Source organism: Limnothrix sp. PR1529, from assembly GCF_002742025.1.
Lineage (GTDB): Bacteria > Cyanobacteriota > Cyanobacteriia > CACIAM-69d > CACIAM-69d > CACIAM-69d.
The window spans coordinates 1-45,361 of record NZ_LIRO01000068.1 but is presented as its reverse complement, the minus strand read 5'-3'; the positions used below and the strand labels follow the sequence as shown (position 1 = coordinate 45,361).

General features: G+C 55.1%; 39 protein-coding genes. 15 read left to right on the top strand and 24 right to left on the bottom strand.

From position 1 onward, the window contains the following. Nucleotides 1-1,381, top strand: a 1,381-nt coding sequence (locus AMR42_RS11115) for a ComEC/Rec2 family competence protein (RefSeq protein ID WP_199858154.1), incomplete at its 5' end; no start/stop codon positions are given. A 54-nt stretch (nucleotides 1,382-1,435) separates the two neighbouring features. Here AMR42_RS11115 and AMR42_RS11110 read toward each other — a convergent pair. From AMR42_RS11110 to hemB, 9 genes are all read right to left on the bottom strand, one after another. Then, nucleotides 1,436-2,122 (bottom strand): lecithin retinol acyltransferase family protein, encoded by a 687-nt coding sequence (locus tag AMR42_RS11110; protein ID WP_099533524.1) that lies wholly within the window; start codon nucleotides 2,120-2,122, stop codon nucleotides 1,436-1,438. Nucleotides 2,123-2,637: 515 nt separating this feature from the next. Beyond that, entirely contained in the window at nucleotides 2,638-2,835 is a 198-nt protein-coding gene (locus AMR42_RS11105) for an NblA/ycf18 family protein (RefSeq protein ID WP_099533531.1), read from the bottom strand. A gap of 363 nt (nucleotides 2,836-3,198) precedes the next feature. Continuing rightward, nucleotides 3,199-3,459, bottom strand: a complete 261-nt coding sequence (locus AMR42_RS11100) for a hypothetical protein (RefSeq protein ID WP_143473031.1) — start codon at nucleotides 3,457-3,459, stop codon at nucleotides 3,199-3,201. A gap of 266 nt (nucleotides 3,460-3,725) precedes the next feature. Beyond that, nucleotides 3,726-4,628: a beta-carotene hydroxylase gene (crtR, locus tag AMR42_RS11095; protein WP_099533522.1), complete on the bottom strand. Its 903-nt coding sequence runs from the start codon at nucleotides 4,626-4,628 to the stop codon at nucleotides 3,726-3,728. 308 nt (nucleotides 4,629-4,936) lie between these two features. Next, complete coding sequence (locus tag AMR42_RS11090; protein WP_099533521.1) at nucleotides 4,937-5,944, bottom strand: 2-hydroxyacid dehydrogenase; 1,008 nt, start codon at nucleotides 5,942-5,944, stop codon at nucleotides 4,937-4,939. Between the two features lie 181 nt (nucleotides 5,945-6,125). Further along, nucleotides 6,126-7,361, bottom strand: coding sequence for a lipopolysaccharide assembly protein LapB (locus AMR42_RS11085; RefSeq protein ID WP_099533520.1), 1,236 nt, complete (start codon nucleotides 7,359-7,361; stop codon nucleotides 6,126-6,128). Nucleotides 7,362-7,386: 25 nt separating this feature from the next. Then, entirely contained in the window at nucleotides 7,387-8,145 is a 759-nt protein-coding gene (locus AMR42_RS11080; protein ID WP_099533519.1) for a Uma2 family endonuclease, read from the bottom strand. Nucleotides 8,146-8,231: 86 nt separating this feature from the next. After that, a complete protein-coding gene (locus AMR42_RS11075) occupies nucleotides 8,232-10,475 on the bottom strand; it encodes a choice-of-anchor Q domain-containing protein (protein ID WP_099533518.1) in 2,244 nt (747 codons plus the stop codon). A 276-nt stretch (nucleotides 10,476-10,751) separates the two neighbouring features. Next, nucleotides 10,752-11,735, bottom strand: a complete 984-nt coding sequence (gene hemB, locus AMR42_RS11070) for a porphobilinogen synthase (RefSeq protein ID WP_099533517.1) — start codon at nucleotides 11,733-11,735, stop codon at nucleotides 10,752-10,754. A 515-nt stretch (nucleotides 11,736-12,250) separates the two neighbouring features. Between hemB and AMR42_RS11065 the strand changes: the two genes are divergently transcribed. The 7 genes from AMR42_RS11065 (at nucleotide 12,251) to lpxB (ending at nucleotide 19,964) form a co-directional block, all read left to right on the top strand. Next, complete coding sequence (locus tag AMR42_RS11065) at nucleotides 12,251-12,703, top strand: DUF4870 domain-containing protein (RefSeq protein WP_099533516.1); 453 nt, start codon at nucleotides 12,251-12,253, stop codon at nucleotides 12,701-12,703. A gap of 181 nt (nucleotides 12,704-12,884) precedes the next feature. Continuing rightward, a complete protein-coding gene (purC, locus tag AMR42_RS11060) occupies nucleotides 12,885-13,607 on the top strand; it encodes a phosphoribosylaminoimidazolesuccinocarboxamide synthase (RefSeq protein WP_099533515.1) in 723 nt (240 codons plus the stop codon). Nucleotides 13,608-13,884: 277 nt separating this feature from the next. Next, entirely contained in the window at nucleotides 13,885-16,101 is a 2,217-nt protein-coding gene (locus AMR42_RS11055; RefSeq protein ID WP_199858153.1) for a BamA/TamA family outer membrane protein, read from the top strand. Nucleotides 16,102-16,196: 95 nt separating this feature from the next. Next, nucleotides 16,197-17,144, top strand: a complete 948-nt coding sequence (gene lpxC, locus AMR42_RS11050) for a UDP-3-O-acyl-N-acetylglucosamine deacetylase (protein ID WP_099533529.1) — start codon at nucleotides 16,197-16,199, stop codon at nucleotides 17,142-17,144. A 220-nt stretch (nucleotides 17,145-17,364) separates the two neighbouring features. Continuing rightward, nucleotides 17,365-17,889: a 3-hydroxyacyl-ACP dehydratase FabZ gene (gene fabZ / locus AMR42_RS11045; RefSeq protein ID WP_099533514.1), complete on the top strand. Its 525-nt coding sequence runs from the start codon at nucleotides 17,365-17,367 to the stop codon at nucleotides 17,887-17,889. A gap of 79 nt (nucleotides 17,890-17,968) precedes the next feature. Continuing rightward, nucleotides 17,969-18,793: an acyl-ACP--UDP-N-acetylglucosamine O-acyltransferase gene (gene lpxA / locus AMR42_RS11040; RefSeq protein WP_099533513.1), complete on the top strand. Its 825-nt coding sequence runs from the start codon at nucleotides 17,969-17,971 to the stop codon at nucleotides 18,791-18,793. Next, the gene (gene lpxB / locus AMR42_RS11035) at nucleotides 18,786-19,964 is read left to right on the top strand and encodes a lipid-A-disaccharide synthase (protein WP_199858152.1); all 1,179 of its coding nucleotides are present in this window, start codon (nucleotides 18,786-18,788) and stop codon (nucleotides 19,962-19,964) included. Before lpxA ends, lpxB begins: the two co-directional genes overlap by 8 nt. A 42-nt stretch (nucleotides 19,965-20,006) precedes the next feature. Here lpxB and AMR42_RS11030 read toward each other — a convergent pair whose 3' ends face one another. After that, a complete protein-coding gene (locus tag AMR42_RS11030; protein WP_099533512.1) occupies nucleotides 20,007-20,633 on the bottom strand; it encodes a ribonuclease H-like domain-containing protein in 627 nt (208 codons plus the stop codon). A 579-nt stretch (nucleotides 20,634-21,212) separates the two neighbouring features. Between AMR42_RS11030 and AMR42_RS11025 the strand changes: the two genes are divergently transcribed. Next, entirely contained in the window at nucleotides 21,213-22,337 is a 1,125-nt protein-coding gene (locus AMR42_RS11025) for a D-alanyl-D-alanine carboxypeptidase family protein (protein ID WP_099533511.1), read from the top strand. A gap of 24 nt (nucleotides 22,338-22,361) precedes the next feature. On the opposite strand, the gene hpsE is transcribed toward AMR42_RS11025, so the two are convergent. The 4 genes from hpsE to AMR42_RS11005 form a co-directional block, all read right to left on the bottom strand. After that, a complete protein-coding gene (gene hpsE, locus AMR42_RS11020) occupies nucleotides 22,362-24,344 on the bottom strand; it encodes a hormogonium polysaccharide biosynthesis glycosyltransferase HpsE (protein WP_099533510.1) in 1,983 nt (660 codons plus the stop codon). 129 nt (nucleotides 24,345-24,473) lie between these two features. Continuing rightward, complete coding sequence (locus tag AMR42_RS19870; protein ID WP_143473030.1) at nucleotides 24,474-25,163, bottom strand: hypothetical protein; 690 nt, start codon at nucleotides 25,161-25,163, stop codon at nucleotides 24,474-24,476. A 93-nt stretch (nucleotides 25,164-25,256) separates the two neighbouring features. Then, the gene (locus tag AMR42_RS11010) at nucleotides 25,257-26,156 is read right to left on the bottom strand and encodes a phytanoyl-CoA dioxygenase family protein (protein ID WP_099533508.1); all 900 of its coding nucleotides are present in this window, start codon (nucleotides 26,154-26,156) and stop codon (nucleotides 25,257-25,259) included. Nucleotides 26,157-26,338: 182 nt separating this feature from the next. Then, nucleotides 26,339-27,376 carry a methyltransferase domain-containing protein gene (locus AMR42_RS11005; protein ID WP_099533507.1) on the bottom strand — a complete coding sequence of 346 codons (1,038 nt, stop codon included), beginning with the start codon at nucleotides 27,374-27,376 and terminating at the stop codon, nucleotides 26,339-26,341. Between the two features lie 263 nt (nucleotides 27,377-27,639). Here AMR42_RS11005 and AMR42_RS11000 point away from each other — a divergent pair, with 263 nt between their 5' ends. Both AMR42_RS11000 and AMR42_RS10995 read left to right on the top strand, forming a co-directional pair. Next, a complete protein-coding gene (locus tag AMR42_RS11000; RefSeq protein ID WP_099533506.1) occupies nucleotides 27,640-29,628 on the top strand; it encodes a long-chain fatty acid--CoA ligase in 1,989 nt (662 codons plus the stop codon). A gap of 100 nt (nucleotides 29,629-29,728) precedes the next feature. Beyond that, nucleotides 29,729-30,355, top strand: a complete 627-nt coding sequence (locus tag AMR42_RS10995) for a hypothetical protein (protein WP_099533505.1) — start codon at nucleotides 29,729-29,731, stop codon at nucleotides 30,353-30,355. An 88-nt stretch (nucleotides 30,356-30,443) separates the two neighbouring features. Here the strand turns inward: AMR42_RS10995 and AMR42_RS10990 are convergent, their stop codons facing one another. Continuing rightward, nucleotides 30,444-31,628: an NAD(P)H-quinone oxidoreductase subunit H gene (locus AMR42_RS10990; RefSeq protein WP_099533504.1), complete on the bottom strand. Its 1,185-nt coding sequence runs from the start codon at nucleotides 31,626-31,628 to the stop codon at nucleotides 30,444-30,446. A gap of 149 nt (nucleotides 31,629-31,777) precedes the next feature. Further along, nucleotides 31,778-31,927, bottom strand: coding sequence for a hypothetical protein (locus AMR42_RS20455; protein WP_158234451.1), 150 nt, complete (start codon nucleotides 31,925-31,927; stop codon nucleotides 31,778-31,780). Between the two features lie 182 nt (nucleotides 31,928-32,109). Between AMR42_RS20455 and prmA the strand changes: the two genes are divergently transcribed. Next, nucleotides 32,110-33,003: a 50S ribosomal protein L11 methyltransferase gene (gene prmA / locus AMR42_RS10985; RefSeq protein ID WP_099533503.1), complete on the top strand. Its 894-nt coding sequence runs from the start codon at nucleotides 32,110-32,112 to the stop codon at nucleotides 33,001-33,003. Nucleotides 33,004-33,055: 52 nt separating this feature from the next. Here prmA and AMR42_RS10980 read toward each other — a convergent pair whose 3' ends face one another. The 4 genes from AMR42_RS10980 to AMR42_RS21165 all read right to left on the bottom strand — a co-directional run bounded on the left by AMR42_RS10980 (nucleotide 33,056) and on the right by AMR42_RS21165 (nucleotide 35,892). Further along, nucleotides 33,056-33,307, bottom strand: coding sequence for a hypothetical protein (locus AMR42_RS10980; protein ID WP_099533502.1), 252 nt, complete (start codon nucleotides 33,305-33,307; stop codon nucleotides 33,056-33,058). A gap of 331 nt (nucleotides 33,308-33,638) precedes the next feature. Further along, complete coding sequence (locus AMR42_RS10975; protein ID WP_099533501.1) at nucleotides 33,639-34,841, bottom strand: GNAT family N-acetyltransferase; 1,203 nt, start codon at nucleotides 34,839-34,841, stop codon at nucleotides 33,639-33,641. Nucleotides 34,842-35,093: 252 nt separating this feature from the next. Beyond that, the gene (locus AMR42_RS10970) at nucleotides 35,094-35,696 is read right to left on the bottom strand and encodes a cytochrome b (RefSeq protein WP_099533500.1); all 603 of its coding nucleotides are present in this window, start codon (nucleotides 35,694-35,696) and stop codon (nucleotides 35,094-35,096) included. A 52-nt stretch (nucleotides 35,697-35,748) separates the two neighbouring features. After that, nucleotides 35,749-35,892: a hypothetical protein gene (locus AMR42_RS21165; protein ID WP_190529200.1), complete on the bottom strand. Its 144-nt coding sequence runs from the start codon at nucleotides 35,890-35,892 to the stop codon at nucleotides 35,749-35,751. A gap of 41 nt (nucleotides 35,893-35,933) precedes the next feature. Here AMR42_RS21165 and AMR42_RS10965 point away from each other — a divergent pair, with 41 nt between their 5' ends. Continuing rightward, a complete protein-coding gene (locus tag AMR42_RS10965) occupies nucleotides 35,934-36,533 on the top strand; it encodes a DUF3177 family protein (RefSeq protein WP_099533499.1) in 600 nt (199 codons plus the stop codon). A 150-nt stretch (nucleotides 36,534-36,683) separates the two neighbouring features. Here the strand turns inward: AMR42_RS10965 and AMR42_RS10960 are convergent, their stop codons facing one another. The 3 genes from AMR42_RS10960 to AMR42_RS10950 form a co-directional block, all read right to left on the bottom strand. Continuing rightward, entirely contained in the window at nucleotides 36,684-39,608 is a 2,925-nt protein-coding gene (locus tag AMR42_RS10960; protein WP_234406951.1) for an ATP-binding protein, read from the bottom strand. Nucleotides 39,609-40,215: 607 nt separating this feature from the next. Then, a complete protein-coding gene (locus AMR42_RS10955; RefSeq protein ID WP_099533497.1) occupies nucleotides 40,216-41,631 on the bottom strand; it encodes a cell wall metabolism sensor histidine kinase WalK in 1,416 nt (471 codons plus the stop codon). A gap of 451 nt (nucleotides 41,632-42,082) precedes the next feature. After that, entirely contained in the window at nucleotides 42,083-42,532 is a 450-nt protein-coding gene (locus AMR42_RS10950; RefSeq protein ID WP_099533527.1) for a YlqD family protein, read from the bottom strand. A gap of 371 nt (nucleotides 42,533-42,903) precedes the next feature. Between AMR42_RS10950 and AMR42_RS10945 the strand changes: the two genes are divergently transcribed. After that, on the top strand, nucleotides 42,904-43,773 hold the full coding sequence (locus AMR42_RS10945) for a DUF4114 domain-containing protein (RefSeq protein ID WP_099533496.1): 870 nt from the start codon (nucleotides 42,904-42,906) through the stop codon (nucleotides 43,771-43,773). Between the two features lie 257 nt (nucleotides 43,774-44,030). Here the strand turns inward: AMR42_RS10945 and AMR42_RS10940 are convergent, their stop codons facing one another. Then, complete coding sequence (locus AMR42_RS10940) at nucleotides 44,031-44,315, bottom strand: cupin domain-containing protein (protein WP_099533495.1); 285 nt, start codon at nucleotides 44,313-44,315, stop codon at nucleotides 44,031-44,033. 154 nt (nucleotides 44,316-44,469) lie between these two features. On the opposite strand from AMR42_RS10940, the gene AMR42_RS10935 reads away from it, so the two are divergent. After that, a partial coding sequence (locus AMR42_RS10935) for a DMT family transporter (protein ID WP_234406950.1) occupies nucleotides 44,470-45,361 on the top strand: 892 nt, incomplete at its 3' end.

The window sequence follows — 45,361 nt, the reverse complement described above, 5'->3', positions numbered from 1 at the left end:
CAGTCCCTCCGTGCTGCGGGCGGGGTTGATGGGGGCAGCGGTTCTATGGGGGATGGCTCAACAGCGCCAAGTGAATTCCTTAGGCGCGTTGCTGGCGGTGGTGGTGGTGATGTTGTGCTGGAACCCGCTCTGGATTTGGGACTTGGGATTTCAGTTTAGTGTGCTGGCCACTTTGGGGCTGGTGGTGTCGGCGACGGCGATCGCCCAGCGGTTGAGCTGGCTGCCGGAGTTTACGTCGGAACCGATCGCCTCAGCCCTGGCGGCGACAATCTGGACGATTCCAGTGCAGCTATGGGCTTTTTATCAGATTTCTGTCTATGGGCCGATCGCCTCAGCCTTGACCAGTCTTTGGGTATCAGTGCTAACGGTGGCGGGGTTGATTGCAGCAGTGGCAATTGGCCTGTTGCCCCCCTTGGGAAACTGGTTGGCCAGCGGCTTGGTTTATCCCGTGCGGGGATTGTTGACCTTTGGAGAATGGATCGCCAGTTGGCCAGGCAGCGCGATCGCCGTGGGAGCAATCTCGATCGGGCAGTTGTTGGTTTTATATCTCCTGCTGGTGGCCGTTTGGCAGTTGCCCTGGTTTCAGCGGGCCAATCGTTGGGGCCTAGTGGCGATCGGGGCTTTAGTGGTGGCGATCGGGCCCGGTTGGTTGGCTCGCAGCGGGGAACTCACGGCCACCGTCCTGGATGCGGGCAGCCAACCAATGTTAGCTGTGCGGGATGGAGGGCGCTTGTTGCTGGCGGGAGCCGGAGACTTACCCGTAGCTCAGTTCACGGTGTTGCCCTTCTTGCGCCAACAGGGCATTAACCGCATTGAAGTTGGGGTGGTGATGAGCGATCGCCCCGATCGACGGCGAGGGTGGCTGCGAATTTTGGAGCAACAACCGATCGTCAACCTATACGATCAACCGTTGCAAACGGCCGCTTCTAATGTCGATCGAGCCATGGTCAGTGCTGCTCGGGTTCGCAACGGTCGCTACAGCAACCTGACAGCCGGTCAAACCTTGCGCATGGGCCGCGCCAACCTCACGGTCATTGACCCGATCGCCCCCGCCCTAACCTTGGAATTGGGGAAAGAGCGCTGGTTTCTCTTGGGCAATTGTTCCGTCGCTCAACAAAAATTGCTCGCCCAAACGGGACAGGTGCGATCGGTCACTGGTCTTTGGTGGCCAGGTCAAGACCTCGCCCCGGAACTGGTAGCCGCTTTGCAACCCCGCTGGGCGATCGCCTCCACCCGTGAACTAGCACCCACCGTTACCCCCCTCTTGCGATCGCAGCGGGCGCAACTTTACCAAACCGGCGAAGACGGAGCCATCACCTGGACTGCCAATCAAGGTTGGCGGGCTGCCCTAGACAGCATCCCCAGCGACCAACCGCTTTAGGCTTCAGCGATCGAGGCTTCAACGCTCCAGAATTTAACGGAGTCGCGCAGTGGATTATGAGATTTTTTTAGCGTTCCGCAGCAATGTTTCAGTCATCTCCGCCAACCGATCGAGATCTGTCTTGAGGGTTTGGGCCCGCTCTTTGGCTGCCAACTTCCGGGCGATCGCCCGCCGCGCCACCGGCTCCCTCCCTTGCTGCATGGCCAACAACGCCACCTCATGCCAATCCCGCAGCTCATCCACAGCCCGGTTGTATTGCGGTTGCAAATTATTCCAAACCGGTTTGATATCCGCCAAGGCGCGATCAAGAATAGCCTGCACCTGAGCCTGCTCATCCCCCGACTCCGTAGGCTGATGCAGCACCTGATCAACCCAATCGGGATCCGCTTTTTCCAGAAAAGGCAAAAAGTCTTGTATTTGATGACTCACCGCCCGGCCCGTTTTGCACCAGGTGGCAAAATGCTCGCAATTATTCAGCAGCAGGCTATATTTTGTTTCCCCTAACCGACTGGCCGCGCGCTGGATCGTCGCATCGGGCAAATAGCAAGTGGCATAGCGCTTCACGGTGACCGGTTGCGTGCTGGCAAATTCCAGCAAGGATGTGCGCGTCACCTTGGGCACTTCACCGCGCTTGGAGTAATGGATCACGGTTCCATCACCACAATCAATCCCGTGATGCTCATAGGCACTTTGCAACCCGGCCAGAGATCGCATCACGTAAATTTGGTCGCCCCACGCCATGGGTCAAAATCCTCGTACCAAACCTTAAAGCCAACCAACTACGAGTTAAGCGGATCACCACCGCTACAGCGATCGGGAGTGATCACCAACAGTGGCCAACGTAGCGATGATCAACGTAGCGATCGAGAACAGTTACCACCGCCCCTTAGCCCCTGAAGCCAAGAGGGGATCCGATCGAAATCGTATCCCCTCCAAGCTAGCGTTCTTTATGGACTTTCGGAATAACTTTCGGGTGCCGGGCCCGGTGTTCTTAGGAGGCAAACCATTCAACATGACATTGTGGGGTGGTGTTCGGAAGCGTTTGAACCAGAGGGCTGTGGGCAGGTCGGCGCACAGAGTCAGCAGCCAAGCTCAGCAATTCGATTCTCGGAACGGGGAGAACCCTTTGGCCTTGGGTGGGAGAGCGTTACCCCAACACCCCCAGTTCGGTTCACAGCGGGAACAGAGCAGGAGACGGAGGCAGCTCGCACCGAGTCGATCGGGTTGCAGCGGATGGGAACCGCTAGGGCGCTGGCCTAGGGCGCTTGAAAACGCTCGCCGAGACCCCACTCATGCTTCAGAAACTCCTTGTACATGGTTTCTTTGACGATCATTTGGCGATACAGCTCAACCAAGAATTGCTGGGCCTGCTCAAGGCTCATGTGGGCTACCTGACTTTCGAAGGAGCGGATGTTGAACTGCTGTTCGAGGCTCAATTCAAATGAATGATCCATGGTAGTCACCTCACTGGGTGTAGCGGTTGCGAAGTCCCGCGCGATCGCCGAGTTGTTGTGTCGTCGTAGGGATTCGGCTCGATCGCACCGCAGATGGTCGTTGGTTTCAGCCTTGATCCCCATGGGTGGGGCAACGTCAAGGTTGAATGACCTATCTGCCCTTTAGATTATGACATCTTGTAACGAGTGTTTGACAAAATGCATACAGTTTCATCCAAAGACCGATTGCATTTCCTCATGGTTCCCATCACAGCGAGCGGCCATCCGGATGGCTGGGCACATTGTCCCGATCGCCCTAGCAGGGAGCCAAAACCTGTGACCGCGTAATGTTGGAGCGATTGGTTCCATTTTTCCCGGTTGCAATCATCGATCGCGCAGGTCTGAAAATGGCTTCGGGAGAAGAGGGCAAGGCAGCAGGGTGCTGCATCCGCAACCCAAGGCCACAACCCGATCACAGGGGACGATCGGGGAAGTGCTAATGGTGTAGCGAATTTTTCCGAGGCAAAATGCTTGTGGCCAACAAAGAGCACAGAGCCAGCAACCAATCAGCAACCAATGGGTTGAACCAACCCATCCACCCAACAGCTCGGCCCCCAAGCCGGATCCCGGGAGCGATCGGGTCAAAAAGCAACCCCTGCCTGGCATTGACGATCGCCAGACAGGGGATTGATACGGAACTGAGATTGAGCAATCGATCGGGAAGTCGTCAGGAATTAATCAGAAATTTATCGGGATCAAATCAGCAAATTAGTCATCAATCAGCGATGAATACCCGGGTTTCCTGACAAATCATGCTGATCTGAGCCTGGCTCTTGTTTCCCGATCGCTCAATACCGCCCGATGTTGCTCAATACCGCCCGATGTTGCTCATCAACATGGCTCAACCTGGCTCAGTGGCGATGGAAACGAATGCCCAAGAACACGTCATACATGAAATTCCAGAAATTTTTTTGGTCTCCCAGAATGCCCAGCGTCTGCGGCGATCCTTTCTGATCCAACAACGGCTTCACCCGTTCATAAACCGTTTTGTAGTGATACCAGGGGATTGAGGGCCAAAGGTGGTGAATCAGGTGATAGTTTTGCCCCAAAATCAACCAATTTAGCAGAGCACTCGGATAGACCCGTGCATTCTTCCAGCGATTGCGCTCCTCAAACGGCCGATGGGGTAGATAGTCAAAAAACAATCCCAGGGCCAAACCCACCACCAACGCGGGCGAGAACCAGAAATTCATCACGTAGCCAATGAAGTCCCAATGGATGCCGGCCCACACAATGCCCACCAGCACCATCCGACTCAGAAACCATTCCAGCAACTCATACTTGCGCCAGAGCTTGCGTTGGAAGAAGAAAATTTCGTGATAGAAAAACCGGGGTGCAATTAACCACAGGGGCCCGCAGGTGGAAACAAAGTGATCGGGGTCGTTTTTGGGGTCGTTGACGTTGGCGTGATGTTGCAGGTGAACCCGCGTGAACACAGGAAACGCAAACCCCAACATCAGGGCGCTGCTGTGGCCCAGGATGGCATTGACGATCGGGTATTTGTGGGCGGCGTTGTGGGATGCGTCGTGAATGACGGTTCCCGACAGGTGCATCGCCAGCACATTGGCACAAAAACAAATCCAGTCCGGCCAGTGCCATAGCCAATAGCCACAGACGGAGAGCACCACAATTGCGGTGGCGGCCACCATCATTAGCAGCGTGGGGTTAAACAGTTCCTGGGGTGGGTCGAGATATTCTCGCGGAACGTGCTGCACTGCGGTCGTGGGCTGCTCGGGGGCCACCGCGATCGTCATGGTCGCTCCTTGGCTGAGAAACGTTATGGTTTGTTAAAAATACTTCTAAGAATGATACGGCAACAACCCGCAATCCTTTTTAACCAATTGTTGTATTTCTCTAAAGGCTGGTCTTTCAAACCTGCAAAGTCCGGCAAGTTCCGGCCAACCGGTGCAGGGCAATGCTGATGGATCCGATTGCTCACCATGGGCCAAATCCATGAGGGCGCAGAGGGCGCACAACTGCACGCCCCTGATCAATTAACACTGAAGGCAATGACTAAGAAGGGCAGAAAAGAACCCGAGTCGTGATCGATCAGCCGTGATCCCTAATCAGGAAGGCGCACCTCATTGGCGATCGGTTGGTGTTGCTCGAAGGCGGTGAGGTTTTCAATGGTGGTGCGAGCAATGTCCCCCAAGGCTTCGCGGGTAAAGAAGGCTTGGTGAGCGGTGATGATCACGTTCGGGAACGATTGCAGCAACTGGAAGGTATCGTCCTGAATCACGGTGTCGGACAGGTCACGGAAAAAGAGTTCGGCCTCTTGTTCATAGACATCGATGCCCAAATAGCCAATTTGACCCGATTTGATGCCCTCGATCGCGGCTTTGGTGTCCACCAATTGGCCGCGGCTGGTGTTGATTAGCATTACGCCGGGCTTCATCTGATTGATCGCCTGTTTGCTGATCAGATGGTGCGTGTCGTGGGTCAGAGGGCAATGGAGGGAGATGATGTCTGACTGGGCAAACAGCTCCGGCAAGGAGACATAGCGGGCCGTCCCGATCGCTGCAAATTGGGCGTTGGGATAGACATCATAGCCCAGCACTTTGCAGCCAAAGCCGGTCATGATTTGAGCCAAAATCAAGCCGATTTTCCCCGTTCCCACAATCCCGATCGTCCGGCCGTGAAGATCAAAGCCCAACAGGCCATTGAGGGAAAAATTATCGTCCCGCACGCGGTTATAGGCTCGGTGCAGCTTGCGGTTGAGCGCTTGGATCAAACCCACCACATGCTCGGCCACGGAGTAGGGAGAATAGACCGCGACGCGAGCAATGGTGAGGCCACAGTCTTGGGCGGCACGCAGATCAACGTTGTTGTAGCCCGTGCAGCGAAGGGTGATCAGTTTTGTGCCGTTGTCGGCCAGAAGTTTGAGGGTTTCGGGCCCTCCGTCATCGTTCACGAAAATGCAAGCGGCGGGAAATCCAGCGGCAAGGGCGGCGGTGTGGGCTTCGAGGCGAGTATCAAAGTAAACCAGTTCGTGGGGATGACCGGCGTTGGCGTTGGCGGCATCCAAAAATTGGCGATCGTAGGGTTCCGTGCTGAAAACGGCAACTTTCATAGGTTTCCCCAAACTCTAAACGTCCCAGAACCCTTGAATCGGGCCTGTGGGCATGATGCCACGGGAATTTTGGGGATGGGGCGATCGCGTCAATGGCCTGCGATCGGCCTTGGTCAACTCCAGCCCCAGCCAGCCACCGAGTAGGAAATGATTTTTGAACCATGGGATAGGATAACCGACGCTAGCGGGGCCGACTGTTGACATACTCCCTTAATTTCTGGGCATCAGCAGAGTTGGGCCAACGCTGAAGAACGCTGTCTAGCTGGGCCCTGGCCTCGGCCCAACGATCTGACCAAACCAGGGCTTCGGCAATGCCCACTTCAGCCAGTTCCCAATCGGGATGGTCGGGCGGCAGTTGGGCCAGGGCAGCACGAAAGGAGTTGATCGCCCGTTGATGTTGGCCCCAAATCAGGCAGTTTTTCCCCAGCTTCAGGTAAAAACCCGGCCCCTGGGGAGCGAGGGCCAGGGCCCGTTGATAGGCGCGATCAGCCTCGGCCGAGTCTCCTCGGGATTGGTAGAAATCCCCCATTAGGTCTTCGACGATTGCCGCTTTAACCGCTTCTCCCAAGGAATCGAGCCCCGTGTGGGCATCCACCACCCGCCGCAGGGCGGCCCGGGCCGCCGTTGGTTGATAGCGAATAGTGAGCAACGCGCCTAGGCGGTAATGTCCCCAAACCAAGTCTGGCTCCAGTTTGATTGCAGTTTGATAGGCTCGGATTGCGCCTTCGTAGTCCATTTGTCGCTCCAGAACCATGCCTAGCCCTAAGTGGGCCTGGGCAAAGTTGGGCCGCAGTTGCAAGGCGGTGCGATAGGCCTGAAGGGCGGCGGTGATTTGCCCAAGGCGATAGGAGTCGTAGGCCAGCTCAAACTGGGCGCTGGCAGCGATCGAGGGTTCCGCTCGGGTGGGGCCGCTGTAGCCATTGCCCCGCAATCCAGAGTCCGTGACCGGTTCTCCTAGGGGCGAAACCTGCCGTTCCAGGAATAAATCCAAGAAGCCATAGATCGGATCTCGCTCGATCGCTTGGTGGTAGTAATCCAGAGCAGCGGTGGGCTGTTCAGCCATCAGGTGGGCCCGGGCCAGCTTGAACAGGGCGATCGTTACGGATGCCTCGGCACTTTCTCCCAAGGCACGGTAACCGGCCAGGGCCGTTTGATACCACTCGATCGCGGTTTCAGGATGCTGGGTGCAAAGCTGCCAATCACCCAGGTTTTCCGCTGCGTCCGGGGGAAGGGTTTTGCTGCGATCGGGAGCCGGTTGCAAGTTTTGGCAATCAATCAAAACCGGCAAAACCGGTGGTTCGGACATTGGCGAAGGCATGGCCCAGGCGATCGACTGGCCAGGGGCGATCGTCCCTAGCCAAAGTCCCCATCCCACCAAGCCGATTTTGACCCGGCCAATTTTGAGCGATCGCAACATCGATGCTTACTCCCTTTCCTGTGCTTTAGGGGTCGATCGTTTCGGGATCCAGCCCCAATTCTCGCAGTCGAGCCGCGAGGCGATCGGCACGCTGCTGGGCCTGTTCAGCCCGTTGGCGCTCTTCTGCCGCCTGTTGTTGGGCCTGTTCAGCTTGCTCCCGTGCTTGTGCGGCTTGCTGCTCCGCTTGTTCAGCCCGTTGGCGCTCCTCAATCAGGGTGGAAAAAGGCTGGCCGTCTGGCCGCAGGAGCGTGAGGGTTTCTTCGCCCAGTTGGAACCGAATGCCCAACCGAGGACTGACCCAACTATCCGGTTCATCCACCGGTTCCAGCGCCTCACCTGCCCCCCGAATCAAGATGCTCAGGTCGTTGCGATCGGGGTCATAGATGTAATATTCCTCCACGCCGTGGCGGTGATAGAACATCTGCTTTTTCATCATTTCGGTTAGGCGATTCCCCGGCGACAAAATTTCAAACACCACCTGCGGGGCGATGTTGTTTTCGCGCCATTGCATATAGGAACCCCGATCGCCCTTGGGTGCGCCAAACACCACCATCACATCGGGCGCTTGACGGGTTTTGTTGTCGCCTTCGACGGGATACCAAAGTAAGTCGCCCGCCACAAAGACTTGGGGATCGTTGGCAAAGAGAGCGGCGAGGTTGCTATGGATGGTTTGAATCCATTGGAATTGTTTGGTGTTGTCTGCCATCGGCTGGCCGTCGCTGTCGGGATACTCGATCGGTTTCGGTTGGATTATTCCCGGTGCGCTGGGGGTTTGGGCAATCATTGGCGGATCCTCACGATCGCAATTGGTCTCATTATGACAAGGGGCGATCGGCCAGGTCGGATTGGGCGATCGCCCCTTAAATAGTGCTAGATGGTTCCGAAGTCTGCCGGGTCAAACACCGCCGGACTCACCCCCTGCACAAAGGCCAACACCTCACTGCCAAAGCGAATTTCCGCCCCACCGCTGACTGTGGCAAAACTGAGGCCACCAAAGGCCAACGGAGCCGCCAGCAAAATCCTGTCCGTCCCGTCTTGGTAATCAGTAATCGTTTCCGTGCCCTTGCCGGAACCGATGATGAACCGATCGGCCCCTGCGCCCCCCGTGAGGAGATCGTTGCCCAAATCGCCCGAGAGCAAATCAGCCCCGTCACCACCCACCAGGGTGTCATTGTCTTGCCCCCCAAAGAGGGAATCATCACCCAAATCACCCGAGAGCAAGTCTGCACCGATGTTGCCAAACAGGCTGTCGTTGTTTTGGCCGCCAAACAGGCTATCCGCATCACGACCGCCATAAAGCTCATCGTCACCGATGTTGCCAAAGATCTGGTCATTGCCTAGGTTGCCGAAGAGTCGATCGCGATCGCGCCCGCCAAACAGGAAATCCGCACCATCGCCGCCCAACAGGGTGTCATCACCCGCATTCCCAAAGAGGCTGTCATCGCCCGCATTGCCGAAAACATTGTCACTCCCGCTGAGGGCCACCACCCGATCGTTCCCGGCCAGGGCATCGGCCGAATCGGCGTTATCGGTCAAGTTCAGGTCATCATTACCGGAAGTGAACTGACCCGCTGGGGGCGGAGTTGTGCCACCGCCACCCACACCAAATTCCGTGGAGCCAATGTCGATCGCCCCATCACGCGGCAAACTGCGCTGATCTGTCGTCACACCGGCCACGGCTTTTCCGGCGTTAATGGCCGGGCTGCCCGCTTGCAACAAATAGCCCAATTGGCCGCCGCCAATGTCTTGCAGGGGCCCCAGCTTTGGATCGGCCACGATCGCGCTGCCGGTAATTTGCGGATCTTTGCCCCCGGGCAACGAGGCGGGAAATTGCAGGTTATTGCCCCCATCGGTCAGGGTGCGGTTGGTTTGGAATGATTCGCTAAAGCTGTTGCCGGCCCGATTGTTTACGAACAAACTGTTCGTGACTTCCACCGAGGACGCATTATTTTTGAAAATGCCGCCGCCAAAGCCACTCGCGGTGTTGTTAGCCAAGGTGACATTAATGAGCTTGTTCGCCTGATTATTGGCAAAGAAAATGCCGCCGCCAATTCCCCGCAGCGGATCGGGATTCACCGCTTTGTTATTCCCGATCGTGGTGTTGATGATTTGCACTGAAGCATCTTCCGCAATCCAAACCCCGCCGCCTTGAGTTTCAGCATTGTTATTGGCGATCGTGCTGTTGCGAATGATCGCATCCCCCACGGCCAAGCGCACACCGCCCCCCAAGCCATTCCCGCCCGGATCGGCCACCACGGTGTTGTCAATAATGATTGAATTCTCAATTAACGCCTTGTCCGGTCGGTAGGGATAGAGCGAAAGCGCCCCCCCTTGAGCAGCGGCTCGGTTGGCCGAAAAGTAGCTGCTCCGAATGATCATTTGACCACCCACCCCATCGCCAAATTTGCTGGCAGCGTCAGCGTAGATGGCCCCGCCTTGGCCCCAAAAGGCCGCGCCGCCTTTGCTGGAATCGTTGCCCACAAAACGGCTGTTTTCCACTAGCAACTCGGTTTGGATCGTGCCGATCGCCCCGCCGTTGGTTCCTTTGTTGTTGGTGAATTCGCTGTTGCGCACCACCAGCGTCGTTTCGGCCCAACTTTGCACCGCGCCGGCCCCAAACTCCACGATCGAGCCGCTATTTTTTTGGCTGGCTCGGTTGTTGTCAAAGCGGCTGTTGGTGATCGTGCCCTTCCCCTGAAACTCCAGGGACACCGCACCGCCGGAGAAGTTTTCCGCCTCGTTGTTGCGGAAGGTGACGTTATCGATCGTCAGGTTGACGCGAATGTCAGTACCAATCCCCGCGCCGGAAGTGCTGACGTTGGTGGCTCCTCGGGTGCGCCCATCGGCCACGGTCAGGTTGCGAAACGTGGCGGAACCGCCCTGCTTGCTGACATAAAACACCCGACTGCTTTCGTTGCCGCTAATTACCAGCCCTGGCGCATTGGCTCCATCGATGATGATGTCCCGATCGACCAACAGTTGGCCACTGGTGAGGCGAATGGTTTGGTTGGCCAAATTGGGGGCAAAGGTGATGGTGTCACCATTGGGGGCCGCCGCCAAGGCCGCACGCAGGGAACCGGGGCCGTTATCGGCCAGGGAGGTAACGAGTGTCATAGATTTCCAGGAGAGACTTGTTGAGGCCTGTTTTAGCAGACGCAGCTTCCTGAATTCGAGTGCCGCCGCCTGTGCCACTTACCTCAGGAGCACCCTGGATCTAAAAAACCGAATCTAAAAAGCTTTATCAAAGACAAGGGGCTTAAGCCCCTTGTCCCCCACGATCTGCCAACGGCGGAATCAAGGTTTCAGGCGATTTGACGACAGGCCCTAAGCCCCTTGTCCCATAGCAGCCGATGCTTCGTGAGTGCCTGAAAATACGTCTCAGGAATCCGCTTAGACCTTCAGCCAGCGAGCCACATCCTTGGCATGGTAAGTCAGAATCAAATCTGCGCCCGATCGCTTAAAGCTGGTCATGGTTTCCATCACCACGCGTTGCTCATCAATCCAACCGTTGAGGGCCGCCGCCTTCACCATCGAATATTCACCGGAAACGTTATAGGCCGCCACAGGCAAATTGCTAGCTTCCTTCACGCGCCAAATGATGTCCATGTAGGCCAGAGCCGGCTTCACCATCAACATATCCGCCCCTTCAGCAATGTCCAGGACAATTTCCTTGATGGCTTCCCGCCCATTGGCCGGATCCATTTGATAGGTGCGGCGATCGCCAAATTGCGGGGTTGATTCAGCCGCATCCCGGAACGGCCCATAGTAAGCCGAGGCGTATTTGGCGGCGTAGGAGAGGATTGGAATGTCTTGGAATTTAGCCGCATCCAAGGCTTCCCGAATGGATTTTACAAATCCATCCATCATCCCCGAAGGTGCAATGATGTCGGCTCCGGCATTGGCTTGGGCAATGGCGGTTTTTTTCAGCAATTCCAAGGTGGGATCATTCAGAACTCGTCCGCTGAGATCGCCCGTTTCCAAATAGCCGCAGTGCCCATGGCTGGTGTATTCGCACAGGCAAGTGTCCACCGCTACCACCAAATCGGGCACGGCTTTTTTCACGGCTTCGGTTGCCTTTTGGACAATGCCGCAATCATGCCAAGCACCGGTTGCATCGGTGTCTTTTTCAGCGGGAATTCCAAACAAAATGATGGCAGGAATTCCTAGGTCATAAACCTGTTTGGCTTCTTCAACGATTTTGTCGATCGAGAGTTGATAAACACCCGGCATCGACTTCACTTCGTTCGCCACCCCTTCACCCGGCACTGCAAACAACGGGTAGATCAAATCGTTGGTGGTGACGACGGTTTCCGCAACCATGCGGCGCAGGGTTTCGCTAGTCCGCAAACGACGAGGGCGATGGGTGGGGAACATAGGGTGTTAAAGGATTGAGTCTCAAAAACAGGGAGGCCGATCGGCGTTTTTAGCGTAAAGCCTGAAGGGCCAACGGAGATAAGAGCGTAAAGATACGTAAAGTTTGATCAGGAAAAATGTGCTCAGGCTTCACTGATTGGCTCGGAATTTGCTCGAAATTCGCCTGGAATTGGTTCGGGATTTGCTCAGGATTTACGCAGGATCTACGCAGGATTATTGGTTCAGGAATAGGTTTGGGTGACTTGCGCCCTGCGATCGCCCCCTGGAGCAGCGGGGAAGCAAAGCGGCGCGATCAGCACAAATGAGTGCAAATAAACATTACAAGCCGCCAAGTCCTCAGGATGCTGTCCCCAAAAGTCGATAGAACTAAGGTATCGATGTTTTGGTTGCCCGATCGTGTTGTTGTGGTGTGGTGGTCGCTAACACAAGTCGGTTGGCCTTGGGTTGAAACGTTGAAACTCGGTTGAGACGGCCGCCGCACATCGTCGCCCGCATTGACCGGTCAGGAGGTGTTTATGGGATGGCAACTTGGGCAATGGCAGTTCGAGCCTTGGCGCACCAATCCGCCCCAACCGGATCAGTCGGATTGGCTGGCAACGTTGGCCCACTGGTCAGTGTTCCTGGGCTGCGGCTTGGGAATGGTGACCCTGGCCCCGATCGGGGTCGATCGCGCAGTGTTATTGGAATTGGTCTGCTGCGGTTTGGCGATCGCAATTATGGTGGCGGCTCCTGACCCCCGGGCCCAGGCCAACGCCCGATCGGCTGTGAATTTTCACCTCAACGTTTTGGTAGCGGCCGCCCTTTGCAGCGCCCTGGTCGGAATTCCGTTTCTGATTGCCCTGACGATTAAGGCGCTGGTGTCGCCCCTGTTGGCGGCCGCCCGCGTGGCTGAGGAACCAGGCTATATCCATCACTACGATTTCCTGTGGCAATGGCTAAACCCCGATCGCGATCGGGTGGGGATTTAACCAAACGGGACTCTAGCCACGCAACAGCCGCACAGCAGTGCAGAATTGCAGCAATCCAACCCGGCCACCGGGTTGCCATCGGGCCGTCGCGATCGCTCAGCGGCTGGCCATGGACGACAGGCCCTAAGCTGGATGGGTCGAAATTTATTGCGCTTCAGGAATTATTGCGCTTCAGGAATCCATGACCGCTCTACAAAAGCTTTACGAAGGCAAAGCCAAAATCCTGTACGCCACGGCGGATCCCACCATTCTGTTGGCCTGTTACAAGGACGATGCCACGGCGTTCAATGCCCAAAAACGAGGGACGATCGCGGGTAAAGGGCGCATTAATTGCACCATGTCGGAACACCTGTTTCGCAAGCTGGAAGCGGCGGGCGTGCCGACCCACTTTGTGGACTGCCCCGCTCCCAATGAAATGAATGTGCGGGCCTTGACCATCGTGCCGTTGGAAGTGATTGTGCGGAATTTTGCCGCCGGTAGTCTTTGCAAACAAACGGGCATTGCCCTGGGTACGCCGCTGGAACCCCCGTTGATTGAGTTCTGCTACAAGAACGATGAATTTGGGGATCCGTTGGTGACGGAGGGCCGAATCTACGCCATGAAGTTGGCCACGCCAGCTCAGGTACGAGAAATTACGGAGTTGACCCAACGGATTAACGAAATCCTGCGCGACTTTTTCCAGCAGTGCGACATTATCTTGGTGGACTTCAAGATCGAGTTCGGCATCGACTCCGGCGGGCGGATTGTGCTGGGGGATGAGATTAGCCCGGATACCTGTCGCCTGTGGGATGCCAAGGAAACCGACCCGATCGCCCGAGTGTTGGATAAGGATCGCTTCCGCCAAGATTTAGGAAACGTGGAGGGGGCTTATCAGCGAGTCCTGGAAAAGGTTTTGGCGAATTAGAGATCCCCTGGCCACTCTCAAGCGACAAGCTCCTGCGGTAGGATTGCACTGTTTTGGTTGTTGGTTGGGTTGTCGGTTAGCGAACCGAATTCAGATGGAGTGAGATGGCTCCCGGTGGCGCGTGGTCGATTGCAATCCTCGATCGATGTCCGACCCCTAAATTCGGAGCAACGGCGCAGCAGCGAGCCTCAAACCCATCTCAATGGCTAAATTGGACGCTAACCCGTTGTTTCCACCGCCACATCGAAAGTTGGCTGCGTCCTAAGGTGAGGAGTGTATGCGTGTTTTGCGTTTGATGATCCTGTGGCCAGTGCTGGCTGCAAGTGCCATGATCGTCTCGGTGACCAGTCCAGCAGCCCGTGCGACAGAACCACCCACGGCGACGGAATCGGCAGCAGCATCAACGGCGGAATCGGCAACGAAGCCAACCACGGACTCGGCATCGGCCACCCAGTCAACGGCGGAGCTAGCCACGGAATCCGTGGCCGCGACTCCGGAGTTGTCGCCGGTTTCCCCAGCGGTCACGGCCAATCCTGTGCCACCCGCCCCGATCGCGGTGGCCGCCGGCCCGACAGCACCAACCCCAACGGCCAACCCGGTCAACGGACCGATCGCCGCCGGGCCCGCACAACCCAGCCCCCAGCCCTCAACCGGGGCGATCGCCCAAGGGGAACCTGCCCCCAGCCCAGCCACCGAAGAACCCGCCGCCCCTGAGCAAACCCCAACCGAAGCCAGAGTTCTGGTTGCGGAAGTGGTTGTGGCTGGCGCAGAAGCCACCTTGCAAGAGGAGGTTTACAAAGTCATTCGCACCCGGCCAGGTCAAACGGCCACCCGCAGCCAACTGCAAGAGGACATCAACCGCATTTTTGCCACGGGGCTGTTCGCCAACGTGCGTGCCGTGCCGGACGACACCCCCTTGGGGGTACGGGTCACCTTTGAGGTCACCCCCAACCCGGTTTTACAGGCGGTGCGAATTGAAGGCTCCACGGTGCTGCCAGCCACGGAAATCGATCGAATCTTCAGCCCCCTGTATGGCTCCACCCTGAACCTGAACAAGCTGCAAGAGTCAATCAAACAGCTCACCCAGTGGTATCAGTCCAATGGCTATGTGCTAGCCCAAGTGGTGGGATCGCCGCGCGTGGGTCGAGACGGCAACGTGACCCTGGAAGTGGCGGAAGGGCAAATTGAAGACATTAACATCACCTTCCTGAACGACGAGGGCAAACCCACCAACGAAGATGGCACAACGGTCACCGGCCGCACCCGCGATTTCATTGTGTTCCGCGAAATGGACACCAAACCGGGCGCAGTGTTTAACCGCGATCAAATTCAGAAGGATTTGCGGCGCGTCTTTGGGCTGGGCATTTTCGAAGATGTGCAGTTAACCCTCAATCCCGGCACGGATCCGCGCAAGGTGGATGTGTCGGTGAATCTTCAGGAGAAAAACACCGCCGTTTTGGGAACGGAAGTGGGCTTTAGCTCCACCAGCGGCATTTTTGGTTCCGTCAGTTTCCAGGAACAAAACCTGGGGGGCAATAACCAAAAGCTGGGCGCAGAAGTGCAACTGTCGGAGCGGGGTTTGGGCTTTGACCTCAGCTTCACGGATCCTTGGATTGCGGGTGACCCCAACCGAACGTCCTACACGGTGAACCTCTACAAGCGGCGATCGATCTCGCTGATTTTTGATGGGGGTGAGCGAGAAGTGGAGTTGGACAATGGCGATCTGCCTCGGGTCGATCGCACCGGGGGGCGCGTGGTCTTTAGCCGGCCCCTGTCCAGCACCTGGAGCGGCTCCTTGGGGGCAGAGTTCCAGCATGTGCGCATTGTCGATCGCGATGGCGACCTCAGCCCCGAAGACGAAGATGGCAACCAACTGGCCTTCAACGAGGACGGCAAGGACGACATCTTCACCCTGCAACTGGCCCTGACCAACGATCGCCGAAACGATCGAGTCACCCCCACCCAAGGCTCCTTCTTCCGGGTGGGTCTGGATCAAGCCATTCCCATTACCGGTATTTTCTTCACCCGACTGCGGGCCAACTACAGCCGCTATTTCCCGGTGGAATTCACCAAGTTCACCGCCGGCCCCGAAACGATCGCCGTGAACCTGCAAGCGGGCGGCGTGTTTGGAGACTTGCCCCCCTATGAAGCTTTCCCCCTGGGCGGCACCAACTCCGTGCGCGGGTTTGATGAAGGCGAGGTGGGCAGCGGTCGCTACTTCTTCCAATCTTCGGTGGAATATCGCTTCCCCCTGTTGAAGGTGACGGAACAAATTCCCGTGGGCGGCGTGCTGTTCCTGGACTTTGCCACCGACCTTGGCTCAGGGGAAGATGTGCCCGGGCAACCGGCCGTGGTGCGTGAAAAGCCCGGTTGGGGTGTGGGCTATGGGGTTGGACTGCGGGCCCGCACGCCCTTTGGCCCAATCCGGCTGGATTATGGCTGGAACAGCGAGGGCGGCAATCGACTGCACTTTGGTATCGGTGAGCGGTTCTAGGGGCAATGCAAAGGGAATTACCAACGGCATTAGAACCAGAACTGCAAGCGGAACCCCAACCGGAACTCGCAATGGTCGGGCTGTCCTCGGAGGCTATGGCGATCGCGCCGGAGACCCAGCGCCCGATCGCCCCCCTGCGCACCCTCGGCCAGGCCTTTAGTCGATCGGGCGTGGGGCTACATTCCGGATTGCCCGTGACCCTGTGGGTGCAGCCCAGCTTGGAACCGGGTATTCGGTTTGTGCGCACGGATTTGCCCGATCGCCCGGTCATTCCCGCGCGTTGGGATTTAGTTTCTCAAACGCAACTGTCCACGGAGGTTCGATCGCCCCAAGATCCGCAAGCCACCGTCCGCACGATCGAGCACCTGATGGCCGCCTTGGTCGCCTGTGGCGTGGGGGCGGCCCAAGTGGAAATTAATGGGCCCGAAGTGCCCCTGTTGGACGGTTCCGCCATTGAATGGTGTCGGGCGATCGCCCTGGCCGGTCTGCGGGCCTTGCCGAGCACCCGCACGCCAGCAACCGATCCGGCAACCATTGCTGAACCCCTTTGGATCCATGAGGGCGATGCTTTTGTGGCCGCCTTGCCCGCCGCAGAATTGCGATTTAGCTATGGGATTGACTTTGCCCTACCCGCGATCGGCAACCAGTGGCACAGTTGGTCACCCGGAGCAGCCTTCTGCCCGATCGAGCCGGAACCCCAGCCCGGCTCCTTTGCCCACGACATTGCCCCTGCCCGCACCTTTGGCTTAGCCCACCAAATTGAACAACTGCGGGCCGCCAACCTGATCCGAGGTGGCAGCCTGGACAATGCCCTAGTCTGTGGCGAAGCGGGCTGGCTGAATCCGCCCTTGCGGTATGAAAATGAGCCAGCGCGTCATAAAATCTTAGACTTAGTTGGCGACTTGGCCCTGCTCGGAACCATTCCGCGCGCCCATTACTTGGCCTACAAAGCCAGCCATCGTCTTCATGGGCAACTGGTGGCCAAACTGGCGGCAATGATTGGCAATGGGTCTTCGATCGAAAGTCGGTCGGCAATTGATTGATCGAACCTTGATCAGTCATCGATCGAACCTTGATCGGAACCCGATCGGCAATGAGTCCTCGAAAATCAGTGCCAGCCCAGGGTTCCGCCATTGCTCAGTCACCATCCATCCAATTGCCCAGCAGCGGATAGGCACGCCCATCCCTCACAGGAGTTCGTGACCATCCGTGGTTTTGCCCGCTCGATCGCCCACTGGCCCGTTGTTTAGGTTGCAAAGTCCTATGTCCACTGTTTCTGCTCCAGAACCCGTTGTCACCGCCCAGACCCAGGACACAACCACAACGGATCAGGCCGATCGCCCCGTTGGGCCCACCACCTTCACCGTTGAAGACATTCACCGGCTGCTTCCCCACCGCTACCCCTTCGCCTTGGTCGATCGAATCATCGACTATGTTCCCGGTAAGCGGGCCGTGGGGCTAAAAAATGTCACCTTCAATGAACCCCACTTCCAAGGCCACTTTCCCAATCGCCCGATCATGCCAGGGGTGCTGATTGTGGAAGCCATGGCTCAGGTGGGCGGCGTGGTGCTCACCCAAATGCAAGACAACCCCGGTCAAGGTTTGTTCATGTTTGGGGGCATTGACAAGGTGCGCTTCCGTCGGCCCGTGGTTCCCGGCGATCAACTGATCATGACCGTCGAACTGCTTTGGGTGAAGCAAAAACGCTTCGGCAAAATGCACGGCCGGGCGGAAGTGGAAGGGCAACTGGCCTGTGAAGGCGAGTTGATGTTCTCCCTGGTGGACTAGCGGACTAGTTGACGAACTAGACTTTTCAGCATTGGCTAAACGTATTAGTGTGTCAGGGCAGCGCGATCGCACCGATCCCATGAAAGCAGCGATTCATCCGACGGCGATCGTTCATCCCGACGCAGAACTCCATCCCACGGTGACAGTCGGCCCCTATGCCGTCATTGGCCCCGCCGTTTCGATCGGGGCCGAAACTCAGATTGGCCCCCATGTGATCCTTGACGGTTACACCACCTTGGGGGAACGAAACCAAATTTTTGCAGGAGCCGCGATCGGCACAGAGCCTCAAGATCGCAAATATCAAGGGGCCCTCAGCCAAACCATCATTGGCAACGACAACAAAATTCGCGAATACGTGACCATCAACCGCGCCACCCACGAAGGGGAAGTGACCCAAGTGGGGGACGGAAACCTGTTGATGGCCTACAGCCACGTGGCCCACAACTGCCTCATTGAAGATGGGGTGGTGATTGCCAATGGGGTGGCCTTGGCGGGCCATGTGATGATCGAGTCGCGGGCCACCATTGGCGGCGTGTTGGGGGTTCATCAATTTGTCAAGATTGGCCGGTTGGCCATGGTTGGCGGCATGAGCCGGATCGATCGGGACGTGCCGCCATTTATGTTGGTGGAGGGCAGCCCCGGCCGGGTGCGCACCTTGAACCGCGTGGGGCTGAAGCGGGCCGGCTATGACGAGCTAGACAACGGCCTGACCACCCAAACCCTGAACAAAGCCTTTCGGATTTTGTATCGTTCTGAGGCCACGCTGGAGCAAGCCCTTGAGGAACTCATGCTGCTGCCCTCCTGCGAAGCGTTGCAACACTTAATTCGGTTTTTGCAGCAGTCTAAGGCGGGACGGCGGGGCCCGATGACCGGCCGCAAACCCCACCGCAGCAGCCATGACTAAATTGGGAACGCCCGATCGCCCTTTGCGGATTTTTCTGAGCACGGGGGAAGTGTCCGGGGACTTGCAGGGGGCCCTGTTGATCCAGGCCTTGCAGCGGGCGGCAGCAGCTCGGGGTCAGGTTTTGGAAATTACGGCGCTCGGGGGGCCGCGCATGGCGGCGGCGGGGGCCCGGCTGATTTTTGATACGAGTGCGATCGGTTCGATCGGCCTTTGGGAAGCTCTGCCCTTCGTCATTCCGACCCTGAAGCTCCAATGGCAAACCAAGGCCACCCTCCGCCAGCAACCGCCCGATGTGGCCGTTTTTATTGACTACATTGGCCCCAATTTGACCATGGGCCATTTCTTTAAGCGCCAATTGCCCCAAGTGCCCACCGCTTACTACATTGCCCCCCAAGAGTGGGTGTGGTCTTTGGGCGATCGCAACACCACGCAGGTGGTGGGGCTGACGGATGTGATTCTGGCGATTTTTCCCCAGGAAGCCACCTACTATCAGCGCTACGGAGCCGCCGTGAAGTGGATTGGGCATCCGTTGATCGATCGCTTGGCCCAAGCCCCCGATCGGGCTACCGCCCGCCAGCATTGGGGACTGAGCACCGATGAATTGGCGGTGGTGTTGCTGCCGGCTTCCCGTCGCCAAGAGCTAAAACTCTTGATGCCCAGCCTTTTTGCGGCCGCTCGCCAAGTGCAGGATCATCACCCCAAGGCTCGGTTTTTGATTCCGGTTTCTCTGCCTGCTTACCGACCCGCCATTGAACAGGCGATCGCTGAATTTGGTCTCAAGGCGGAAATTGTCGGTGATAGCTTGCTGGCCATGGCCGCCGCCGACTTAGCCTTGACCAAATCTGGCACGGTGAATTTGGAGTTGGCGCTGCTGAAAGTGCCGCAGGTGGTGATTTACAAAGTGAGTCCAATCACCGCTTGGATTGCCCGTCACCTGCTGAAGTTTTCAATTACATTCATGTCGCCGCCCAATTTGGTGGCCGAACAGGCGATCGTCCCAGAATTGATGCAGGAACAGGCCAGCCCCGATCGAATTGCCCAAGAGGCGATCGCCCTGCTGCAACCCGATCGGGCCGCCCAGCTTCAGCAGGACTACCAAGCCATGCGCGATCGGCTCGGGGGCGACGGCGCAACCGATCGGGCGGCCCAGGAAATCTTGAACCTGATTTAAGCGCTCCTAGCTTGCAGAAATAAGGGGCAACAACCGCAGCCTTTAATGCTCGAAAATATTCTCGTATTGCAGCAAATCGAGTTGCACGATCGTTTGAAGAGCCACAAAGCATTGTTGGGCCAATTCCCAACGTTCTTCACGCTGCAACATTGCCATTAATTTCTGTCGAGCACTGAGCAAATAGCGCACATCATTGGAGGCATATTCCAATTGAGCCACCGATAAATTCACCGCATTGCCCCAATCGGAACTCTGCTGGCGTTTATCCAACTCCACCCCTTCCAGTTCATTAATCAGGTCTTTGAGGCCATGTTTGGGGCTGTAGGTGCGGGCTAATTTACTAGCAATTTTGGTGCAAAAAATGGGGTTCGTGGCAATCTCCAGGTGGTATTGCAACATGGCCACATCAAAGCGGGCAAAGTGGAAAACCTTCTCGATCGCTTCATTTTCCAAAAGCTGCTTCAGGTTTGGTGCGGCAGTCTGCCCTCGGGCAATTCGCACCACGGCCACTTGCCCCGCCGGATTACAAATCTGTACCAAACAGAGGCGATCGCGCCAGGGTTTAAGGCCCATGGTTTCCGTATCGATCGCCAGGGCAGAGGCTTGGCGATAGTCAGCCAGGGCTTCCGCTGATAAATCTTGTTCAAAAACCTGGAAATTTTCTAGCATTTTCTTCAGAAATCACGGATTAAATGAATGTTAATCGAATTGGCATTAATTGAATTGAATTGACACCAACCCAATTCCTTGGGCATTCACCCAATTGCAGCCTTTCCCTGAAGCCATGGTTAGGTTCCATCACAGATGCCATGAATCAGTGATTGGGTGGGCCATGATTACCCTGGAAGGCACTCAATTCGTACTAGCCAGCTTGGTACTCGCCAACTCGAAATTCACAAAATTGGCAATCCCCAAATTAGCATTAACCCAATGGGCAATTCGCAAATTAACATTATTCAATTAGCAGAATTAACTCAATCTAAAGAAATAGCCTGTTCATCCACCCATAAGCGCCTAAAGCTAACGCACAGAGCAAACACCCAGAAATAGCCTGATCCGAATTCCGAAGCCCCGGTGCTCGCGCTGCGATCCTGAACAATCAGTTCCCTATGGTTGCGGTTCAACTTCCGGCTGACGGTTAAATAAGGGCTGATTTTTTGGTCTTGGGCCCATGGCGCGGATGAATATCCCTAGAATGGGGGCGTAGTTTTTGCTGCAATCGTCTAGCACGCGCCCCAGTGGTTCAGTATGGATGCTTCGGATAGGGCTGAGAAGGCTGAATCGAACCAAACTGCCAAGCCTTCCTCGGCGGCGGGAGTTGGCCCCCAAGTGTCAAAACGCTCGCGCCCCGATCGCGCTTCAGAGTTGGAAGCTGGCTTGCTGACGGTGATGGGCAGTGCCGAAGTGCCGGAAGCGGTACGCGATGCGAATCAACAGGCGGTGAATGGGCCGGCGCGGCCCCAGGGGCGGCCCTGGCTGGGTATTTTGGGGGGATTGTTGGGTCTCGGGGCGATCGCGGCGGGCGGTTTTGCCTACCTCTGGTCAGTGCGGCAGTTGCCCAATACCTGGCAAGCACGCTTAGACCAAATGATCGGTAGCACCCCCAGCCCCACGGCTCCCGCCAGCCCTACGCCGGATCCCAACTCCCTGTTGGGCCATTTGCCCTACGAAGAAGCACCCCAATCGGAACTTAGCCCCATTAGTAACGATGGCCAGATGCGATTGCGGCGATCGGCAGCTCGGGCCTATCGCTCCATGGCCGCTGCGGCGCGGGCGGATGGGGTGAATTTGGTGGTGCTGTCGGCGTTTCGCTCCGTGGAGCAACAACAGTCCGTGTTTTTTAACATCAAGGCTGCCCGCAACCAAGCGGCTACCAAGCGGGCTGAGGTGAGTGCGCCCCCCGGCTATAGCGAACACCACACGGGCTACGCGGTGGATATTGGGGATGCCAATGCGCCTTCAACCAATTTGAATCAGAACTTTGAACGAACGAGAGCTTTCCGCTGGCTGGCGGATCATGCGGCTCGGTTTAATTTTGAGTTGTCGTTTCCGGAGGGCAATCGTCAAGGGGTGTCCTATGAACCTTGGCATTGGCGCTTTGTGGGCGATCGCAACAGTCTGGAAACCTTCTATAAGGCTCGTCAGCAAGGGGTTGAACGATCGGAGAGTGGCCCCGCTGGGACTGAGGTTCCTGAATCTACGCCAACTCCAACCGATCGCCCCGGTTCGCCCTCTGGGTCTGATGAGATGGACTCCTCGATCGAGTCGCGTCCTGATGCGGTGGATCAGCAAGATCGCGAAAGCCAGGATTCTAATAACTCGCAGCCTAATAACTCGCAGCCCTCTCCTCGCTCTCTGATCGATCGCTCCTAGTCGATCGCTCCCAGTCGATCGCACCTAGATCTTAGGCTTCCGACCCCCAGGCAATCGGAGTTGCGCCAAGGGACTGAGGGCACAACCCCAGAAAAAAGCTTGGCGCACCGTGGCAGTCAGTGCGATCGAGGGATCGGCATCTTGGCGCAAGGATCGCAACTTCAGCACTTTGTAGCCATTGGCAACCATGATTCGCAGCGCCAACCCGGGCCAGGCGATCGGGGGGGTAATAATCCGTTTGAGGGCAAAGGTCGCCAACCCACAGGCCCGGGCCAGGCGAATGAGATAGGCGCGATCAAGTCGCCAAGCGGGAATTTGGTGATGGGTTTTTAGGCGGGGTGCAAACCAAATTTCCCAGCCCGCCCGCGCCAGATACAGCAAGGGTTCATAATCATCCCCCTGCACGAAGCGGCCGGCTAATTTCCCGCTTAATTGGGGTTCCGGGGGCACGGTGGCCAACCAAGCAGCTCGATTGACAATCAACGCCGCAGCGGGCGGGAGGCGCAACTGCTGGGCCAGGAAGGGGCCGGGGCGATCGGCAAACTCAGGATAGCTGCGAATGGCTAAATAGCCTTCCAAGTCACGCAGGGCCGGCGGCGGGTCGATCGCGTAGGCTCCCAAGACCTTGCCCCCAAAAGCCCCGACTTGAGGATGAGCCTCCGCAAAGGCGATCGCCTCCCGTAGCCAGTCCGGTTCCGGCCAGTTGTCATCATCCAAAAAGGCCACCCAAGGGGCCGCCGTCAACCGCACGGCCCGTTGTCGGGCAAAGGCGGCTCCTTGGCGTGGTTCTTGGCTGATATGTAAAGGGCAGCGGTTCCAAGTTTGTTGAATTTGGCACAGTTGGGCGATCGTACCGTCACTGCTGTTGTTGTCGATCGCCCAAATTTCCCACCGCAAACCGGGCGGAATCTCCAGAACTTGGAGCCGATCAAACAGGGCAGGCAGTCGATCGGCTCCGTTGTAAATCGGAATCGCGATCGCAATTTGGGGAGTCAAGGGCTGCGACGAGCCGGCCGCCCGTTGGACCGCACGGGCAATGACTTGGCGATCGCCCCGTTGCTCTCGATCACGAAACCAGCGACCCATCACCCAAGGACTGGTTAGGGTGCTGATCAGGAGCGATCGCTCGCAAACCAACACCGGATCTCGCGATCGCCAACCCCCCGGATGTTGCAGCCACCAGCGCAACAACCGACGCAAATCCGACAAACCATAGAACCACAGGATCAGGAATCGGCGCGATCGATCCACCCGCAACAGCCGCACCACATAGCGACTCCAGCCAATTCCCTGAGCAAAAGAGCGGAGATAATCGGCCGTGAAGCGAGTTACCGGCAGCCGATGACTGAGGCGCAAGCTGGGGCAATAGGCCACAGAGTAGCCCGCTCGTTGGAGATAGACCAGCGCTTCCAGATCTTCGGAAGTGAGCCAGGTGTTTCCCGTTCGCCCGCCCAAAATTAACCGAGGTGGCACGGCCGCCAGCCAAGCGGCCCGACGCACCACCAACCCCGCCGAAGGCGGCAACAGGCCGCGCCCTGGCTCATACACAAACGGCCGATCGCCCCGATCGACAATGGCAAAGAGCGATCGAATCCGTGCAAATCCCACCGGCTCCGGCCCCTCCAAAACCGGCAGGATGCGCCCCCCAAAAGCCCCCACCAGGTTTCGATCGACCCAATCACCCTGGGCAAACTGCCACACCCGAGCCACCCAATCGGGATCCGGCACGGTGTCATCATCCAAAAAAGCCACCCAAGCCGCACCCGATCGCGCGATCGCCCGCTGCCGGGCAAAGGCCGCGCCCTGTTGTGGCTCTTGATCCCAATGAATTCGAGGCGATCGAGCTTGGAAGGCAGCCACCACCTCCCGGGTGCGATCGTCGCTATTGTTGTCAATCACCCAAATTTCCCAGTCGATCGCCTGGGTCTCCACCTGGGCCAACAACGCCTCCAGAACGATCGGCAGGCGATCGGCCCCGTTATAGGTCGGAATCGCAACAGTCAGCACAGAATTGGATTAGGAAGTTCTCAATTCAATACATTTGGCCATGGACTGAACTCGAACATCCGGAAAATGGCCCATTAACCTGCAATTGGCAATCGGCCGCACCACCATGCCCAGGGGTCAATCCAGCGCCTAGCCCCGAAAAGCATGAATGGCCGCTTCCACATCCGACCACTCCGCCGGGCCCCGATCGGGTTTCACAGGATAGTGCTCAGAATCGCGGGTGATGGCAAAAGTCCGCTTTGGCTCAACCGGCGGCCCATCATAGTCGTGCTGCACTTCGATAAAAACCCCGATTTCCTGAACAATGCCTTTGAAATAGCGCAGAGCAAAATCTAAAGACACGCCATGACGATGCAAATCAACCAACACATCGGTTGGAATCACATAGCAAATTTCCCGCAACAACCAACGCGCCTTGAGCGTCGCTTCCCAAAATGAGTAATGAGCAACGCAGAGGTGTAGGTAGTGATCCTCGTTGATATATTGTCGATGCCCAATTAAGGATGCGGAATTAGACCAGTTGTATGGAGTCCAGATCTCTAATTGTGCACCTGAAATGCAGATGCGACTAATTTCAGGAAAGAGATGTCTAGTCCAGTCATCATCTTGAATATTTTGAAGAAAATGTGATGAATAGACGTAGTTAACGCTACTGTCAGGAAGAGGAATGCTGTCAACGGTTAAGTTAAGAACATAATCAACACCTGGTTGTCGAGTGATATCAACCCCAATGGTTCCTTCCCGTTTGCAACTGCCGCAGCCTAGATCCACTCTAAACGGACTTAATTTTCTTGAGGTTAACCCCACTTGAGTCATCATGATTAAGACGCAGCAAAAGGATTTACTAATGTTGAAATGGTCTGGATACAGTCGAGCACAGAAACCCAAATTGAGTAGTAATTCAAAACGCTGTCAACATGATGGCTTTCCAAACATTCTCTCTATTTCTCTAGATTTTGTTCGCTCCGCTGTTAACTCTGCTTCAGAAGGGCGCTCAAACACGAAATATTTCCCTGGCTGGTCATGATACTTGTGCTCGGCAGTGTAGGGCATGTCTGGCCGATGCTGGATGCTAGAGTAATGCGTGATAATAGTTGGGCGAAGAATTTCCGAGTCTTTTGGATAGCTTCCGCGATGTAACAGCCATCCATGCCAGATCAAAACATCTCCTTTTTTCCCACACCAAGTCACAGGTTTAATGCCCTTGCGGGGTATTTCTTCCTCGTAAAGAGGAGTGAGAATTTTTTCAGAATGGGAAGGCCAAGCTGGATCATCCCGTAGATCAGGCGGCAGCGCTGCTAGAATTCTTTCTCTACGACAAACTTCCCAGCGATGAGAACCGGGCACAAACTCAAAAGGCCCGGCATCTGGATGGATGTAATCGAGCGCAAACCAAACTCCTGCATAGTGAGCATTGACTCCTACAGGGTTTAAATAGTCATCTTGATGCCAATTTCGCTCAGTTGACTTCCAGTTGGTCAAGTTCAGGTGCATGGCCATTTCATAGCCAATTAATTCCTGAAGCTTATGTAATAAAGGTGGGTACAAGCAAAGATCTTTGATCTCATCTACTTCTAAGTAAGGAGTAGGACTGAAGTAGCCGATTTTGTTGACTCCTAGAATTTCTTGAGTGAAGCGCTCACAATATCGATCAATCAGATCGTGAGGAATGAGATTTTCAATGATGAGGTAGCCATATTTGCGCCAATATTCTTGGTCAGGAGTCAAATTAGGAGGGGCAACGACGCGATCGAGCGGAGGGCGCTCTGAGTCGGGTACAACATCTGTGAACTGGCTGAGACTATATTTCATGAAAGAAGTCTTAAGTGTAGGTCAGCAGTCGACGTAGGTCAGCAGTCGACACGCTCAGTGTATATCACTTAAAGCGTGCATAGTTCGAAATCGTGAAGATTTCTTCATTCAGTCTGATTACGGTGAGTTTTAGAACAGTCATAACATTCATTAGCAAAAATGAGTTATGCAGCTCGATCAAGCTAGAAGATTACAGGCTTGTGGCTTGTGGCTTGTGACTGGTTAGTGGACTGATTTTTCTGAGGTTCAGGGTAGTGGCTACTTTCGCCAACCACGTCCGTCAGTGGTGCATTCCAGCAAAAAACATTTTCATCAAAATCTCGAACTTTTTGTGCCAAAATTGCAACACCAGCATAACCCCTGTGCAGAGGGAGGTCTAGGCACTCTAGTGGATTCTCCATATACATTCGTACTGGTGAAGTCATAGAGCATGAGAGGACTCTAAAGCCAACTGCCTCAGAGAAAAGGGCTTTCATTCCTTCACTAGAGAATCGCCAGAAATCCCATGGCATCTCATGGATAGGCCATGCTGGGTGAGTTGCATGGAAAGTAATACCACCGGGTTTCAGTAGGCGGTTAATCTCTAACGCAACCCGCCAAGGCATTGCCAAGTGTTCGAAAACTGATCCTGAGAAAATGGCATCAAATTTTCGATCACCAAAATAGCTTGCGAGTCGGTGAGCATCTCCAACAACGTCTGTATTTTCATCTTTGTAGTAATCAAAGCCTGTATATGATTTTGCTTGTTGAAAATGAATTCGCTGACTTTGAGATCCTGGTGAAACAATCCGAGAACCAATTTCTAGAACATCTAAATGGTTGTCATTGACAATTTTTACAAACTGGTCAAAGAGATTTTGCTCTCCTTCTTGAGGCTGGAGTTCGTCTCTATGGTTGGGTTTGTCTAGGCTGTAAGGGACTTGCCAAATATAGTTGCCACGATCACTCTTTAACTGAAGCTGGAACCGCTCTGGCTGGTTTTTCTTAAAACAGGCAGTGAAGCCACAATTTTCAGGTGGAGAATACTGCTTCAACGAGCTTGCAATGTCCTTGCGACTATGCCAGGAAAATTCATGAATCTCAGCCTGAGGCATAGTTAGGTTTATTTCATGAACTGCACTCTCCTTTCCTACAACCCACCCTCTGACCCAATACCACAATCCCTCTGACCAGGAGATGTCGATTCCAATAATGCAATTCTCGGTTTCATAGACTGCCATAGGGTACTGCTCGACTCTGAAGATTAGTCAAAAACTAGGCGCTATCATATCACCATCTTCAATAAGCATGATTGCTGGGAGCTGGCTCAGTAAGTATGATCCTTATGATCTTAAAGACAATACCTGGGCAACAAGGCATCAGGAATAATGGGACTCACGCTCTTTCTTATTGACCTGATCGCCTGAGGGGAGTTGCTGAAGCGGCAAATGACCCGATAGGGTTGTGTTGCTTTGTTGATCGCCTGTTTTAGCACCCCTTTGCCATGATTGCTTCTGCCTTTGCCGAATCGGAGCTATTTCCCCAGGATCGGGCCCAGATGGGCCGTGCCGTGGACTATTCGGGCGCACAAAATTTGACTCAGGTGTGGGTGCGGGCAGCCCAACGCTTTGGCACGTTGCCGGCCCTGCGCGATCGCCACTCGTCACCAGCACTGGAGCTGAATTTTGCGGAACTGCTGGAATATCTGCAAACGTTTGCGGCGGGACTGCAAACGCTGCTGAGTCCTGAGGATGCCAGTGCGCGGGAGGAGGCGGGATTGGTTGTGCCGCCTCGGGTTGCGCTGTTTGCGGACAATAGTGCTCGGTGGTTTGTGGCGGATCAGGGCACGATGGCGGCGGGGTTTGCCAATGCGGTGCGGAGTTCTTTGGCGGAAACGGAGGAGTTGCGCTACATCCTGGCGGACAGTGAGGCGCGGCTCTTGATTGTTGAGAATCAAAAGACGCTGAATCGGTTGGCCGATCGCCTGGGAGATTTGCCTTTGGTGGCGATCGTGTTGTTGTCGGATGAGGAGCCGGTGCGATCAGGCGCGATCGGGGATGATGTGTTGCTTTTGAATTTTTTGGCGTTGCTGGAGCGGGGGCGCGATCGCCTGAAAACTCACCCCTGGCAACCGCCCCAACAGGATCCAAAAACCCTAGCCACCCTGATCTATACCTCCGGAACCACGGGGCAACCGAAAGGGGTGATGTTGTCCCATGGGAACTATCTCTATCAGCTCAGTGCATTCCGGACGGTGGTGGCTCCTCAAGCGGGCGATCGGGTGTTGACCCTGCTGCCCACCTGGCACTCCTTTGGCCGGATCGGGGACTATTACTTGCTCTGTCAAGGTTGCGTTTTGGTTTACACCAACATTCGCCAGCTCAAGGCCGATCTGAAAACCCATCGGCCCCAATACATGATGGCGGTGCCGCGTCTTTGGGAGTCAATTTATGAAGGGGTGCAAAAGCAATTCCAATCCCAACCGGCCAGTACCCAAAAAATTGCCCAAACCTTTTTGGGGTTCAGTGAGCGCTACGTGCGGGCCAAGCGCCGCTGGCAAGGGCTGGAGTTGCGATCGAAACCGGCGGCGGGTTTGGAAAAGTTGTTGGCGGGGGCACGGGCGATCGCCCATTGGCCGCTGCATCGACTGGGCGATCGACTGGTGTATCAAAAAATTCGGCAGGCCACCGGGGGCGAGCTGCAATATGCCATCAGTGGCGGCGGTTCCTTGGCAACCCACCTGGAAATGTTCTTTGAAATTGTGGGGGTGAATGTGCTGGTGGGCTACGGTCTGACGGAGACTTCCCCGGTGCTGACGGTGCGGCGCAACTGGCGAAATTTGCGGGGAACTTCTGGGCTGCCGCTGCCGGCCACGGAGCTGCGATCGGTTGATCTTGAAACCCGCCAGCCGCTCCCGGTGGGCGACAAAGGCCTAATTGTGGCCCGGGGCCCACAGATTATGGCGGGTTACTTTGGCAAGCCGGAGGCAACGGCGAAGGCGATCGACTCGGAAGGCTGGTTTGATACGGGAGACTTGGGTTGGCTGTCGCCGATCGGGGACATCACCATCACCGGGCGAGCCAAGGACACGATCGTCCTAACCAATGGGGAAAATATTGAACCCCAGCCGATCGAGGATGCCTGTATTCGCAGTCCCTACATCAGCCAAGTTGTGTTGGTGGGTCAAGACCAAAAGACGCTCGGGGCTTTGATTGTGCCCAACCAGGAGGCGATCGCCGCTTGGGCCGCAGAACAGGGGCTTGATCCGGTGGATCTCCAAAGCGATCGGGTACAGACCTTGATTCGAGATGAGTTGGCGCGGGAAGTGAAAAATCGCCCCGGCTACAAAGCAGAGGAACGGATCAGCACTTTTCGTTTTTTGGCGGAACCCCTGTCGATCGAAAATGGTCTGTTGACCCAAACCATGAAAGTGCGGCGAAACGTGGTGTTTGAGCGGTTTGCAGACCTGATTGCTACCATGTTTGACGGCTAGCCCCCTAGGGCGATCGCAGCCTCGGCCAAGGGCCGATTCCTTGGGTTGAGATCGCCCTTGAAACAGCATTCAGAAACCAGATTGCTTAGAAACCAGATTGATGTTCCAGGATCCAGCTTTGTTCAAACATTTCCTTGGGCGGGCCGCCTTGCTCTCCGTGCTGCTCTGTACCGGCGGCGCGGCTCTGGCGGGCGATCGGGCTGTGCTGCCGGATTCAACCAAACAACCGATTCAGGTCAAGGAACGGCGAGTGGAGCTTGTCCCGATCGCGGATCTGTTAGCCAATCCGCAACGGTGGGTCGATCGACTCATTGAAGTGCAGGGCCGTTTGCAACCCAGCCCGAATCCGCAAGGGGCGATCGGCTGTACCCGCATGGCCTGTCCTTTTCCCAGCAGCGCCCAGCCCGGTGACCAGCGAGATTGCAATCGCTGCCAAGGGCCCGCCGGATTGCGAGCGGGGTCTCAATGGCTAGCCCTCAGCAATTTACGGTGTACGGGTGTTGAACAACTGACCTTGCGCCCGGGCGGTCAGGTCGATCGCACCATTCGTTGGGAAAGTGCCCGACTTGAGGATCAAGCCTGGAGCCTCGATCGGTCTTACAGTGCCGTGGGGACGTTGCGGCGCAGCACTGGCCCCGGAGCCAATCGCACCCAATACGAATTTGAAATTCGATCGCTCACCGTTCTGGGGCAAGGTTCTTCTGAGCCAATCCCCGGCCTGTGGTAGCACCATTAAAAAAGCGAGATCATCTCAAAGGACGACCTCGCTCAGAACTCAATTGGAATTCAATTGGAATGCAAATGGGTTGGCAAATTTAGCGATCGACTGATCCCATAATCACGTCGATGCTGCCCAGAATCGCCATGATGTCCGCCACCTTCACGCCCTTCAGCAAGTGCGGCAGGATTTGCAAATTGGTGAAGTCCGGAGCCTTGATCTTGAAGCGCCAGGGGAACACATTGTCATCGCCCACGATGAACACACCCAGTTCACCCTTGCCGCTTTCGAGGCGCACATAATGTTCGCCCTTGGGAATCTTGAACGTGGGAGCCAGCTTCTTGCCAATGAATTGATAATCAAAGCCGTTCCATTCGGACTTCGGCCCACCCAGCATCCGTTGGGCTTCCAGGTTTTCGTAGGGGCCGCCCGGGATCTGATCCAGCGCTTGCAAGAGCATCTTGTTCGACTCGCGCATTTCCCGCACCCGCACCAGGTAGCGAGCGAAGCAGTCGCCGCCGGTTTCCCACTGCACATCCCAGTCCAGTTCGTCGTAACACTCGTAGTGGTCAACTTTCCGCAAGTCCCACTTCACGCCCGAACCACGCAGCATGGGGCCCGAGAGACCCCAGTTGATTGCTTCTTCGCGGCTGATCGTGCCAATGCCTTCCACGCGGCGGCGGAAGATCGGGTTATTGGTGATCAGCTTTTCGTATTCGTCGATTTTGGGCGCGAAGTAGTTGCAGAAGTCGCGGCACTTGTCGATCCAACCGTAGGGCAAGTCAGCGGCCACGCCGCCCATGCGGAAATAGTTGTTGTTGATCAGGCGTGCACCCGTGGCGGCTTCCCACAGGTCATAAATCATCTCCCGTTCGCGGAAGATGTAGAAGAAGGGGGTTTGCGCACCCACATCGGCCAGGAAGGGGCCAAGCCACAGCAGGTGGTTGGCGATTCGGTTCAGCTCCAGCATGATCATGCGGATGTAGCTGGCGCGGCGGGGCACTTCAATGCCGGCGAGCTTTTCGGGAGCGTTAACCGTGATTGCTTCGTTGAACATCCCGGCAGCGTAGTCCCACCGACTGACATAGGGCACGAACATGATGTTGGTGCGGTTTTCGGCGATTTTCTCCATGCCGCGATGGAGATAGCCAATGACGGGTTCGCAGTCGATGACGTTTTCGCCGTCGAGGGTGACGATGAGCCGCAACACGCCGTGCATGGACGGGTGATGGGGGCCCATGTTCACGACCATCGGTTCGGTTTTGGTTTCAATCCGGGTCATAGGATCGATCGGTCTCCGTTGGTGGTTGCACTGGGCATCGCGTGTGGGCGATCGCCGCGTTAAACAAGTCGGTGGCTGGGCGCACGACCGGTGGATGGCGATGGAACACCGCTTGCCATTATCAACCGAAATTGCGGCGGACTGGCGGATCAGTGGGGAGCGATCGATTGTTTTTTGTTTGATCGCCCATAATCGCGGTTGCCGGTCATGGCAATTACGATGGCAATTACGATGGCAGTTATGGGTAAGTTGCCCATCATCACCCCGCTGGACTCCTCTTTGGACTCCTCATCGGTCATTGGTCTTACATCAATCCTGCTTAATTCTGGTTCATGCTGATTAATCCTGCTGGATCTTGATTCTGCTCAATTCTGGTTAATGAATTCTGGTTAATGTTTAATGCCTGATGCCTGAGGAATCGCAAGGGCCATGGGACAATGAAGCGACAGAAATTCAACAGCGCCCCTTCAGGACTTGATCCATGGCTAATAGTTGGTGGGAAATCAACATTCGCTGCCACCCATTACTCGAAGACACCGTTTATTGGCGAACTCAAGATTTTGGTTGCCGAGGCACCTCTAGCCAATATAAAGGCAAGAATTGTTTGATTTCCGCCTATTTGCCCCAAGAGCAGGCGCAACTCTTAGATCTTTCTGCCCTGGCGCTTTGGTTGCGCCAAGATGCCATTTTGGCCAATTTGCCTGAACCAACGGTCAAATGGAATTTGATTGATGAAGAGGATTGGTCGAGCAGTTGGAAAGAACATTGGCAGCCGCAAGAAGTGGGCGATCAGTTCTTGATTTGTCCGGCTTGGTTGGATGTGCCGGAAGCGGGTAAGCGGGTAGTGGTGCGTTTGGATCCGGGGGTTGCCTTTGGCACGGGGGCCCATCCCACAACGCAACTCTGCATGGAATCGATGGAGATGCGCTTTGACGGCCAGCCCACAGAGCAGATCGTTGCAGACATTGGTTGTGGGTCGGGAATTTTGGCGATCGGGGCGTTGTTGGTGGGGGCCAAAACTGCCTACGCGGTGGATATTGATCCCCTATGTTTGCGGGCAACCCAAGAAAATATTTCGCTGAACCATATTCAGCCCGATCGGGTGCATCTGGAGCAGGGATCTTTTGAGAAGTTGCAAGAGATGTTGGGCGATCGCAAAGTGGATGGCTTTTTCTGCAACATTTTGGCGGAGGTAATTGTGGATTTGATTCCGCAATTAGAACAAATTAGCCATCAAAAGACTTGGGGAGTGTTGAGTGGCATTTTGTTAGATCAAGCCAAGGCAATTTCTGACACGTTGGAACAAAGTGGTTGGATTGTGGCCACGCTGTGGAAGCGTCAGGAATGGTGCTGTATTAATGTGCGGCGATCGTAAAGAATTTGATCGCAGATTTGATCATGGATTTGATCGCAGATTTGATCACGGATTACAGGTGGCTTTGGGCTGCGCAAAGTCGGGTAATTTGGCGCTTGGGACCCACGGAAACCAAGTTGCAACTGAGGCGATCGCCCTGGCCCACTTGGCTCAATTGTTGTTTGCCCGCTTGCCAATGGCTGGCCATTTGGTTGAACCAGCGCCCGGCCAGGTTTCCAGATCTGGCGGAGGCCACATCTTCAACGGTGGCCACCGCGATCGACCCCAACAGAACCATGCTCGCGATTTGAATCAGACGCTTCATAAAAACGGGCACTCCAGCGGATCGTAGCCAGAAATTGAATTCACTCAACAACACCAGCCGATCGGGGTGATTGTGCTGCGATGTTCATGGGTTGCGGCGCTCAGCGTTGAATCGCAGGATCGCTCAGCCTGACCCCACAGCCCGATCCCTGCAACACCGCTGCTACAGCCTTACTGTTGAATATGCCCTGCAACGGGACGATCGCTTCAGGTAGAAGGCCAGTTTAACAACTGCGTGAAGGTTCTGCTGCAAAACGGCTTAAAGACTTGCTTAAAGCCTTGCTTAAAGTCTTGATTCAAGTCTTGATTCAAAAATTTGCTGAAATCTGGATTTAGAGTTTTAGTTCTGGCTGAGCTTGGCTAAACGGCAACTCAGCGTTAATGGCATCAATTTGTTGTTGTTCGTATTGGTTAATTTCATCAATATAGGTTCGCAAAATCCGATCGAGCCGGGGGTGATAAAGCCGGTGCAGGCTGTGGTTGGGGGTTGCCGGGAATCCGCGCCGCCGTTTGTGTTGCCCCCCTGCGCCGGGGTCAAAAAGTTGAATTCCGTGAGCGATCGCCCAGTCGATCGGCTCGTAATAACAGGCATTGAAGTGCAGATGGTCAATTTCCCGCGTGCAACCCCAATAGCGACCGTAGAGTCGATCGCCCTTGGTGATGCAAAAGGAGAGGGCGATCGGGTGGCGATCGTCACCGTGGGCATGGGCCGTAAACAACACCACGCGATCGGCTAATTGATCAGCCAAATCCACAAAAAACTTGCGCGTTAAATATTGGCTGCCGCCCCAAAACTTCTCGCAAGTGCTGCTGTAAAAATCATAAACCTTGGAAAAATAGCCGTGGGGAATTTGTGAACCCTGCCAGGTTTTGAACTCCAAGCCACTATTCACCATGGATTTTCGCTCGCGTTTGATATTGCGGCGCTGATTGGCATTAAAACTGGCTAGGTAATCTTCAAATGTTTGATAGTTATTACTCGTCCAAATGTAGCTGTGATGTTTCCAGGTAATGAAATTACCCAAGGATTCCATGAGTTGTTGCCATCGGGGATCCACGAACAGAAAATGACAGCCAGACACATGATGTCGGCTACAAAAATGATCGATCGCTCCCAGCATCATTTCAGTGATCGCCCGTTCATCTTCAGCGGAGTCAATTAAAAATCGATAGCCTTCCGCTGGCGTAAAAGGGGTCATGCCTAACAACTTGGGATAGTAATCAACCCCTAGGCGATAGGACAAATCTGCCCACTGCTGGTCAAATACAAATTCGCCATAACTGTGTCCCTTGAGATAGAGGGGAGCTGCGGCCACCAACTTTCCCGATCGGCGCACAACCAAGTGGGATGGCAACCAACCTTCCTGCGGAATTGCGCTGCCCGATGTTTCCAAATTATTCAACCAAGCCCATTCCAAAAAGGGGGTTTTTAGGGGTTTGGCTAATGCATCCCACTCCTGCGGACTCAGATCCGCCATCCGACTAACCCAAGAAAGTTCGTAGGCAATTTGTTCGGTGGTTGCGGTTTGGGCCATGGTTCACAGGGCGATCGAGGGGGGCTGATCTGTTCAAAATGATGCGCAATCGGTGCTGATAGGTCAACGGCAGCGCTTTCGATACCCTAGCGCGATCGCCCTAGGCTTTCAAGGCAAGTGAGACAAATGACAAAACCCCGGAAGGCGGAGCGGCATCCATCTTCCGGGGCTTTCTCACCGGGGGCGATCGGCTTTCCTCAAATGATTGGAGGTCACTGAAGATGACTGGCGATTGCTTGAAATGACTTGAGATTACTTGAGAGCCGTTTTGGAATTGTTGGATGATGACTTGTTCCAAAAACTTGTCCAACGCCGCCACAGAGCACGAACAACTTTCCATTGATCGATCGCGTGGGCAATCACAAACACCAAAAAGCTATAGGAAAACCAAAAGTGTAAGCCACGCCCCAAATCCACCATCTCAGCATTTTGGGGAAACAGCTCCGGCACAACAATGCCAAAAAATTTGACATTATTAGGCCTCACGGAATTAGACAGAAAAATACCCGTGACCGGAACCACAATCATGAAGCCATAGAGGCTGCTGTGCAGCAGAAATACGCGCCACCAATGGGTGGACAGTTTGGGCAGCCGACGGGAATATTTTCGCCACCAAACTCGGAACAACAACAGCACCCGTCCCAGCAACAAACCAATGGTTAAAATCCCGATCGACTTGTGGAAATCATAGAAACCGGGGCGAAAGGAAACCTCGCGCGGCAGTTGCGCCATGAAGGTTCCTCCCACAAACAAAACGAGATAGGCCAACGCCATCCACCAATGCAAGGACATCAAATTTTGGAAGGCATTGTTGAGGCGGCGTTTGGGTGGAGCAACCTGGGCAGAATCAGCCATGACGTTTGGGAGTTGGTCATCATTAATTAGCCATAATCATAACGAGTACATATTAAATTGTGGGTACTCGCAGCCACTTGGGGGGATTCAGCCAAACCGGTTGGGCATCGTCGGGGCGATCGCCATCCACAGCGCGGCCCATAAGGGGAAACAGCGCGGTAGCATAGAGTGCGCCAAAGTGTGCGACACAATGCACACCCAAAACTTCAAAATCTGTCGGCTCGATCGCCCCTTCCTATGGCTGAAAACTGGTTGGAATCCTTGGTTTGGACGGACTACCGCGTGGCGGTTTTGTTTACCGTTTTGATACCGCTAGGGCTGTTGCTGTGGGCGCTTGTGGCCAAGGCCGACGCGCTGCAAAAGCTGATGGTGATCTATTGGCGGGTTTCGAGCCTGCTGGCCATCACGGTGTATTTGATGATTGGCTCTTTGCCCGTGAGCTTTGTGGCGGCGCTGGGGGCGCGGGTGTTGATTCCGCTTGGGCTGTGGTTCTGGGTCGATTTAAATGAAGAAATTGACGACCAACCCCAAGGGCAGCTGAAGTTTGTGTTTAAGGCTTGGCGCTGGGCCATGACCATTTACTGCGCGATCGGGACGGTGGCGCAGGTGTTGACCTTGCCCTGTGCCCTGAAGCCCAGCGAAGTGCTGGTGAAGGATGCGGCTTGCCGTGTTTGGTTGGAACCCACTTGGCTCTATCGGGAATATTTCCACAACAACACCAATCCCAGTTTTCTGGGCGTGTTGGGGGTTCTAGGCTTGGCGATTTATGTCATTTATTTGGCCTATTTTGTGGTGTTCCGGCTGGGCAAACAGGGGCGATCGGCAACGGGGATTTAGGGTTGGTGATTGAAGCCCTGTAATTGAAACCCTAGGATCTTGATGTTTCCGTTGCCAAATCTTGAGGGCAAGGGACTAACTGTTCTGGCCCGGGGCGATCGGGACTTGGATTGGGATTGAGATTGGGATTTGGATCTGCGAGGCGATCGCCTAATCTTCCACAAATTGCCGCATGGGAATTTCAATCAAAAAGCTAGTTGAATGATTCAACTCCGATCGACAAGTTAACCGGCCGCCATGCCTTTCCACCACAATCTGTTGGGCAATGGAGAGACCCAAACCGGTTCCCTTGCCCACATCTTTGGTGGTGAAAAAAGCATCAAACAAATTTCGTTGCACCTCAGGGGAAATTCCGGGCCCATTGTCCGTAATCACAATCTGCACCGTTTCGGGATCGGCCAAGGTGGTGGTGATGGCAATTTGCGGCGGTTCCCGATCGCCCCGTTTGTCCTCATCGATCGCGTCGATCGCATTGGTCAGCAAATTCATAAACACCTGGTTCATTTGCCCCGCGTAACACTCAATTGGGGATAGCTCGCCGTAGTGTTTTTGAATCTGAATCGCTGGGCGTTGATCCGTAGCCTTCAGTCGGTTGCTCAAAATCATCAGCGTGCTATCCAAACCCGCGTGAATGTCTACGCTTTTCACCTCCGCTTCGTCCAGCCGCGAAAAGGTGCGCAAGGACAGAACAATTTCTCGAATGCGATCGGTTCCCACCCGCATTGATTTCAACAGTTTGGGCAAATCTTCCTGCACAAACGTCACATCAATTTCGTCCGCCAGCTCCAAAATTTCCGGCGTGGCCTTGGGAAAGGCCAATTGATAGGCAACCAACAGCGCCAACACATCTTGCACATAGTTGCAGGCATGTTCGAGGTTGCCGTGAATGAAATTCACCGGATTATTAATTTCGTGGGCCACCCCCGCCACCATTTGCCCCAAACTGGACATTTTTTCCGTTTGAACCAGTTGTGTTTGGGCTTTTTTCAACACCGTCAGGGCTTCCGATAGTTGGGCGGTACGTTGTTTCACCCGCTGCTCCAAATCCTTGGCCAAGTCTTGCAGGGCGGCTTCGGCAGCTTCGCGATCACGCACTTCCTGCTGAAGTTGCAGGTTTTGGTTGTCTAACTCCTCCTCAGCCAGTTCGCGACTCTCATCGGTCAGAACCCACCACCAGACCGCGATCCCCGACAAAACCAGCAACATCGCATACAAAACCCCAAAGGTTTCCAGCAGCGGCATTGATTCAGCATCGGGTTGCGCGAGGGGCAACTCCGCGATCGGCCCGAGGGTATAAACCAGCGCAAAAATTGCCCCCAGCAGGGCCGCCATGGCCGCAAACAGCCCCAAGAAACGCACCATCCGCTTGCCCAACCGCAAAGACAGGCGATCGCCAAAAATGGCCTGGGCCACAATTGCGGCCAATCGCACCTGTTCGCCTGCGGAGGGCTTGCAGGAATCGTGACAATGGGCATCCAGACTGCAACAGAGGGAGCAGATGTGGCCATCGTAAACGGGACAAAAGGCCAAATCCGATGGCTCATACTCGTTGTCACAAACGCAGCAACTGACCAGGGTGGCGGCCGGAAAATTCAAGCGCACTTCATTGGGACGCGCGATGTAGTAGCGGCCTTGGGTTGCCCAGGCGATCAATGGCGACAGGCCGAAAGCAATCCCCAGGGCCAAAAACGGCGCATAGGCCCGCAGTGTTTCCCCAAAAAGCCCCACAAAAGCCACCATGGCAATGACCGAAGCCACCACCATCGAGCCAAATCCCACGGGGTTGAAGTTGTAAAGATAGGCGCGTTTAAACTCAACGTAGGACGGACTGAGCTTGAGGGGTTTGTTAATCACCAAATCCGCCACGATCGCCCCAATCCAAGCGATCGCCACGTTGGAATAGAGACCCAACACGGCCTCTAGGGTTTCAAAAACCCCCAACTCCATCAACAGCAGGGCGATCGACACATTGAACACCAACCACACCACTCGCCCGGGGTGGGAGTGGGTGAGCCGCGAAAAGAAATTTGACCAGGCCAGGGATCCCGCGTAGGCGTTCGTGACGTTGATTTTGATTTGGGAGATGATCACGAAAAACACCCCCACCGTCAGCACCACTTGGGGATCGTCAAAAACGGTGGCGAATCCGGCCAGATACATTTGAATTGGCTCCTTGGCCTTAGCAAAGGAAGCCCCATGCTCGATCGCCAAAGTGGCCAAAAAGGCCCCGCCCAACTGCTTGGCTGCTCCCAGCACAATCCAACCGGGCCCCGCCGCCAACACCGCTAACCACCAGCGAATCCGATTGTTGGGGCCACATTCCGGCAAAAAACGGAGATAGTCTACCTGTTCGCCTAACTGGGCAATGAGCGAAAAAGAAACGGTGGCCGCCGCGCCAAACAGCAAGGGATCAAAGGCGGCTCCGCTGGGGGAGTTTCCGGCAAAGTGCAGCCAGCGATCGAGGGCGGCCGGTTCCTTGAGGCCCACAAACACAAAGGGCAACCCCATCAAAATCAGCCAAATTGGTTGCGTCCAAAACTGCAACCGCTCGATCGCTGTGATGCCATAAAACACAATCGGCAGCACCACCAAAGAGCAAAGGATATAGCCCAACCACAGGGGAAGATGCCAATAAAGCTCTAAGGCTTGGGCCAGGATTGCCGCTTCCAGCGCAAAGAAAATGAAAGTGAAAGAGGCGTAAATCAGCGAGGTAATGGTTGAGCCAATGTAACCAAAGCCTGCGCCCCTGGTGAGCAAATCAATATCGACATTGTATTTGGCGGCGTAATAGGAAATGGGAATTCCAGCTAGGCCAATCAGCAGCCCTACCACCAAAATTGCCCAAAAAGAATTGCTGAATCCATAGCTAATCACTAAAGATCCACCGATCGCTTCCAGGGCCAGAAAGGAAATTCCTCCTAAGGCCGTATTGGCAACTAAAAACTCCGACCACTTCCGAAAAGACTGGGGTGCATAGCGAAGGGAATAGTCCTCGATCGTCTCGGTGGCGACCCAAGCGTTATACTCTCGACGCTTCTGCACAACCTTTTTGCGGGGCATATACGGGGTCGTCATAGCAGGTCAAAAAGATGACAGAATGGAGCAATTCATATACGGAGACGATTTGAATTCCCTTGAGCGGGAAACTAATCGATTGCGTTGGTTGCCGAAAACGGGCGATCGCGGCAATGGGCAGCAATTATGAATAACCATGAATTTCATGGATTTATGGCTAAAGCCGGGTTACACCAAATTAGATGGGCGATCGCATCAACGTTCGGCATCAACGTTCGACATCAACGTTCGGCATCAATACCCAGGTAAGCGATCGAATGAATGGTCGAAGAGACTGCTGCATCATAACTAGCCCATGGTTCTACCCTACCGCGCTCTAAGGACTGACGATCGGGCTGATTCTTGGCAGCAGAATTATTGATTATTTATTAATCATATCAATGATATCAATCGTTTTTCGGCTGCTTCTAAAGTGTTGCTCGATTGTCTCAGAGTTGGCCATATTCACAGCGATTAAACATGCTCAACTGAGTTGTCCCTTGGTTTTAGTATTCCTTGAGACAGTTTGCTGAAGATTTATAAATTTCTCTTCATTAAAATTGCGAATTCAGGTCAGTTAGGAATAAGCCAAATGTGCTAATGGCGCGTCCCTATGGTGCGTAATTGCCTAACTGTTCTGATAGCTACCGGCCTCCAGCGGGGGTTCAACCAAGCTGGGCAGGGTGATGGTGACGGTTGTTCCCCGATCGAGCTGACTATCGAGGCGGATCTGGCCCTGGTGGACTTGCACGATCGCCTGGACAATGGCCAGCCCCAACCCCGACCCGGCAGATTGACCGGTGCGATGGCGCGATCGGGCCACATCGGCACGGTAGAACCGATCAAACAGATGGGGCAAAGCTTCCGGTGCAATGCCAATGCCGGTGTCTTGGACTTCGAGTTTTAAGGTGGGTTTGCGCAAGTCCCGATCGAGCCGCACCCAAACCCGCCCACCCGACGGCGTGTATTGAATCGCGTTGCCAATCAAGTTGGTGAGCAGCCGCGCCAACTGATCCCGATCGCCCCGCACCATCCAGGCCCGCTGATCGGGAATTTCGCTGAGTTCGGGAATCAATTCCAATGCTTGGCGGGTGGCCAGGGCCATTTGCTCCTCGATCGCCTCCAGCAGCAATTCCGACAGATCCACCATTCCCCACTGGGGTTGCACAATGCCGCTATCTTGGCGGGCCAAAAACAACAGATCGTCCACCAATTTCCCCAGACGGCGAGTTAACCGTTCGATCGCTTCCAACTGCGATCGCTCCATTTGGGGGTTGGTTTCCGCCAACGCCACCTGCACATTGGTTTGAATGGTGGCGATCGGGTTGCGCAGTTCATGGGATGCATCGGCCGTAAATTGCCGCAAGCGTTGGTAAGACTCGCGCACCGGTTCCATGGCCAACCCCGACAACCACCACCCGATCGCCCCCACGGCCCCAATCAACGCCACCACCCCCAAGCTCAGGTCGATCGCCAACTGCTGGGCCGGCTTGGTGACCTCAAACCAAGGGTGACTGACTCGCAAATAGCCCAAGGGTTGCCCACCCAGCGCAATGGCTTGAGTGCGTTGCCGCAACACCAACGGCGGTTCCACCGGCCCCCGCCCCTCGGCTGACTTCCCGGGCCCGTCGCGCAACACTTTCACCGTTTCACTTTTGCGAGTGGGATGCAGGGGAATGGTCAAGGGTTCCGCGAAGCTGGTCCAAAGCTGCTGGCCCGTGGGGCTAAACCACTCCAAATCAATTCGATCGTCTTCCACATCATTCCAAACCGTGCCCGTGTTGTCCCGAAAGCTGGCTTCTAGGTTCACCCGGGCCCGAGTAATCATCTGCTGTGGATCGATGGCGGCCAGGTCGCGCACCTGCACCGATTCAATCACTAACGATCGAGCCACCAGTTCGATCGCATGTTCGATCGTGTCATCTACCCGATCGACCAGCGTGGCCCTCGCGTAACCATAAAAGGCGATCGCCGCCACCAGCACCAACACTGCTGTTACGGTCGCGTACCAAAGGGCCAGCCGTCGCCGCGTTGTCTGAAACACGATCGTCCTCGAATGATGAGTAGTTGCATTCTCCCCAATCGTAATTCATTCGATCGGCTTGATTTAGCCTCTAAATTGACTTGAGCTGGCTAGTTAGTTGATTTTCTGGGTAATTTTTGATTAACTTCCTGATTAATTTCTTGATTAACTTCTTGATTAAATTTATTGATTCATTTTTTAACTAAACTGATTAATTAAATTTATTTTTGAATTACAACCTTTACCTAGAATGATCGGTACGTTATACCACAGATACTATGAAGCCACTATTAGGTGGACAATGCCCACCCTACAGCTAACTGTGCTTAGTAATCGAGGCAAAGGCTGTAGTTGATTGAATTGGTTGATTGAATTGATCGGTTTAACTTGAAGAATTTAGATTGACTTCATCTCATAAATAATGAGCAAATCGTGGGGTGTAAACTTCACACCCCCAAAAAACGCAACCTAGTTACAGTTCACCACGAATTTCTTCAACAATGCCATCCCGTAGCAGAATTTCAACCTGCATCTTGTCAATCAAATTATCACCCTGTTGCACCTGAAACAGGCTTTCCATTTGCGTTTGAATTACTTCCTTGTCCAGCTCCAAGGAGTGAACCCGATTGAGCTGTTGCAAAACTTGGTTTTTTTGCTCCAGCATTTGGGATTTCTGTTCGTTCACCTGGGCCTGAATATTTTCAATTTGGCGAGTCACTTCCGGGCCGGGCGGTTGAATGCTCTGACGCTGAATTTCCGCGATCGCCCGCTGACCTTGGGTTTCCAGTTGCTGTAACTGGCGATCGAGCTGGTCAATTTGCCGCTGCAATTCAACCTGCGCATCTTCCTTCCAGCGCGGCGTAACAACGGCCTTCACAATCACAGGGCGCTTGAGCCACAGGCCCGCTGAAGTCGTATCCATGGGAGTTTGCACGCTTGAGGTGTCCTGGGTGTTGATCATCGGTCTCAGTGTTTTTGCATCGGCCAGAGACCATGGCCCGGGCGCGATCGTATCGCGGGACTGTGAGCCATGGCAATCAACCCTTTGCCCCCTTCACTTCATATTGGCTCGTTAATCGGCCATTGGCTTGACCAAAAATTCATCAAAAAACTCAGGAACTGCCCCTACGATCAGGGGAGAAAGTATTAAACCACTCGGGTGTGTCTCCGGTTTCTAGCCATCAGATCAAAGCTTCAATTGCAAGCTAAAGTAATTTTTTATACTTGCAACGATTCAGGCGAAACCGCTCTCTAACTCTGCGACCGTTCCACTCTCTGACATCTTCTCCACTCATGCGTAACCACATTCCTTCCTTCCTGCTCAAAGCAACCGTCACCGCCTCCGTAGCAACCCTGAGTGTTGCAGCCGGATCGGCCCAAGCATTTGACATCAATCCCCGTAGCACAGCACCGGATTACTTCCAAGAAGTGTTGCCCTCCATGGCTCCCTTCGTAGGCAAGGAAGCTCGGAAGTTAGACCCCAACGAAATTAAATTTCGCACCTTGGATGAATCGCTGCTGCAACTGAAGCATGACCACGATGTGAAGGTTTACTTCCTCGGTGAAACGGCTGGCGGCTATCGCAACCGTCTAGACTTTGCCACCACCGGAACAACGGTTACGGCGCAGACGAAGATTTTTGGGGACACCTCTTGCAGCCCCAGCCAAAGCAAGACCTTGGTGAACTTCAGCGGTTTTTGCCAAAATCCGAACGCTGCTGTCGCAGGGCGATCGGTTCAAGACAGCCCCCTGAACGTGGGCGATTGGGTGAGCCTGGGCAAGTTCAAGGCTGGCACGATCTTTGATTTCAGCCTGGTTTCCAACTGGATTAATGGCGGCATTTCCGGCAAGGATGTGCGCACTGGCAAGACGGTTCCGGGTCAGTTCCGGGCCAATGCGAAGGACAATCCCGATGGCAAGCAACATGCCATGTCCTACTTCTACGAAGATTTGCTGGTGCTGGCTTTTGAAGACCTGTGGGGCGGTGGTGACCAAGACTTCAACGACACGGTGTTCGTGATCGACTTCGGCCGCAAGAACAACCGTGAAATTGCAGGGGTAGCCACGCCGGAACCGACGATCATGATGGGTCTGGGCCTGGTGGGTCTGGGTCTGGCTGGGTCGGCTAAGCGTCGCTCGCGCAAGTCTGATACCGCATCCTAGGGCTTCGACATCTGCGGATAGCAGGAGTTGGGCTAGGGTTGCTGAACTCTCCGGGTTCTGAAGTCTGAACAGTCAGGATTTTGCAGAAATTGAACTGAGTCGAAGTTGATCAAAAGACCCCGGGATTCTCAATGATGGGAATCCGGGGTTTTTCTAATGTTATTGATCAGGTGCTTCTGATCAGAGGCATTGAATCAGATTCTGGTCTGGGCCAATCTTGAGCCAAATTTCCTAGCCAAATTTTCTGGCCAAATTCCCTAGCCAAATTTGTAGTGCTTGCGAATGGCTTGAGTGATGTTCCATGTGCAAGCCAAACCGACAGAGAAGGTGACCAAATCGCCTTTGCGAATGGTGACGGGTTCACCGCCCTCGGGGGTGACGGTCACTTCACCTTCAAGGATGTAGCAAGTTTCCGCTTCATCATAGGTCCATGGAAATTCTGAAACTTGTTTTGTCCAAATGGGCCAGTTGTACACGTCCAAGGCCGCGAGTCGATCGGGAGTGGGGTGCGATTCAAGCTGAATAGTAGTGGTTGTGCTCATGGCAAAACATGGAAAAACACTAGAGAATTGATGGCGATTGTAGGACGGGATGGATTGCACTTGGCCAAGGGGCGGGATTTGTAAAGATCGGCATCCCTAAAGATCCGCATCCCAAAGAGCAAACTCAAACAATCAGCATTCAAAAGGTCGGCACTTGAAACCCCCAACTCACGCCGCTGTGAATTCCGATGCTGGACACCGGGCCCGATCGCTCCGGTGGGGAGTGCTGTTGGCGGGAATGGCGGCCATTTCAACGGGGGCGATTTTTGCTCGCTGGGCGATGCAGTCGGCAGGGCGATCGGACTGGGGATTTGGCCTGTGGTTGGCGGCGGGACGGGTGACGTTGGCGGCGCTGGCGGTGGCTCCGGCTTGGCCCCAAACCGGGCGATCGCCCCGATCGGCCTGGCCTTGGGCCGTGGGGGCGGGGGCTTGCTTGGCGCTGCACTTCGTCTGTTGGCTCAGTTCTTTGGGTTATACCTCGATCGCCGCTTCCACCGTGTTGGTGACCACCACGCCGGTTTGGGTGGCCATAGCTACCAGTGTTATCACGCAGAAATTTGCGGGTTGGATTACCTGGGCTGGCCTGGCGATCGCCTTGGCGGGCAGCGCCGTGATTGCCCTCAGCCAAGATGCCGGGACGATCGGCAGCAATCCTCTGTTGGGGAATGGGTTAGCCTTGGCAGGAGCCTGGGCCGCAGCGGGCTATCTGCTCCTTGGGCGGGTTGCCCAACAACGGGGACTGACCATTGGTTCCTACGCGGCTCTGGCCTATGGCAGCGCGGCCCTGTTGCTGAGTCCGCTGGTGGCCCTGTGGGGCGGCGGTTGGCAAACCATCACCCCCACGACGGTGCTGGCGATCGCCCTGTCGGCGTTGGTTCCACAACTGATTGGCCACACCAGTTTTAATTGGCTGGTGACCCAAATGCCGCCCCTGTGGGTCACCTTGGCTATTTTGTTTGAGCCGGTGGGGGCCAGTAGTTTGGGCTGGGTGGTGTTTGGGGAACAGCCGGGAATTGGCGTGCTGTTGGGGGGCGTGATTGTGTTGC

Coding starts and splice junctions, on each gene's coding strand:
- AMR42_RS11110 (WP_099533524.1), bottom strand. CDS start 2,122: ATGGCGTGGGGCGACCAAATTTACGTGATGCGATCTCTGGCCGGGTTG.
- AMR42_RS11105 (WP_099533531.1), bottom strand. CDS start 2,835: ATGGATCATTCATTTGAATTGAGCCTCGAACAGCAGTTCAACATCCGC.
- crtR (WP_099533522.1), bottom strand. CDS start 4,628: ATGACGATCGCGGTGGCCCCCGAGCAGCCCACGACCGCAGTGCAGCAC.
- AMR42_RS11090 (WP_099533521.1), bottom strand. CDS start 5,944: ATGAAAGTTGCCGTTTTCAGCACGGAACCCTACGATCGCCAATTTTTG.
- AMR42_RS11085 (WP_099533520.1), bottom strand. CDS start 7,361: ATGTTGCGATCGCTCAAAATTGGCCGGGTCAAAATCGGCTTGGTGGGA.
- AMR42_RS11080 (WP_099533519.1), bottom strand. CDS start 8,145: ATGATTGCCCAAACCCCCAGCGCACCGGGAATAATCCAACCGAAACCG.
- AMR42_RS11075 (WP_099533518.1), bottom strand. CDS start 10,475: ATGACACTCGTTACCTCCCTGGCCGATAACGGCCCCGGTTCCCTGCGT.
- hemB (WP_099533517.1), bottom strand. CDS start 11,735: ATGTTCCCCACCCATCGCCCTCGTCGTTTGCGGACTAGCGAAACCCTG.
- AMR42_RS11065 (WP_099533516.1), top strand. CDS start 12,251: ATGGGATGGCAACTTGGGCAATGGCAGTTCGAGCCTTGGCGCACCAAT.
- purC (WP_099533515.1), top strand. CDS start 12,885: ATGACCGCTCTACAAAAGCTTTACGAAGGCAAAGCCAAAATCCTGTAC.
- AMR42_RS11055 (WP_199858153.1), top strand. CDS start 13,885: ATGCGTGTTTTGCGTTTGATGATCCTGTGGCCAGTGCTGGCTGCAAGT.
- lpxC (WP_099533529.1), top strand. CDS start 16,197: ATGGCGATCGCGCCGGAGACCCAGCGCCCGATCGCCCCCCTGCGCACC.
- fabZ (WP_099533514.1), top strand. CDS start 17,365: ATGTCCACTGTTTCTGCTCCAGAACCCGTTGTCACCGCCCAGACCCAG.
- lpxA (WP_099533513.1), top strand. CDS start 17,969: ATGAAAGCAGCGATTCATCCGACGGCGATCGTTCATCCCGACGCAGAA.
- lpxB (WP_199858152.1), top strand. CDS start 18,786: ATGACTAAATTGGGAACGCCCGATCGCCCTTTGCGGATTTTTCTGAGC.
- AMR42_RS11030 (WP_099533512.1), bottom strand. CDS start 20,633: ATGCTAGAAAATTTCCAGGTTTTTGAACAAGATTTATCAGCGGAAGCC.
- AMR42_RS11025 (WP_099533511.1), top strand. CDS start 21,213: ATGGATGCTTCGGATAGGGCTGAGAAGGCTGAATCGAACCAAACTGCC.
- AMR42_RS19870 (WP_143473030.1), bottom strand. CDS start 25,163: ATGATGACTCAAGTGGGGTTAACCTCAAGAAAATTAAGTCCGTTTAGA.
- AMR42_RS11010 (WP_099533508.1), bottom strand. CDS start 26,156: ATGAAATATAGTCTCAGCCAGTTCACAGATGTTGTACCCGACTCAGAG.
- AMR42_RS11005 (WP_099533507.1), bottom strand. CDS start 27,376: ATGGCAGTCTATGAAACCGAGAATTGCATTATTGGAATCGACATCTCC.
- AMR42_RS11000 (WP_099533506.1), top strand. CDS start 27,640: ATGATTGCTTCTGCCTTTGCCGAATCGGAGCTATTTCCCCAGGATCGG.
- AMR42_RS10995 (WP_099533505.1), top strand. CDS start 29,729: ATGTTCCAGGATCCAGCTTTGTTCAAACATTTCCTTGGGCGGGCCGCC.
- AMR42_RS10990 (WP_099533504.1), bottom strand. CDS start 31,628: ATGACCCGGATTGAAACCAAAACCGAACCGATGGTCGTGAACATGGGC.
- AMR42_RS20455 (WP_158234451.1), bottom strand. CDS start 31,927: ATGACCGATGAGGAGTCCAAAGAGGAGTCCAGCGGGGTGATGATGGGC.
- prmA (WP_099533503.1), top strand. CDS start 32,110: ATGGCTAATAGTTGGTGGGAAATCAACATTCGCTGCCACCCATTACTC.
- AMR42_RS10980 (WP_099533502.1), bottom strand. CDS start 33,307: ATGAAGCGTCTGATTCAAATCGCGAGCATGGTTCTGTTGGGGTCGATC.
- AMR42_RS10975 (WP_099533501.1), bottom strand. CDS start 34,841: ATGGCCCAAACCGCAACCACCGAACAAATTGCCTACGAACTTTCTTGG.
- AMR42_RS10970 (WP_099533500.1), bottom strand. CDS start 35,696: ATGGCTGATTCTGCCCAGGTTGCTCCACCCAAACGCCGCCTCAACAAT.
- AMR42_RS10965 (WP_099533499.1), top strand. CDS start 35,934: ATGGCTGAAAACTGGTTGGAATCCTTGGTTTGGACGGACTACCGCGTG.
- AMR42_RS10960 (WP_234406951.1), bottom strand. CDS start 39,608: ATGACGACCCCGTATATGCCCCGCAAAAAGGTTGTGCAGAAGCGTCGA.
- AMR42_RS10950 (WP_099533527.1), bottom strand. CDS start 42,532: ATGGATACGACTTCAGCGGGCCTGTGGCTCAAGCGCCCTGTGATTGTG.
- AMR42_RS10945 (WP_099533496.1), top strand. CDS start 42,904: ATGCGTAACCACATTCCTTCCTTCCTGCTCAAAGCAACCGTCACCGCC.
- AMR42_RS10940 (WP_099533495.1), bottom strand. CDS start 44,315: ATGAGCACAACCACTACTATTCAGCTTGAATCGCACCCCACTCCCGAT.